Source organism: Sporosarcina sp. BP05, assembly GCF_014282005.1.
GTDB lineage: Bacteria > Bacillota > Bacilli > Bacillales_A > Planococcaceae > Sporosarcina.
On record NZ_JACFTD010000016.1, the window covers coordinates 1 to 57671 of the forward strand.

Consider the following 57671-nt stretch of genomic DNA (forward strand, 5'->3'; position numbering starts at 1 on the left):
GTTCAAAGTATCTCTTGTGCCAGCCCCTATATGAGGTGTCGCAATAATGTTATCAAAAGTTAATAATGGATTGTTTATATTTATTGGTTCTTCTGCCCATACATCGAGACCTGCACCGCCAATTTTATTAGTAGACAATGCCTCGGCAAGTGCATCTTCATCTACAATATTACCGCGTGAAACATTAATTAAAATAGCATTTGATTTCATTTGCGAGAATTCGGATGTACTAATAAGATGTTTCGTTTCAGTAAGTAAAGGGATGTGTATGCTAATAATATCAGAACTCTCAAGTACTTCTTGAAGTGATACAAATGTTGATTCAAGCTCTATTTCTAGTTCAGGACTGAGTTGGAATTTATCATAATAAATAATCTCAGTTCCGAATGCTTTAGACCTCTTCGCTGTTTCCTGTCCAATATTCCCAAATCCAATAAATCCATGTGTTTTCCCAAACATTTCATATGAAGATAGACGATGTTCCCACATCAACCACTTTCCTGATTTAGTAGCTTTATCAAGAATAGTTAACTTTCTATAGAGACTTAAAATCATTCCAATAGTTAGTTCAGCGACACCTCTTGCGTTTCCACCAGGCAAATTGCAAACTGGAATGCTTAGTCGTACAGCAGCCTTTAGGTCAATATTATCCAGGCCAATTCCTGTTTTTTGTACTAACTTTACATTAGTTGCACGTTCTAGCATATCTTCAGTCAGTTCAAATGTGCTTACTAGGAAATAATCCGCTTCGCATAACGCTTTTTCTTTCTGAGAAATGGACAAATCCTGCCAAAAAAGCAATTTAAAATCATTCGAATGACTTACTAGCTCATCTTTGTATTCTTGGGATACACTGTCGAAATAAATGATTAATGAAACCATATTGTATTCTCCTTTCAGAAGTGGTTATCTTACGCTGCCAAGTCTAACAAAAAGAAGTATAGAATTCTAGTGTTTATTGAAATTTCAGTAAATAGTAAGTTTGTAATTAGAAGGGTGGATAAAGGTATTTTAAAAAATATTTAAAATACGATTGACTCTAAAGTTTATTTGTCTTACAATAAGATTTACAAACAGACTTATTAGAATATTCCTTTAAGATGAGAGTGGAAGGGGAGAGGATATTGGTAGGGAAATATAGTGACGTCTTTTCAGGATTATTTTTGTTATTGATAAGCGTTGGCATGTTCACGGCAACATTTAGTTTTAAAGCACTTACAGTTAGTAAGGTTGGTCCCGACTTCATGCCCAAGATTATTGCATGTTTAATAGCGCTTGTCAGCATTGCGATCATTGTAAGCGCCTTCAATAAATTGAAAGAGAAAAAGTCATTAGAAATACAAACGGTGGAAGAGGAAACTTCTGTAACGGTAGAAGAATCGGAAGAGAAAACCTACTTGCCGGTTATCCTTTCTTTGGCATTGATGGTAGGTTATTTAATTCTCATGCCGTATGTTGGCTTCTTGATTATGACAGCCGTCTACTTATTCTTTCAGATGTATGTATTATCCGATAAAAGCAATAAAAGACTGGTGTTGTTCATAGTCGTCTCTATCGTATCTTCAGCAGTTACGTATTTCATATTCCGTTCAATATTTTATGTCATGCTTCCATCTGGAATTCTTGGCTAAGGGGGTAAAAGAATGATAGAAATGTTATTGGCCGGTTTCACCTCTGTAATGACAATTAAGATTATATTATTGATTGTCATGGGGGTTGCTTTAGGTCTTGTATTTGGTTCAATTCCCGGTTTAACAGCAACGATGGCTATTGCAATCTGTCTTCCCATTACATATGGAATGGATCCAATCGCGGGAATGTCACTATTAATGGGCTTATACATTGGGGGCGTTTCAGGTGGTTTAATACCTGCCATTCTTTTAAAATTGCCAGGGACGCCGTCTTCTATTGCGACCACTTTCGATGGATACCCGATGGCTCAAAAAGGTGAGGCTGGTAAAGCATTTTCGTTTGCAATTGTATCATCTTTTTTGGGAGGACTTTTAAGCATCATCGTTCTCATCATGATTGCTCCACCACTGGGTAAAATAGCCCTTCAGTTCGGTCCGTTTGAGTATTTTGCAATCGTTATCTTCTCTCTGACATTGATTGCAAGTCTATCAGGCGACTCATTGCCGAAAGGGGTTATGGCAGGGTTAATCGGAATCGGGTTTGCGATGGTCGGTTCTGCCCCAATCGATGCATTCCCGAGATTTACATTTGGATTTAGTTCACTTGATGCTGGATTTGACTTGTTGCCAGTTCTTATAGGATTGTTTGCAATTTCCGAAATTTTGTTAGTGGCAGAAAAGAAATATAAAAACAAGCTTAAAGTCGATATTAAAAATATAAGTTACAAAGTAACAATTAAAGAATATCTAGATCAAAAATGGAACTTCTTACGATCTAGTGTAATTGGGGTGGGAATTGGGATTCTACCAGGAATCGGTGGTGGGACGGCTAACCTAATTGCTTATGCTGCTGCGAAGAACGCATCTAAGACACCGGAAAAATATGGTGAAGGTATTCCGAATGGTGTTGTGGCATCTGAGTCCTCAAATAATGCTGCAATCGGCGGTGCACTTGTTCCGCTTGTGTCGCTTGGTATTCCAGGTGATACGGTTACTGCCATGTTACTAGGAGGATTAATTTTACACGGCCTTCAACCAGGTCCGTTGTTAATGCAAAATCACGGAGATGTCGTATTTGGGATATTTGCAGCTTTGCTAATTGCAAATATCTTTATGGCTCTCTTCTTGTTCATAGGTATGAAAGGTTTTATTCGGCTACTAAGTATTCCACAAAACATTTTACTGCCAATTATCATTACGCTTTGTGTTGTAGGGGCGTATGGGGTAAACAGCCGTTTGTTTGATGTAGGAGCGCTTTTATTTTTCGGGGTTCTTGGATACTTCATGGTCAAATTTAAATATCCATTGACGCCATTAGTTCTTGGTTTCATATTAGGACCGCTTTTAGAGACCAATTTACGCCGGGGACTCATGTTGTCACAAGGTGATTTTATGCCGTTTCTAACAGAGCCAATCGCCGCATTCTTCCTTCTAGTGACAGTTGCTTCACTAGGGCTAAAATTCTATAGTGGTTGGAAGAAAAAAAGGCGCCTAAAAGTCTATTAACAGATTTAACTTTAGCTGAATAATTGTTTCAATGAGATTCACCAAATAATGGGGGAAAATAGGGGGTATTTAGATGAAGAAAATGATTAAAAAGGTACTATTCGGAGCTCTTCTCGTTGGGGCTGTGGCTGTAATGGGGGCTTGTTCTGAAACTGTAGAGGGAACGGAGAAAGATTCGGGAGGAAAAGACTCAAGTTCTTACCCAACGAAACCAATTGAAATAGTTGTGCCAGCAGGCGCTGGAGGGGATACAGATCTTAACACACGTACGATGGCTAAGTATTTGGAGAAAGAATTGGGAACGACAATGATTATTACCAACGTGAATGCTGCGGGAGGAACAACAGGTACCAAAAAGGTACTTGACTCAAAACCGGATGGCTACACAGTGCTGTCTTACCATAACTCAACACTTATTAGTAAAATTCTAGGATTAGTTGATTATACGTATTCAGACTTTGATGTAGCGGGTATGGGTGTTATGGATAAAGGGAATGCGTTTGTTGTTAATAACAAATCGGAATTTAAAAGTCTTGATGACTTAATCGCATTTGCGAAAGAGAACCCTGAAAAGGTTACTGTGGCAACTGAAGTAGGATCGTTTACACATTTACAATTGCTTGCATTTGAAGCAGCGACAGGTACCAAGTTTAATATCGTAGATGTTGGAGGTGCTTCAGACAAAATTACAGCACTACTTGGTGGGCGAATCGATATTATCCCGACTCAACTAGGACTAGTTAACAGCTACGTTGAATCTGGGGATTTCAGAGCTCTTGGAATTATGTCTGATGAACGGTTAAAGGCAGCTCCGGATGTACCTACATTTAAAGAACAGGGCGTTGACCTTGTGATGGACAAATTCTTTTTCTGGGGCTTCCCGAAAGGAACTCCTGAAGAAATTGTAGATACATTTACGAAAGCATTGGAAAAAGTAGTTGCGAATGAAGAGTACCAAAAGGAAATGGAAGGCTTCATGGTTGAGCCTGTGTATTTGAATCCAGCTGAAGCAAATGAACTTATGGAGAAAGAGGATAAATTCTACACTGAATTGAATCCGCAATAAATATTTGCTCTGCCTGTGAGGTTTGCAGGCAGTTTTTTAAAATTACATCTATTAAACGTACCAATAGAAGGGATGATTTGGGTGGCGATCAAAGCTAATCTTGAAATTCCACTGTTCATTAAAGTAAATCAAGCAGACAATACTGCAATTATTGTTAATGCAGGAGGGTTGAAAGAAGGAATTGAATTTTCATGTGGACTTATTCTCACGGAGTTTATTCCCCAAGGTCACAAAGTGGCTTTGGCGGATATTGATACGGGGGAAGACATAGTTCGTTACGGAGAAGTCATCGGGTATGCACAAAGCCCAATAAAAAAAGGTGCCTGGATTCGAGAGGCATTGGTAGTTATGCCTACTCCTCCTAATCTGGATTCCCTTTCAATGTCCACTAATGTGGCAATCGTTTCTCCACTTGAAAAAGAATACACATTTTTAGGTTATCGCAATTCTGATGGAAGCGCTGGGACTAAAAACATATTGGGAATTTCTACGAGCGTTCAATGTGTAGCTGGTGTTCTTGACTTTGCAGTGAAGAAAATCAAGCAAGAACTATTGCCATCTTTTCCAAATGTGGATGATGTAATTGCACTAACTCACAACTACGGCTGTGGTGTAGCCATTAACGCACCGGATGCTGTGATACCAATCCGAACGATTCAAAACCTAGCGAAACATCCGAACTTCGGTGGGGAAGTCATGATTATCGGACTTGGTTGCGAGAAATTAGTTCCTCAGCGATTAAATGATGGAAAAGACGACGGTAACATTTTGTCGCTACAAGATGAAAATGGATTCGTTAATATGATTCAGTCGATTGTCGCAATGGCAAAGGAACGATTACAGAATTTGAATGAACGGCAAAGAGAAGTTTGTCCAGTTTCAGATTTAGTGATTGGTGTTCAATGTGGTGGCAGTGATGCGTTTTCCGGCGTAACTGCAAATCCAGCAGTGGGCTATGCAGCCGATTTGCTAGTAAGTGCAGGAGCTACCGTTCTCTTTTCGGAAGTGACTGAAGTGAGGGATGCAATTCACCTTTTAACACCTCGTGCTGCGACGGAAGAAGTCGGCCAGGCATTAATACGAGAAATGAAATGGTATGACGATTATTTAAGTAGAGGTGAAGCGGACAGAAGTGCAAATCCTTCACCGGGCAATAAACGCGGTGGATTGTCCAATGTTGTTGAGAAATCACTTGGTTCAATTGTGAAGTCGGGAACATCGCCAATCGTAGATGTATTAGCGCCGGGGGAAAAGGCGCGCAAGAAGGGCCTTGTGTTTGCGGCGACACCTGCAAGTGATTTTGTTTGTGGAACATTGCAACTTGCATCTGGTATTCATCTGCAAGTGTTTACTACTGGGAGAGGAACTCCCTATGGATTATCGATAGCACCGGTTATAAAGGTTTCCACTCGAAATGCGTTGCAAGAGCAATGGCACGATTTAATTGATATTAATGCAGGGAAAATTGCTACGGGTGAAGCGACGATTGAGGATGTTGGCTGGGAAATCTTCAATGACATTCTTGAAGTCGCCAGCGGAACGAAAAAAACATGGGCAGATAAATGGGGAATCCATAATGACTTGGCCTTATTCAATCCTTCGCCGGTAACATAAACGCCATTTTCAGAACATATCAAAATATCATTTGACAGACTAATCCAATTGTCTTACAATAAGACATATAGAAACTAATTAACTATTATTGAAGGGTGGATTTCACATGACAACAAAGAAAAGACAGGCACCGAAAGGTATTTTAGGATTCCCAGTTGCTCCAATGGATGCAGAAGGCAAATTAGATTTACATGGATTAGGAAAGAATATTGAGTTTTTAGTCGAAAATGGTTTGTCTTCCGTTTTTGTAGCATGCGGAGCAGGTGAACTACATGCAATTAGCAATGAAGAATACAGATCAATGGTAGAAGTCGCCGTAGAAAAGACAAAAGGTAAAGTTCCTCTCTATACAGGAGTAGGAGGAAATATTGCGCATGCTTTAGAGCAGGCAAATATTTCCAAGGAACTAGGGGCAGAAGGATACTTGATTTTACCACCGTATTTAATCGATCCATCTCAAGATGGTATCTATAACTACTTGAGTACGATTATTGAAAGTACAGATTTGAACGCAATCGTTTATCAGCGTGACAATTGTATTTTGGAATCACAAACATTACAGAAATTATGTGAATTACCACAGCTTGTTGGCTATAAAGACGGCGTTGGAAATATGGAACTGAATGTCGAGTTTACACATCTAATCGGGGATCGTCTTGAGTGGATCAACGGTATGCCTTTGGCGGAAGTAACAATGGCTGCCTATGTGAACCTTGGATTCACTTCGTACTCATCAGCGATCTCAAACTATATTCCACATATTTCAGCGAAGTATTATGAAGCGCTTCTAAGTGGAAACAAAGAAGTACTGAATGAACTATATGAAAACGTGATATTCCCGATTCATCGTATCCGTAAACAGAAGAAAGGCTACGCGGTTTCTTTAATCAAAGCAGGTATGCAAATTGTTGGCCTCCCAATTACAACAAATGTTAGGGCACCAATCGCCCCTGTTGAAGAAGAGCATTATGAAGAGCTAAAGGTAATTATTGAAAATGCATTGAAGAAATATCCTGCTCATGCAGAGACAGTACAATAGGAGGCAATTATGACTACTACAACTGAAGTGACAACAAAAACGTATTTAAATTATATTAACGGCGAATGGGTTGCCTCTGAAACAGGAAAGACAGGGGTAAGTAAGAATCCTGCGCGGAAAGATGAAGTTGTAGGATCTTATCAACTATCCTCAAGTACTGATTTCGATAAAGCCGCATCTTCTGCACGACAAGCTCAAAAAGCATGGCGCAAACTTACTGGAAACGTACGGGGCGACTATTTGTTGAAAGCTGCTTCTATTATGGAAGAACGCATCGATGATATCGCGACTGCAATGACACAAGAAATGGGTAAGACATTCCCAGAAGCAAAAGGTGAGACTGCACGCGGAGTAGCTATTTTACGTTACTATGCTGGCGAAGGGATGAGACCGGTTGGTGACGTAATTCCATCTACAGATAGCGAAGCACTTATGTTTACAACGAGAGTACCACTTGGCGTTGTTGGAGTAATTACTCCTTGGAACTTCCCAGTAGCAATCCCGCTTTGGAAAATGGCTCCGGCTTTAATTTACGGTAATGCAGTTGTTATTAAACCAGCGAGCGAAACGGCTATTACATGTGCAAAAGTGATTGAGTGTTTGCATGATGCAGGGATTCCCGCAGGTGTAGTCAATATGGTAACAGGTTCCGGTTCCCTTCTTGGACCAGAGATGGCAAGTAATAAAAACATTGATGCAATCACGTTTACAGGGTCGAATACGGTTGGGAAATCACTGGCTCAGACAGCTGTTGCAAGAGGCATTAAATATCAACTTGAAATGGGTGGGAAAAATCCAGTAATCGTAGCCAACGATGCAGATCTTGACTTGGCGGTTGAAGCGACGATAAGTGGTGGATTAAAATCATCAGGACAAAAATGTACGGCAACAAGCCGTGTCATCGTTCAAAAAGATGTCTATGACGAATTTAAAGAGAAACTTCTAAAAAAGGTTGCTGAAATAACTGTCGGTGACGGCATGGATGCAGGTACGTGGATGGGTCCAAGCTCAAGCCAAGGTCAGTTGGACACAGTGCTGTCCTATATTGAAAAAGGGAAAGCAGAAGGTGCTAACCTACTCTTTGGTGGGAATGAAGTAGTCGGAAAAGATGGATTGAACGGGTACTACGTGGAGCCAACAGTATTTGAGGGCGTAACTTCTAAAATGGTGCTTGCACAAGAAGAGATTTTCGGACCAGTTCTTGCACTTATGAAAGTGGATACGATGGAAGAGGCACTGGAAGTGGCAAATGACTCGGAATACGGACTAAGTGCTTCAATTTTCACGACGAAAATTAGTAATATGCTTTCATTCATCAATGAAATGGATGCTGGTTTAGTACGCATTAACGCAGAAAGTGCTGGTGTCGAACTTCAAGCTCCTTTCGGCGGCATGAAGCAATCTAGTTCCCATTCACGTGAACAAGGGCAAGCTGCAAAAGAATTCTATACGTCTATCAAAACAGTATTTATTAAATAAGATAAGTCAGGAGGAGTTATGCGATAAAAAGCTTAACTCCTTATTTTTCAAAAAGAGCAACTGAGCTTTCATTTTTTTCTTTCTATGAAAGGAAGTAAATGAGTGGGGAAATTCACTGGAATCATGCAGTATAAAAAGAATCGTTTTCGATATAAAATTATTTTTATGGTTTTCATTGTGACAGTGATTAGTTACGCGGATCGTTCCATATTGTCGATTGCAGGTAATAGTATCGCCATTGACCTAGGGATTAATGAAATCACGATGGGCTACATTTTTTCTTCTTTTAGTTGGGCATATGTCATCGGACAAATTCCAGGCGGACTGTTGATAGACAAGTTTGGAACAAAACGAGTGTATGGCAGCTTGATAATATTGTGGTCGTTGCTATCGTTATTGCATGGTGTTATTGGATTTATACCCCTTCACTTTGCAGTACTATCATTATTTATCTTGCGATTTTTTATAGGATTGATAGGCGCCCCTTTATTTCCTGCAAATTCTAGGATTGTAGCTGAATGGTTTCCGATGAAGGAACGGGGATTTGCAACTGCTACTTTCACTTCAGCACAATACTTTGCCGCCGTGCTCTTTGCCCCACTAATCGGATGGGTTTCATATTCTTATGGCTGGGAATATGTATTCTTTCTTTTAGGATGCATTGGAATCGTGTGTGCAGTCGATTGGTTAAGGAATTATGATCAACCTGGAAAGCATCAATGGATTAGTGCTGATGAACTTGAATTTATCAAAAGAGGTGGCGCGTCCGTTTTAGGCAATGAAAAAACGGATAGTGGACGTGAAAAACGTGTCGGTTATAAGCGTCCAGTTTTCCAATTGTTACGCAATCGCATGGTTGTCGGAGTGTACGTTGCACAATATTGTTCAACCGTTATTACTTTCTTTTTTCTTACGTGGTTTCCGGTATACCTTATTACGGAAAAGCAAATGACTGTTTTACAAGTCGGATTCATTTCCATATTTCCTGCACTTGCCGCTTTTATCGGGGCTTTAACTGGTGGGGTATTTTCCGATACATTGATTAGAAAGGGTTATTCTCGGACGATCGCAAGAAAAATTCCGATTATCGCTGGGATGCTCATTTCAATGACTATTATTAGTGCCAACTATATGGATTCGATTGTCTTTGTCATTGTTATTATGTCTTTTGCGTTTTTTGGAAGAGGTTTCGGAGGATTAGGCTGGGCGATTATTTCTGAAACATCGCCAAAAGAAGTTGCGGGACTTAACGGTGCATTATTCAATACATTTGGTAATGTAGCGGGTATTACTACACCCATTATAATCGGTTACATTTTACAAATTACTGGTTCATTCAATATGGCGCTATTATTTGTCGGTGTGAATGCATTCATCGCCATATGCTGTTATTTATTTGTCGTTGGTGAAATTAAGGAAATAACAATTCAGTAATTGGAGGGGCTATTTATGTTAACAGAGACTGCGGGAGAACGTACAAATACGGAGGGGAAAAAGTCAAATACTCCGAAGGTCGTAAAAATGACTGTAATTCCAGTAGCAGGTCACGATAGCATGTTGTTGAACTTGAGTGGCGCACATAGCCCATTCTTTACGCGAAATATACTTATTCTCGAAGATAATTACGGGAATAAAGGCGTAGGAGAGGTACCGGGCGGAGAGGCGATTCGCCAGACGTTAGAGGATTCAAAGCCATTCGTAATTGGTGAATCCGTCGGTACATATAACTCGATATTAAATAAAGTTCGAAAACAATTCGCTGTCCGGGATGCGGATGGGCGCGGTGCACAAACATTTGATTTACGAACGACAATTCATGTTGTCACGGCTATTGAAGCGGCATTATTGGATCTACTAGGGAAGTTCCTAGATGTACCTGTCGCGGCATTGCTTGGTGAAGGTCAGCAGCGCAGTAGTGTGGAAATGCTTGGTTATTTGTTCTATCTTGGTGATCGGAACAAAACGGATTTACCTTATCTAAGCGATTTGAACGCCAAAGATGATTGGTTCAGACTGCGGCATGAAGAAGCATTGACGCCTGAATCGATTGTTGCACTTGCGGAGGCGGCCTATGAACGCTACGGCTTTAATGACTTTAAACTAAAAGGCGGAGTGCTTTCTGGAGATGAAGAAATGGCAGCTGTGACAGCGCTTGCAAAACGTTTCCCGGAGGCGAGAATTACACTGGACCCAAATGGTGCCTGGTCATTAGAGGAAGCCATTCGACTTTGTAAAAACCAACATGATGTACTTGCCTATGCTGAAGATCCATGTGGAGCGGAAGCCGGTTATTCTGCACGCGAAGCAATGGCTGAGTTCCGCCGCGCTACTGGACTTCCAACGGCTACCAATATGATTGCAACAGACTGGAGACAAATGGGTCATGCGATTCAGCTTAATGCTGTTGATATTCCGTTGGCCGATCCGCATTTCTGGACGATGCAAGGTTCAGTTCGTGTCGCACAAATGTGTAATGATTGGGGATTGACGTGGGGCTCGCACTCGAATAACCATTTCGACATTTCTCTTGCAATGTTCACGCATGTTGCTGCAGCTGCACCTGGAGAAATCACGGCGATTGACACGCATTGGATTTGGCAAGATGGTCAACGCTTAACAAAAGAACCGCTTCAAATTAAAAGTGGGAAAATCGAAGTTCCATCTGCGCCTGGCTTAGGTGTTGAAATTGATATGGAGCAGATCGAAAAGGCCAATAAACTCTATATCGATCAAAAACTTGGCGCTCGTGATGACTCTATCGGTATGCAGTATTTAATTCCAGAATGGAAATTCGATAATAAACGGCCTTGTTTAGTCAGGTGACTTTGAATCGATAGTATTCTACTATATGGAAAGTATATGGGATAGGCCAGCGGGAAACGTTGGTCTATATTCCGTTTTAGTAAGGAGGAAATTCGATGGAGCATAAAGTGATTGTTTATAAAAAAATAGATCCACAAGTTTTAGATTATCTTCGAACAACGTGTCAGGTCGTTTACTTTGAGGAGCTAAATGAATATACATATCCACAGTTTAAAACACATCTCCAAGATACGCATGCACTTCTAGGATCTGGTTTAAAGGTAGACGATGCGTTACTAGCACAATCTCCGCAATTGAAAGTTGTAAGCAACGTTTCGGTCGGATACGATAATTTGAATTTATCATTGCTGACAAAACGAAATATAGTGGCAACAAACACGCCAGGTGTTTTGAATGAGACAGTAGCGGATGCAATGTTTGGGCTATTACTTTCGGCTGCAAGAAGAGTTCCTGAATTGGATGCCTACGTTAAGCGGGGGGATTGGAATCAGCAGCTTGGGGAGGAGTTATTCGGAACGGATGTTCACGGAAAAGTGATTGGAATTGTGGGAATGGGCGGCATTGGGAAAGCAATTGCTCAACGGGCGAGATTTGGATTTGGTATGGAGATCCTTTATCATAACCGCAACCGTGATGTGGATGCTGAATCGACTTATGACGCGCAGTATTGTAGTTTACCTGAACTTCTAGAGCGCTCTGATTTTGTCTATAATATGGTGCCACTCAGTGATGAGACAAAGAATTTATTTGGTGCAGCTGAATTTAAATCGATGAAGAACAGTGCCATCTTCGTAAACGGTTCACGTGGTGCTGTCGTGGATGAAGAAGCTTTGCATGATGCATTGGTCAACAAAGAAATAGCTGGGGCTGGTTTAGATGTTTATAAGCAAGAGCCAATTGATCCGAGTCATCCATTGTTGAAGTTGTCAAACATCGTTACGACACCCCATATCGGATCAGGGACAAAGGAAACGAGATTGAAAATGGGGATGCTGGCTGCGGAGTCCGTTTTAAAAGTGTTTGCCGGGGAAACACCATCTAACGTATTGAACCCTATAGAAATAGTTAAGTAACGCGATTATTTTGAGGAGGTTGGCTATGCATTTTATTGACGAACAGGAAATTAGAAGTCTTATCTCGATGAAGGATATTATCGATACAATCGAAGAGTATTACATAAACGATGGAGAGAAGAAATCCTTTGTCCCCGAACGATTATTCATCAATGATGATGACAATTCGGCGCTATTAATGCCTTCTTTTTATGAAAATTATTATGGGGCGAAGCTGATTGGTATCGCTCCAGGCAATGCTGCAATCGGGGAAGCTACGTTAAGGGGCATCTTCTTGTTGAATGAAAGGAAGACGATGAAACCACTTGTCGTTATGGATGCCAGAACGATTACCGCTATGCGGACTGGTGCAGTCAGTGGATTGGGTATGAAATACTTGGCATCGGATGAAACGGAGACCATTGGCATTATAGGCACTGGCGATCAAGGGTGGAGTCATTTACAGGCGGCTTGCGCTGTAAGGTCAGTAAAGAGGCTTTTAGTGTATAATCGTAGTAAGGAAAGACTCGATAAATTTATAGAGAAAGCGAAGAAGGAGTTTCCAACTATTCGATTTGATAGTTCAGATCCTGCGAGCATTGTAAAAGAGGCACAAATTATTATTACAACGACGACATCAACAAATCCGGTTATTCCTTACGACGGGCAAGTTGATTTGACTGGAAAGCATTTCGCAGGTTCAGGTGCATTCAAATCATTTATGCAAGAGATTCCCGACTCAATCATCAAAGAAGCAGATCATCTATTCGTCGACACGCATGCAGCATTTTCCGAATGTGGAGAAATGATTAACGCAAAAAAGTTTGGCCACAGTGAAGAGACAATCCCGGAGTTGAAAACATTGGTTCAACAAGGTGAAAATGAAAAGATGAAACAAAAAGTAACTGTTTTCAAATCGGTAGGTGTATCTATTTTTGATATCCTAACAGCTAAGCTGATCTATGAGAGATATCAAAGTCTGGTTGAAGTTTAAAGTGTCCTTGGAAACATAAGTAAAGGAGGGTTGAAATGAAAGAATATAAAATGGACACTGTCCGTAGAAGCACCCTCTCGCAACAGGTGTTAGAACAAATTGTTCAGCTATTAATGAGTGGGCAGCTGAATCCGGGGGATAAATTGCCTCCAGAAATGAATTTGATGGAACAATTTGACGTTAGCAGGCCTGTACTGCGGGAAGCGCTTAGCTCTTTGGAGACCTTGGAAATCATTACGAGAAGGCCGCGCGGAGGTACGTTTATAAATGATAGGGTCGGAAGTAATCCATTCAAGGTAATGCTCGCGCTATCCATTAACAATGTTCCTGCGATCATTGAAGCACGCATGGCGTTAGAGTTGGGGCTTGTCACGATTGCAGCCGAGAAGATATCGGATGAGCAACTCGAAAAGATCAAAGAAACAATTGAGAGCATTCAAGAAAATGCCGATAGTGATTATGGTCGTTTAGATAAGGAATTCCACAGATTGATTGCACAAAGCGCCAACAATCCAGTCGTCGAAGGAATGATAGATTCCCTGCTCATTACGCATGAGAAAACAGATAGCTTAATCACTTATCGAGAGCCTGATATTACAATAGAGCATCACTTAGCCATCTATGAGGCGTTGAAAAAAAGAGACCCGTACGAATCATTCACACAGATGTACAGGCATTTAAGCTATGTTAGAAAGAAAATAATGGCAGACTATAAGGAAAAACAGTAGCAGCGAAAAGTTGGTACATACTTATGAGCTTTTTTGTTTGTCTAACTTGTCCGAGGGAAAAAGATGTGACTATATATGTAGAACAAATGAATGCCTATATAAACTGAGCGAAGGTACACTCAATGGGATTCTATATCGCGATATAAATAGAAAGTTTTATATATTCTATGTTGACAATCCATTCAGAAACATGTATTGTACTATTTAACAACTAAATACGTAACTTTCTTATCCAGAGAGGTGTAGGGACTGGCCCGATGATACCTCAGCAACAGACTTGTAAAAGTACTGTGCTAATTCCAGAAGCTTAAGTGTAATGCTTAGGGCTTGTAGATAAGAAGAGCAAAAAGCGATTATGCCAAAACCTCTTCTTGAAATTTAGAAGAGGTTTTTTTGTTTCGTCTAGGCTCCGGGCGCCAGATGCTAGGGTCATAAGCTAAAGCTACTCTGCGGCAAAGAACGCCGCCACGCATCTTCATCTTATGCCTGTCGCGGGCCTACAGGAAGTAGGTCATGCAGTCGTTGCCACAGGACGTGGCGGATTTAGACTGTGTAGCATTATTCAGGCGCCCTTCGCTTTTGTTCTTTCTGGAGACTAAAGTTACCTTCAAAAGATGAAGGGAGAATTATTATGTCAAACGAATTAATCGATGCAATTGCTTTGTTAAAAAAGAAAGAATGGGTCGATTTAACACATACCTTTGGACCCGAATCACCCCATTTTTCAGCATTTGATGCAGCAGAGTTTACGACATTATTCGATCATGATGATGGTTTTTTTGCACAGAGTTTTAAATTTGCAGGACAGTATGGGACACATATTGATGCACCAATTCACTTCGTACGTGAAACAAGATACCTGGATGAATTGGGTTTAAAAGAATTGGTATTACCGCTTGTGGTCATCGATAAATCGAAAGAATCCGATGCAAATCAAGATTTTACATTAACTGTTGAAGATATTCTGAAGTTTGAAGCCCAGCACGGACAAATTGAGGCAGGTACATTTGTAGCACTACGCACAGATTGGAGCAAACGCTGGCCGGATAACGAGGCTTTTTGCAATAAAGATGCCGATGGGAATAACCGTATACCGGGTTGGGGTCTTGCTGCTTTGCAGTTTTTATTTGACGAAAGAAAAGTGAAAGCAGTTGGTCATGAAACATTCGATACGGATTCAGCCATAGACTTTCAAAAGAACCAAGCTCTGCTAGGCGAATATTACGTTCTTGAACAAGATACCTATCAAATTGAGCTATTAACAAACTTGGATAAAGTGCCTGCAAAAGGCGCAGTCATTTTTAATATCGTCCCTAAGCCGGAAAAAGCATCGGGATTCCCAGTCCGCTCATTCGCGATACTGCCATAAAAAAAGAGTCCGCTCATTTGCGCTCCTGCCGTAAGAAAAGAAAGAAGGTCCGCTCATTTGCGCTCCTGCCGTAAGAAAAGAAAGAAGGTCCGCTCATTTGCGCTCCTGCCGTAAGAAAAGAAAGAAGGTCCGCTCATTCGCGCTCCTGCCGTAAGAAAAAAAAGAAGGTCCGCTCATTTGCGCTCCTGCCGCAAGAAAAAAAGAAGGTCCGCTCATTTGCGCTCATGCCGCAAGAAAAGAAAGAAGGTCCGCCCATTCGCGCACCTGTTGTAAGAAAAGAAAGAAGGTCCGCTCATTTGCGATCCTGTTATAAGAAAAGAAACGGATTGGCGTCAACGCATCATGGCAACAAACTGACAGAAGAGCAGCAATGTGAAAAATTGGAATTCATAGTGGGCGTGGCGAAGGAAGTTTGGGGATAAAAACTGATAAACCGGAACAAGGCTCATATGCTTTGTTCCGGTTTATTTATTATTCCACTGAAAACAGCGCGGCAACGGATAGTTCGTGCATTGGCTCACCTGTTGAAATAAAGGTTTTCACAAGACGGTATTCACCTGGAATCAGTGTCACGCCGAGTGCGTCGACCGAAAAAGTCTGGTTTGTTTTACTGCCAGCTGACAACATATTTCCATAGTCTTTGAAAGACGGGTTTTTTAAGAACACGGCATCTGAGTAGGTAATCATATACCACTGGTCATCTTTATTTACTTCTATATGATAAAACTCGCCTAACTGGTAATCGGATGAGCTGTCGTTTCGCACAAGCGTCTTAATGACGGGAGGCGAACCGATGAATGAATCTTCGTCCAATACAAGAGATAAACCTTCTTCTGATGAAAACATTTCCTGATCGGGCACGGGATCAGGCAGTGTAGAAACTGCTGGTTCTATCCCGCAGGCGGAGAGGGGTAGTATAAGAACAATTGCAATGGACAGTATTTTTTTCATGATGGACATACCTCCACTTCTAGCATATACCTTTGAGGGGGGGGATAAACCTTGATTGAAATCAATAAATAGCTGTGGATAAGGTGATTCCTCTGACGATTAATTAGGTGTTATCCACATGTGGGTAAAATATAATGTGTAAATGAAACTTCATCCAATTGTTTTCGTATAACAGAGAAAGGGGTGGAGTCAATGAGACAGGAAATACAAGAACGACAAATGGAATTGACGATGATACGCACTGAGCGCGACCGGGTGACAAGGCGTCTTGGGGGCGCGGAGGTAAAACTTAAAGAAGCTATTATCCAACGTGATAACTTGCATGAAAAACTTACAAAAGAACAACAGGATGTAGTAAAGCTTGGTAAGTTTTCTTTTATGAATAAGATAAGTGAGTGGACAGGCAAGTGGGATGAAAAAATGGAGAAGGAGATTTCAGAAGCAGCAGATGCGGAGCTCCATTATAATGAAGCAGAAAAAGTAGTGAAGGACTTGGAAGCGGATGCGGTCCGATTACGTGATGAGATTAAAAATCCAGACTTCGACCATATCGAGGAAGAGTGGGCGGACTTTCTGAAGGAGAAAGAGACGTGGATTCGATTCAATGACACAATTGCGAATGGTACGCTACAAAAGATAGCAGATGATAGAGTAAGACTGCGTTCGATGCTGCGTGAAATTGACGAAGCTTGCGATGCGGGTACCAAGGCAAATCGGGCACTCGATGCGGCGTTGGAGAAGCTTGGGGCGGCAGAAGGATTGTCGATATGGGATACGTTCCTTGGCGGTGGCTTGCTGGTATCGGCTCTTAAATACTCCGAAATTAATAGCTCTGATGATCTTGTCCATCGCGCGCAACGTGCCCTTCGCCATTTTGAGACGGAACTGATGGATGTCCAAAATGCCGCGACTGAATCATTCACGGTGAACAAAAATGACATCTTTACATTTACTGACCTGTTTTTCGATAATATTTTTTCAGACTGGATGATTCATTCACGCATTACAGGCGCGAAAAGTAAGCTGAACGGTGTGCTTCAAGATGTGCGCAAGGTTCAAGACCGACTTGCGAGAAAGCGTGATGAATTGCTACATGAACTGGAACGATTGGATGTGCAAGAGAGGGAGATTATTGAAGCGTAATGGAGTGACAGGGTAGTAAGGGGGGGGCATGGAACTGACCCGGTAAATTATAGATTCAAATCAAAAACCTCATTGTGCATCCTTTTGCATAATGAGGTGAAATTTAAATGTATTATACACTTTTTATTCAAACGCTAAAAACTCTATACGGTTGCCAAAAGGGTCATGTGTAAAAAAGCGAGAACGTCCTTCGATTGGAGGCTCTTCACTAATCTCATAATCAGCTTCTTCCAACCGTGATTTCAATTGCCTAAGTGAATTCACCGTAAATCCAGGATGCGCTTTTTTCGCAGGCATGAAGTCTTTCTGGATACCGATATGCACTTCTTGTGAGCCACAAAGGAACCAACAACCACCGCGTCCCGCCAAATTTTCCGGTTTTGGAATTTCCTTCATACCAAGCAATTCCCCGTAAAACTTCCGTGCTTCATCTTCAGACCCGGGCGGTGCCGCAATTTGGATATGATCAATGCCTGTTATAATATCCAACACTCCTTTGAATGTGATATTTCCAGTATAATCCTCATTGAACCATCGCGCTAATACCCTTTTCCATTACTATGGCATAAGAAAACCTTATCGACTTGGTTGAAAGTAATTTGATTTAATGATCGACTAAACTTATCCCAACAAATCCCTTTACAACTTCTTTGCATATAGTGTACCATGTAGCTAATACACTAATACGAAGAGGGGGTACGCTGATGAAGCAGTGGAATGGATTGTTGAAGAAAGAGTGGGTAACGATGAAGTGGCCATTACTTGTTAGTGCGGTACTTGGGATCATCGTAATGTCATTTGTCCCACATCTGTTAGTAAACTTTATTGGTATCAAAGCACATGTCTTTGAAGTGGCGCTTGTAATCTGTTTCATTTGGGCGGGTGCAAGTGTGTTAGCACCGGTTACTGCATTGTTTATAATGTTGGAAAGAGAAATGAAACGTCCAGATGTATGGTTTCATTCGACGGCTTCCATTTTTAAATTGGTAGGAGTGAAAGCACTTTTTGCAACCCTTATTGGCGCTGTGGCATTGTTAATTCCCACAACGGTTCTTGCGATTCAACACGTATTATTCAGCTCGACAATGGCTACCTTTGATGATTTACTTTTCTTTGGAAGTATTTTTATCGTCATAATTTTCGCAGTATCGATATCATTTATGAGTATCGGGTTTTTCTTCTGGGTCATTGACCGACTGATGAAACCATATATAAAGGGATTCTCAATTGTTGCAACAATTATAATATTCCTTGTCGCGTCTCGGCAATATGCTCTATTTGCCCTCTCCGAACTATACGAGAAACTGTTTTTAATTGGTCCTATTGATTTAATGAAAGTCAAAAATCCGAAAATCAATGTGGATTTTATTTACTTCGACCATACCGAAACATTTTTTTACACGGGTGAAATTCTATTTGATGCTTTCTTTACAGCCGCTATATTCATCATTGCAGCCGTCCTTTTTGAGAAGAAAGTGAGGTTGTAAACCATATGAAAGTTTGGAAAGGTTTATTGCAAAAAGAGTGGGCGCAGATGAAGTGGAGACTGGCCATCTTTGTTTTAATCAATAGTCTATTCCTTTCTTGGGGTGTGGATCGCGTGGTTTTTGGGCTGTCGGAAGGGTTCCTTACTTCTATCCAACCGATGATTGGACTTTTTTTTCTCCTTCACGTAATCATGGCGGTATCATTGCTTTTCCGTAGCCTAGGAAAAGACATAAGACGGCCGGATATTTGGCTTCATTCCCCCGCGTCGATGCAACAGCTGATTGGCGCAAAGTTTTTACTAATACTCTTGGCAACAGGCTTTTCGCTTTTGTTGTGCGGGATGGTTGTGGGTATCTCCTATTACGTAGGCGAAGGAGCTATATCCATTGCAGACAATTTGTCTTTATGGCTACGTGTGGGTGTTGTTATATTATTGAACGCCCTTTATGTCATGGCACTCGTTTTTTTCTTCTGGTCCATTTACCAAGTATTCCGTTCTTGGATGGGTTGGTTCTCGATTGTCGTCGTTATTATCTCGGTGAACATATGGCTCTATGGATGGGCACTTGTCTGGTTTACGCAAGTATTCCAGACAGTCAAGGAAATGATGCCTATGTATGGACCGATTCAGCCAATGGAACTCTTAATGCTTAACAATTATATTGTCCCAGGCGGAACGATTTTAACAATCGGTAGTCTTGTCCTTTACGGTATGATGACGGCACTCTATTTTGTTGTCGGGTCAATGTTGTTCGAAAAGAAAGTGAGGTTGTAATGATGGGCATAGATTTTCTTCCAGACAAACCAATTTATCAGCAGCTCATCGACCTGATTGCAGGCGAAATTATTCGGGGAACGTTGAAACCAGGGGAGAAATTGCCATCCGTTCGTGATTATGCAGTTGAAGCCGGTGTGAATGCCAATACGATGCAACGCGTCTATAAGGAGCTGGAGCAGATGGAAATCACTGAAACCAAGAGGGGGCAGGGATCTTTCGTAACGGAAGATGAAATGAAGATTGCTATGCTTCGTAATGAAATGAAGGAACGGCTTGTGACGTCATTCATTCAAAGTGTTGAAGCGCTTGGTTTTACGAAGTCTGAAATGCTGCAGCACCTACAGGAACGGGGTGGAAAAGATGATTGAACTGAAGAATATAACGAAAAAGTATGGCCGCAGGAAAGCGCTTGAAGACCTGACACTTTCTTTGCCACAAGGGAAAATCATAGGGCTTGTCGGAGAAAATGGGAGTGGAAAAACGACGCTGTTGAAACTGATTTCTGGGTTAGTGACACCTGATTCGGGAAGGGCGGCGTTCAGCGGAAGTCGCATTACGCGTAAAGTGGCAACCAATATTGCTTACATGCCAGATGCAGACCTATTCTATCCATATTTTACGGTAGGTCAGCTGATTGAGTTTTATGAATCTCAGTTCATTGATTTTAATCCGGCGAAAGCCAAAGAAATTGCACAGTTTCTAAATTTGTCTCTTGATTCAAAAATAAAAAATTTGTCGAAAGGGAACCGCGGACGCGTTAAAATTGCAGTGACTCTTGGGCGTGAAGCTGATTACTATTTGCTGGATGAACCGTTCTCCGGACTGGATCCGATGGTGCGTGATGATATCGCCAAAGGGCTTATCCGTTTTACTGATCCGGTGCGGCAAACGGTCCTCCTGTCGACGCATGAATTAAAAGAAGTGGAACCATTGCTCGATGAAATCGTAGTACTAAGAGGGGGACGGATAATCGCACATGAAGCGGTTGACGTAATCCGTGATACGTATGGGAAAGACGCTACTTCTTGGATGGTGTCGTTGTTTAGGGAATAAGTAAAAAGTATTCAAATTGAAATGATGTCTAGGCGCCAGGCATAAAACGGCGCCTTGCGCTTTTCTATAGGGAGGGAAGTTGACATGGAAATGAAACCAGTAGTGGAATTGAAGAACTTATCGAAAACGATAGGCAAGAAAAAGATTATTGACAACTTGAATTTATCGTTGTATCCGGGGCAAATCACCGGGTTCCTGGGTCCGAACGGGGCAGGGAAAACGACGACGATTCGGATGATGGTTGGCTTAATGGAGCCGTCGGGCGGGGATATCGTCATCGACGGAAAATTACTCGCTGATGATTTTGAAGTTGGGCTTTCCAAAGTAGGTGTTATCGTTGAAAACCCGGAAATGTATAAGTTCATGTCCGGCTATAAAAACTTACTGCATTTTGCGCGTATGCACGACGGTGTTACAAAAACACGAATCGAAGAAGTCATTAACCAGGTAGGTATGCAAAACCGTATACACGAAAAAGTATCGACGTATTCACTGGGAATGCGGCAACGGCTAGGGCTTGCGCAGGCGATTCTGCATCGTCCGAAATTTTTAATTCTCGATGAACCGACGAACGGACTGGATCCAGCGGGTATCCGCGAATTCCGGACGTATCTCAAGATGATAGCAGAAAAAGAAGGTGTTTCCGTTTTCGTTTCTAGCCATATGTTATCTGAAATTGAGCTTATGTGCGACCGGATTGCGGTCATTCAGAATGGTAAATTGGTTGATATCCGGGAAATGTCTGAAACGCAAGAATCTCACTATTATATTGAAATATTCCCGACCGAAACGGCAGAAAGTCTGCTGAAAGCTGAAGGATTCGCTGTAGAAGCGCATAACGACGGATTTATTATCAAAGCAGAAAAAACGCAGATTCCAGGACTCGTTCAGCAAATTGCGGCGAATGAGATGCAATTGTTTGCGGTTCATCCGCATCGCAAGACGCTTGAAGATCAATTCCTAGAAATGACAGGGGGTGGCCAGATTGCTGAGGCTCATACAAAATGAATGGATGAAACTGTGGAGTAAAAAAGGGACTTGGGTTATGACGGGTCTACTCGTTTTGGCGATTTTAGGGATGTTTGGTCTGACGAAATGGGTCAATACAATGAATAATTCCGAAGAACAAGATTGGAAAATGTCTGTTCAAAATGAATTAACCTATGTGAAAGAAGACTTGAATAATCCTGAACTTGTGAAGAGCGAAAAGGAACGGATAGAGGGCAAAGAAAAAGTTCTTGAATACCGCCTTGCGAACTCAATTGAACCGCTAAGCGAAACTGGCAGGGAAAAAATGATTATGGGTTCGAGCGGTATCGGCTCCATCGCTGTTTTACTAACGGTCATTGTTGCTGCGGGAATTGTCGCGTCTGAATTTACGCAAGGGTCAATTAAAATGTTGTTATCTCGTCCCGTAAAAAGATGGAAAATATTAACGTCGAAATATGTGACGGTTATTTTATTCGGTATTCTTCTTATGCTCGTCGGTTTCATTGTTTCTATACTTGGCGCATTTATCTTCTTCCAATCGGGCAATGGGCAAGAACTCGTTTGGAATGGTAAAGAAGTCGTAGAAGTTTCTATTTGGGGGAAAGGGCTTTATATGCTGCTCCTGTCATTTGCAAATGTATTTGTAACAGCAACGTTTGCATTTATGATTGGGAGTGTCTTCCGTTCCAGTTCACTCGCAATCGGGTTGTCGTTATTCATCTACTTTATGGGGTCGACATTGGTTATGCTCCTGGCGAGATATGAAATTGTGAAATACATTGTCTTTACGCATATGGATTTGACGATTTATGAATCGGACTTTCGGATTGTGGAGGGTATTACAATGCCATTTTCACTCGCCGTTCTTGCGGTTTATATCGTGATCTTCCTATTTATCAGTTATACAACATTCATAAAACGAGATATAACCGCATAACATACAAAAAGCCCTCCGATAATGGAGGGCTTTTGCGTGTACTTATTTATGGCTACTGAATGTACGAACTAGACCTGCGATATTACCAACGATTACGAATGCAAACAGTGTGAACATGATGTATAGGAACCACATTGACTATCACTCCTTTTAGACGATAAATCCTGTTTCCATTATACCACCACCGAGATTGGCAGGCAATGTTGTCTGAATTATGATGGTGTTAATTGTGGCGAATTTGTTGTTGGAGCGAGGATAATCCATGAGTGCATGGTCGAATAAAAGTTTAGAGGTCATACGTCTGACGCACTTCTTTTTGACGCGAATCAATTCTCTGGAAATACCAAATTAGTAATGTAAATGCTGTAATTGTATAGAATATTCGCTATAATCTAGTAGTAGAGGAGGAATGGGACTATGATCAAGCAATCAATTATTGAAAACGTATTGGAAGCCGCACTCTCCACGGGGGGCGATTTCTCAGAAGTATTTATTGAAGATAAGTATGTGAACACAATGGAATTACAAAGTGGAAAGATTGAGAAAAGTATTTCTGGCCGTGACTTCGGGATAGGTATCCGCATATTTTCCGGGCTCCAATGCATTTATACCTATACGACGGATTTCTCGGAAGCGGGTTTAATTAATGCAGCAAAACGGGCAGCACTTGCGATTAAAGGCGGGGCGAACGGCACAATTCATCCTCTTCAAAAAGAAATTATTCAACCCATCCATACAATTACACAAATGCCGCGAACGGTGGAACATGCACGTAAAGTAGCAGTTATGAGAAAGGCTAATGACATTGCCAAAAACTACGATGAGCGCATCAAACAAGTCGCGCTGCGCTATATCGATGAGGAGCAGAATGTACTTATTGCGAACTCTGAAGGGAAATTTGTTGAAGACACACGTGTCTATAGCAGGCTATCTATTCAGGCGACGGCTTCCGATGGCATTGAAATGCAGACTGGTTTCTATGGACCAGGCGCACATGCAGGTTTTGAATTTATCGAAAACCTGGATCTGAATCATTATGCAGGTGAATCTGCGCGCATTGCGGTGACGATGCTCGAAGCGGATGAATGTCCAAGTGGAAAATTCCCAGTCATAATCGACAATGAATTCGGCGGAGTTATTTTCCATGAAGCTTGTGGGCACGGACTTGAAGCAACTTCTGTTGCAAAAAACAACTCCGTCTTCGCAAATCGAATTGGCGAGAAGGTGGCACCGGATATCGTGACGTACATTGATGACGGTACGCTTCCAAACGAATGGGGATCACTCAATGTTGACGATGAAGGTGAAAAGACACGAAAGAATATTCTCATTGAAGATGGTATTTTAAAAGGTTATCTTATCGATAAATTCAATGCACGCCGTATGGATGCAGAAGCGACGGGTTCTTCACGCCGCCAGTCGTATCGATTCAATCCGACATCCCGTATGACGAATACTTATATCGCGCCAGGGGAATCAACACCAGAAGAAATTATCGCATCGACGGAGCATGGCATTTACGCGAAGTATATGGGCGGTGGTTCTGTGAATCCGGCAACAGGCGATTATAACTTTTCTGTTGCGGAAGCGTACCTCGTGAAAAATGGTAAAATCGATCGCGCTGTCCGTGGTGCAACCTTGATTGGCAATGGTGCAAAAACGCTGCAGCTTGTCGACATGGTTGGCGATAACTTGGCACACGGGGCTGGTATGTGCGGGTCAATAAGTGGAAGCTTGCCGGTTAATGTCGGTCAGCCAATGATTCGTGTCAGTGAAATTACCGTCGGCGGGACGAAGGGGGAATAATTAATGACTATCAACGAATTTCAAAAGAAGCTATTAGCTGAAGCAGTGGAAATGGGTTTCGAAGAAGCCGAAGTTTATTATAAGAAGTCCGAATCATTTCGAGTCATGATTTTCAAAGGAGAAATTGATAGTTACGAGACGTCTGAAGAAGGTGGCCTTGGTTTTCGCGGTCTCTACAATGGGAAAATGGGCTATGCATATACGGAAAAAATTGAGGAAGCCTCAATTGCATTTTTGATTGACAGTGCAAAAGCGAATGCGGATGTACTAGATGAAGATGACGGAACAGATATTTTCGAGGGCAGTGAAACATACACAAAGCATGACTTTTATAGCGAAGAGCTTGCGCAAGTGCCTACCCTTAAGAAAATCGAACTGATCAAGTCAATTGAAGAGAAAATTTTTGCATATGACCCGCGTATTGTCACTCTCAACTATTGCATGCTACAAGACTTTTCTGAAGAGCGCGTTATGGCGAATAACAAAGGCCTTTCGTTGAATGAAAAGCAGAACGGTCTTATTATTTATATTTCGGCTGTCGTCAAAGACGGGGAAGAAATGAAAACCGGGAGCTTCAGTAAAATGACGCGCGACTTTAATGAGCTCGACCCAGACGCAATTGCGAAAGAAGTAGCGGAAGAGGCATTGTCAAACCTAGGGGAACAATCAATTCCGACACGGAAATACCCAATCATCATGCGCCATGATGCATCTGCGTCGTTACTTGCAGCGTTTACACCAATCTTTTCGGCTGAAAACACGCAAAAGGGCCAGTCGTTACTAAAAGGAAAAGTGGGAGAAAAGATTGCGGCCGAAACATTCACGCTGCTTGACGATCCGTCTCATCCTGATGCAATTGCCGGTTCGAATTTTGACGGTGAAGGCGTGGCGACCCAAAAACGTGCAATTGTCTCAAACGGAACACTGGAAACGCTGCTTCATAACCGGAAAACGGCAAAAAAGGATGGGGTTAAAACAACCGGGCATGCACGCAAGCCTTCGTATAAAAGCACACTGACAATCGCACCGTTGAATATGTATATCGCTCCGGGTAACAAGAGCAAGGAAGAACTAATTGCATCTATGGAAGAAGGTGTATTTATCACAAGCTTAGCAGGCCTTCATTCTGGAGCCAGCACAGTCTCAGGTGACTTTTCCATCGCAGCAACGGGCTTCCATATTAAAGGTGGGAAAATTGCGTCAGCCGTCAAGCAGATGACAATTGCCGGTAACTTCTTCGATTTTTTAAAAGATATCGAAGAGGTAGGTTCAGACCTAAAGTTCATGCCAGGCGGTTATGGCTCACCTTCGTTAGTAGTAAAAGAGCTTTCTGTAACAGTAGATTGAGTTAGGAAGGCCATCCGGGTAATGGGGTCATCATTTCGTATTGTTAATCTTTCTGTTCACTCATCTATAGAAGTGAACTATTAGTTTTTTTAAAACAAAAAGAGGACAGTCCCATAGCAGGATTGTCCTCTATTAAAGTACATATTAAAGTGTTTTTCCTTCTTTCAGCAAATCACGAATCTCTATGAGTAGGGCTTCTTTAGGATCCACTTCAGGTGCTGCTTCTTCAACTACCTCTTCTTTACGTTTAAATTTCGCCATCAGACGGATCACCATGAAAATGACAAACGCGACGATGAGAAAATCAAAAATAGATTGAAGGAAAACACCGTATGTAACATCTGCATCCCCGATTTTCTGATGTAGCCCTGAAAAGTCAATACCACCAGAAATCACTCCGATAAGCGGTGTGATAATGTTTTCAACGAGCGAAGATACGATTTTCCCGAATGCGGCCCCAATTACAACTGCAATGGCGAGATCGAATACGTTTCCTCTGAGTGCGAAGTCTTTAAAGTCTTTTAGCATGTCTTTCATTCCTAACCAATTAATATTTTCATAGCACGGGCAAGCCCTATTCGACATTACCCTCTATAAAAGAATTATAAACCATTTGTCTCTAAATCTTCTAGAGGAGATGTATATATTTTTCATTGCGGTGTTTTAGTCTTTTTCACCCCTGCTCAACATTAAGAGGAAACCATCGGTACACGGTCAAATCAATTTTACCATTCTCTTTAAAGATAATTCCTTCCATCTCAAGCAACTCACGCTGGTCGCCATTCGTAAATGTAATTTCGCCCTGCGCATTAATAATTCGATGCCAAGGCAACCCGTATTTTTTACTCATTGAATGCAGTAGCCGCACAACTTGCCTCGCACCACGTGGACTTCCGGCAGCTGCAGCAACTTGACCATATGTCATGACATGGCCGGCAGGAATTCCTTGGATGATACGTATGGCACGTTCTGTGAATAAATTCATATATAAAAGCCTCCTTACGTTACTTTCATTGTACCAAATCCGAATGAAACTAATTCCATTCAAGTACGTATAGTTATAATAGAAGAGTTCGAAAATGGAAGGGATTGAGTTGTATGAGTGAATTATTCGCAAAGCGCACAGGCATTGGGTTTGTGTTAAAAGCTGCCGGGCTGGTTGTTATTACGTGGGGCATTATGCAAGGATCTATAGTTATTATTTCGTTCGGTGATTCATTTTCGAATGGAATGGGGATTGCTGGTTTTCTGAATACCATTTTCACCTATTCAATTTGCGGAATCTTAATTATCGGTTTCGGGGAAGTCGTTGATTTATTGCAAAATATTCATGACCAAAATGACCCAAAAGTACAAGCGTTACAGGTAATGGAAGCCAATTCGCACACTGTTGCTAACACGCCGATTCCATTAGCTGCCGAGCAGGAGATAAAAGAATTTTATGCAAATCAAAACATCTGGGCCGACTCGATACTACCTTCGAAAAACCGGACTATTTTCATTGTAAAAGTAAATGGGCGCACTGACTACATTGAACTTGGAGGGCTTACGCCAAAAACCCTTACGGAGGAAGAAGCAACCAAGTACTTTGAATAGACTTGGTAAATGGGGGTAGAAACCTACTTTATAAAAGGGATTGTTACTTGGATAGCGAGTTTTGTATTAGGTTTTCAAGCAGTTAAATCAATAGGAAATGACATCTCAAAATAGATTGGAATGGGAGTTATTTCGCGGGATTTGCCAGGAAATGAATTGAATTAGGCCCTTTTTTCAACTAATTGGCCGTGGATGTTAAAGGGGCCGCTTCACGTTATCTATTTACGCGAAACGGCCTTTCTTATTTCTCACATTTGTTTAGGAAATACCCGTAAACTGAAATAGCAATCGTCACCCAAATCGCACTTGCTGCGAATCCTCCAACAATATCACTCGGATAATGGACGCCAAGGTAAATGCGACTTGTGCCAATCATAATGATCATGAAAGCAGTGAACAGAACAAGAACAACACGGTTCATAGTGGTTTTTACATTACGCCAGGCGATATACGCAATGATTGCGTAAAGAGCGAAGGCCATCATCGAATGACCACTGGGGAAGCTAAAGCCGTTTGCATCCAGGATCCGGTGGATACTCGGTCGCTCTCGTTTGAAATAACTTTTGAGCGCGCTGTTTAATAAAACGGAACCTGCAATCACTGCAATTAATAGAAATGCTTGATGACGGTAGTGTAGCACAAAGAATAAGACGATAAATCCTATCAAGGCAATTGTCGCAACGACATAACCTGAACCAATCCACGTAAATACTCTCATAATAGATGTCAACCACGGTGCTTCCAGTCCTTGGACAAATCCAATAACGGCAGTATCGAAGTGTGCAATTGATTCGTTACCAACAGCGGTAGCGATATATCCAAAAGCGATACCAAAGAAGATGCAGAGAACAAATGCTAAAAGAAGACGAAATGACAATTCGCGCATTGAATGCACCCCTTTCAATTAATTGTATACTACTTCTAAGTGAAAACGACGAAGAATAATCCTAATGGACAAGTTGGAAAGTATTAATAGAAACGTTAGAAAGATGCTACACTAGAAAGAACCTATCATTTACCATAAAGGATCGATTATGACACTTATATTTTTAGTAGTTGGCTCGTACATACTGGGCAATGTGCTGACAGGCTCGATGATTAGTAACTTCTTTTTTAAGAAAGATATACGAATAGAAGGAAGCGGCAATCCTGGTGCGCGTAATGCTGGGCGGGTGTTTGGGAAAAAAGCCTTCATTGCGACATTCATAGGAGACGCATTGAAAGGGGCAACGGCCATTTTCGTTGCCAAGTGGTTTGGATTCGGAGCGACTGTAGAACTTTGTGCGTTATTCGCTGTGACGTTGGGGCATGTGTATCCACTATTTTTGAAGTTCCGCGGCGGGATGGGCGTATCCACTTTCATAGGTGGCATGCTTGCGTTCAATCCACTATTATTTGCTGTTTTTGTGGGCTTATTCATCATGTTCTATCCATTCCTAAAAAGCTTCACGTTAGCCGGGTTAAGTGCAGTTCTATTGATGCCGGTTTTAGTGCTAGTTTTTTCATACGGAGTTCCTGTATTCATCGTGGCGTGTTTGTTATCGGCACTTCTTTTATTTACGCATCGAGTTGATTTGAAAGAGAAACTCATGCCGGAAAAGAGTTGAGAGAATGAGTTTTATGTATAAAATTGCAGAAACGGCTTTGGAATTCGAACAGATTCATGAGTTGAATTACCGGACGTTTGCCGAGGAGATTCCGCAGCACGACCGGAACGAATCAAGGAAACTTGTAGACAAATTTCATGATGAAAATATATATATTATTTGCAAGAAAGACTATCGGGTCGTCGGAATGATTGCGCTACGAAGTAAACGTCCATTTTCGCTAGATGGAAAAATTGGTGCAGTTGAACATCAATTACCGTTTCAAGCCAAAAACCCTGTAGAAATCAGGCTTCTAGCGATAGAAAAGAACTTTCGAAATGGCAGGGCATTTCTCGGACTTGCCCAGGCGTTAGTACAGTATTGCCTAAAGGGAGGGTATGACGCTGCCCTCATCTCAGGGACGGTTCGAGAACAGAAATTATACGGACAACTTGGATTTTTACCGTTTGCACAATTGACGGGGACGGCAGAAGCCGCCTTCCAGCCGATGTATTTGACTATAGAAACGTTTGAAGCGGGCGTTGCAGGAAGAATATCAAAACCACTGGTCAATTTCCTACCAGGTCCTGCGACAATTTCTGTAGACGTAAGAAAGGCCATGATGGCAGAACCATTCTCACATCGGTCGTCTGAGTTCGAAAGTGTTTTGCAAGGTGTGAAAGAAAAACTGACCGCATTGACTGGTGCCAAGTACGTTCAACTCCTTCAAGGGACAGGTACGCTTGCGAACGACGTTGTTGGGGCACAGTTAAGTATGCACAGTGGTAAAGGACTTATACTGGTGAACGGGGAATTTGGCTTTAGACTCACTGATCATGCACAGCGTTTCAGTATGGAATTTGACACAATGGAAATCGAGTGGGGGACCCCTTTTGATGCTGATGAAATTCGAGACGCATTATGCTCGGGTCGCTACAGTTGGTTATGGGTTGTTCATTGTGAAACATCAACGGGTGTGTTGAATGATCTATGTTCATTCAAAAAGCTTTGTTCACAATATGGTATTACACTCGCTGTGGATTGTGTAAGTGCGATTGGGACTACAGCAGTTAATCTCACTGGTGTTGACTATGCGACAGGTGTCAGTGGCAAGGGACTGTTAAGTTATACAGGCCTATCTTTCGTATTTCATAATGAAGAAATCGCCGCAACTAATAGCTTGCCGCGCTATCTTGACTTAGGTACTTATTCGGAGGCAAAAGGGATTCCGTATACCCAATCGTCTAATTTGATAGCAGCGCTCGACGTAGCATTACTGGCATTTGAGCACCCGGAAGAAGTCTACGCAGCAATTTCAAACAGGGCGAGTAAAGTGAGGAAGGCTGTTGAACAAGCGGGATTGCCAATTTTGGCGTCAGGGGAAAGTGCTGCAGATGCCATTGTTACGATTGCTTTACCTACAGGGTTAAGCGCAATTCAGCTCGGGAATAATTTATTTTTGAACGGTTTTAATGTTCATTACGAGAGTGCTTATTTACGCGAAAGGAATTGGCTTCAAATCTCTTGTATGAACGATGTGGTGGAAAAAGAGTTAATGAGAATGCTTGAACTGCTCCCTTTGTTAACTTTAGCGCATGAGCAAGTGTTTACGAATAACACAAATGGGAAAACACGTTAATATAGAAGGGATTGAAGGTAATGAAGGAATTACGAACAGTTAATGAGTGGTACGACGTATTGGAGCAATCGAAAGAGAATCCTTTGTTCGTTTTAAAACATAGTACGACATGTCCAATTAGTGCAGCGGCCTATAATGCTTTTGAGTCATCCGCAGTGGGAATACCAAAATACTTTCTTAAAGTGCAGGAAAGAAGGCCTGTTTCCAATGAAATCGAAAGTAATCTGCGTGTTGAACATCAATCACCCCAACTGTTTCTATTGAAAGATGGACAAGCAGTCTGGCAGGCAACTCATTACTCAATTAGCGGATCGAAAATTGGTAAAGCTGTAGAGGAATTCGGAAGTAAATAAGGTGAAACAGGAACTCCATTCCAGGGGTTTCTGTTTTTTTGTTGGAGATTACCCTATGGCGTGGTATAAAATATGGTAAAATAATAGTTATTCAAATAGTCCGTCAAATAACAAGCGAAAGTAGGTTCTTTACATGCGTTTACAAGATAAAACTGTTGTCATAACAGGTGGGGCAAATGGAATTGGTGCAGTTGCTGCTGCACTTTTTGGCAAACATGGAGCACAAATTGCTATTGTTGATTTTGATAAAAAGGCTGGAGAGGCAAAAGCACAACAACTGCATGAATTGGGAATTGAGGCCGCTTTCTTCCAGGCGGATGTCTCTGACAGTGAAGCTGTTAAAGAGATGGCCATAAAAGTTCTTGAACAGTTCGGCAAGGTAGATATCCTTATTAACAACGCTGGCATTACGAAAGATGCGATGATGCTGAAGCTCGAAGTGGATGATTTTAAGCGAGTAATCGACGTAAATTTGACGGGTGTTTTCAATTGTACGCAAGCGTTCCTTCCGACGATGCTTGCTCTAGGGAAAGGGAAAATCATTAATACGTCTTCAATCGCAGGAACGGGCGGCAATGTCGGTCAAACAAATTATGCCGCGGCAAAAGCGGGCATCATAGGCATGACGAGGACGTGGGCGAAGGAATTTGGTCGCAAAGGTATCAATGTAAATGCTGTCGCACCTGGCTTCATCGAAACAGATATGATTGGTACGATTCCAAAGAAAGTCCTGGACCAGATTAAATTGATGACACCTTATACACGACTAGGCACGCCGGAAGATGTAGCAAATGCCTATCTATTTTTGGCTTCCGACGAATCTGATTTCATTAACGGGACTGTTTTAGAAGTGGATGGTGGCATGTTGAAGTGACGGTGGATGTGCAGCGGGCATGGCATGAAAGTGGATAAAAAAACCCTCGTACGCGTGAGTAGCAACTATACATGAAAGTTACCTACGACATATACAAGGGCGTGTCCGAAATGAGTTATTTATAGAATTTGGATTTGTTTCGGGAATGTGGACAATACTTCCACTTTCCCGTCTTCATTGATATAGACAGTGTCTTCAATCCGAACACCGCCGACATCGGGAATATAAATACCGGGCTCGATTGTGAAGACAAGTCCCACCTCTGCAATCTGTTCATTTTTTTCATGAATAGAAGGCTCCTCATGCACTTCGATACCTAAACCATGACCGACACGGTTATTGAAATAGTCCCCGTAGCCGCTGTTAACGATGACATTTCTTGCTTCAATATCAAAAGTTTTCAAGGGTACCCCCGCTTGTACAGCATTGATGCCAGCTTCGTTAGACTTGAGGACGATGTCGTAAATTTCTTTTTGTTGTTTTGAAGCTTCACCGATAATGAAGGTCCTTGTAATATCGGAACAGTATCCGTCTTTGATGACCCCAAAATCAATCAGCAAATAATCTCCTTTTTGGATTGACCGTTCTCCAGGAGAACCATGTGGTAATGCCGCTTTTTCTCCGGATAACACAATTGTTGAAAAGGAAGCACCATCCGCTCCGAACTTCCTCATCAGAAATTCCAATTCAGCCGTCAAATCGGACTCAGACATCCCGATTTTCACTTTCTTAATGCCTTCCTCCAAAACCTTTTCAATAATTTCGATAGCCGTCCGTAATTTTGCGATTTCATCTTTAGACTTCTTCATTCTTTGTTTGTTGATGAATGGCTGCACATCGACGACTTCTACGCCTGGGAAAAATTCCACCAAGCTATTGTAAAGATGGTAACTCAGCGCCTTGGCCTCGATACCAACTGTTTTCGAAAGTTCACCAATCGATTCACGAACAACCTCAAAAGGTATTTGCTCGTCTGAAATAGGAATGATTGTTGTAATATCAGAAACTTGCATGGCAGCATCTTTGTCTAATGAGGGTACAAACAAATAGTTCTTATCAGCATGTGTATCAATAAACAAAGACATGAATCTTTCATGGGGATTTGAGTTGAAGCCTGTAAAATAAAAAACATTTGCCGGTGCGGTAATCATAACTGCGGCGATATTGTTCTCGGTGAGATACGATTTCAAAAGTGAACGTCGTGCTTCATATACAGTAGTCAAAATGGAATCCTCCTTAGTTTGTGTTATCTAATAATCATGCAAGTATGATGCCGTATTAGCAAATAAAAGTAAAGGGATTTTTTTTATGTCAATGAATAGATTAATGACAATTTCGAAAATGTTGGCACGGGAATTGCGTTAATAATTACTATAAGACAAGGAAAGGAGAAGAGTTAGCCGTTTCGTCTTAATTGTATAATCGCATCTATGTTATAAGCGTACTATACTGCGTTTAATAGATGGAATAACCGAGTAATTATTATTCGGTAGGCGTATTTTGGGATAAAAAGTGTAAATAAAAGTTTGTATTTTTGGTGGTTTTGGCTTCTAATTCAAAATGTTTAGACGGTTTTTCACTAAAAGGGTACTAGCTGTAAAAAAATGAACACACGCAGAATTATATACTATTGAATTCGCAATAATATTCATGGGGATCCTTTCTTCTTAAAGAATTCAACTGAAGAACTACTTCCGGGCATGATTATCACAATTGAACCGGGTATCTATATTCCTGAACTAGGCGGTGTTCGAATCGAAGATGACATCTTGGTAAAAGAAAATGAGATTGAGATTTCGACACTGTCTCATAAAACAATGATTAGCCTGTAGTTGCTTCATTATGATACTCTTTTAAACTGTAAACTGATCGGGAGCTACTTTCTTTTTCATTCTCATAGCAATCACATAGACGATGATGGATACAACAATGGATTGAACTGCAGGCAGTCCGAACGGATACAAGTATTGTGTAATATAGCCCACCAAGATCCCTGCAGCCATAGCAATTGTAGCCATCCAGTTCCATCCAGTATTATCCTTCCACTGATGTTTCCGGATGAAGAAGAAGTCCCCCATTATGACACCCGCGATTGCAGGGTAAAGTAAAGCAGTAAAGTAAAGGAAGTCCATAAAATGCTCCAGAATCCCCATTAGTGCGACAATAATTGCCAAAACTGTGCCAAGGAATGTTAGGAAAGCACGGCCTTTACCTGAGTTGACATTGAAGATATTCGCCAGCGCAAGCCCCATACTATAGTTATTGACGAGTTGAGAAGTCCAAGTTGCAAACCAGAGAATCAGGAAGCCCCAAATTGGGAAACCAAGCCCCATCATAACGTTAACGATGTCAGCATCTCCAACTCCGACAGCCATAATTGCACCAACCATGAAGAGGGGGAGACCGACTAGTACGATTCCACTAGGGATAATAAGATTGTCTTTTAACGTAGGTTTGGCATAACGGGTGTAGTCTGACGCGATAAGCCATTGTGACACGTTAACACCGATAATTAAACTGATAGCGGCAAATACAGTCATAGTAGGTTCAGGCTGCCAGGACGTAATGATATCCCAACCTATGTTTTTAAAGGCCAAATAGAGACCGCCAACAATTAAGATTAAACCAGCAGGGACGGCGATATAGTCCGTCCATTTCATAGAGTTGTAACCAATAATGGATGGCAATGCGAAGAGTAGACCGCATATAACGGTTACGATTGCCCAGCCCATCCAATCGTTTTTGTAATCAATACCGAACATTGCAGAAATGGCGTTACCGGCCACTGCTGTCTGCAGAGCCCACCATCCAAGTGAAACAATGAAGATTGTTAAACCTACAATCAGTTTTGCTTGTATTGCGCCGAAACTAGAACGGGCGATAACGGAAGATGATCGGCCAGTTTTAGCGCCAATATATCCTGAAAGCGTATTCCCAATCCATTGGAAACCAAATAGTGCAATGATTAGTAACCAAAAAATCTTTGATAATCCGAAACTCGCGGTCAATGCCGCGCCAACCATTAAGACTGGAATTGTAAATTCAAGTCCACCGAAAATCATCGCTGGTGTAATCCAGTGTTGACGCTCGGATTCAGGAATTGGTAACAGTGCCTGATCCTGATCCATAAATCCTCCCGTGCTTTCTTTACCTGTATTTCCATGCACTTTCTTTTGATCCATCCTATTCACATCCTCATTTTTAGTTATAAAAAATAGAATAGGAAGATTATATAATCTTCCTATTCTACAGTGCTATTACAAAATTAAACTTTTACCAAAGCAAATACTAATTCACAAGCTTCGTCGCCTTCATTGACACACCAATGCGGTTCACCTGCCGGAATGTAGGAAGCTTCTCCGGCCTTGATTGTATATGGTTTCCCACCACTTACTCCGGATAAGGCTCCCTTGATGATGAAAGAATACTCTTGCTCCTCATGGAAAGTCGTTCCTTCCAACGGAAGACGTTCACCTGCTGGAATGGAAACGAAACCAAAATCCACTTCAGCACCTTCGAATTTATCTTTAAAAAGTGATTGCACAATTTCATCTGTAACTTTTGGTTGTTCAATTTTCATAAATATACCTCCTTAGTTATGATGTTCTTCTAGGTAGCTCTGTATAGTCGAATGTTTGCGAATCAACTTCTACATTGAAATATTCTTTCGCTTCTTCAATAGTAAAGTAGCCATTCTTGACATCTTTGGCAACTTGTTCTGCTGGTCTGCTTAGTGGGTCGCCGTATCCGCCACCTGTGCCGGTCATTAAGCGTACAACGTCGTTTGTTTGCAACTTGTATCGTGGATAAACTCCGTACGGTCCATCCACTTCACCGTTTGCCTTATGGATATAAAATTCATTTGGAGATCCTAGGTGACCCTTTTTCATGCCCCATGGGTAATACTTATTTCTACCGAAAGTCACCGTTACGGCTTGGTTATCTGACAATGCCCGGTACGAGCGGACAACCCCTTTTCCACCGATATATTGACCGGCACCCGCACCATTTCCGTCTTGACGTAAACTGTATTCATCAAGCAAAACGCCATAACGGGTTTCGGCTACTTCTACTGGAACGTTGTAGGTTTCACCATCGGCGATACAGAATTGACCGGAAGCTCCATCTTGGCCATCTGCTCCACCCCAGCCCCCAACTGAAGGCTCTACGATAAGGAAAGGTTCGTCCGTATCTTGGTGATTACCGGACAATGTCACCGCGCAAACAGATAAATGTTGTCCTGCGGCAAGGCGATTTGGCAAGTGGGGCGCAAGCGCTTGCCATACTATGTCCAAACTACCTAAAAGTGTTTCAAAGTAATTAGAAACAGGAACCGGACGTTCTGCAGACATAATTGATTTCCTATCAACGATGACTTGAAGAGGTCGGAATACGCCGTCATTTACGTCTTGATCAGGGTTTGTCATAGCGAGGAAAATGACCCGTACCGCTGATACAAGACCTGTATAAGAACAATTCATAGGTCCTGGAACTTGTGGATGACTTCCACGGAAATCACAAATGAAATCGTCATCTGTAATCGTTACTTTTACTTTTATCTTGAATGGTCCATTACCTAAACCATCTGTATCGATGTAGTCTTCAGCTTCGAATATGCCTTTCGGCAGTTTTTTGATTTCTTGGCGCGAAATAATTTCACCGTGATCCAATAAGTAGCTAATTGCCGCTAAGATTGTTTGTCTACTGTGTTTATCACAAAGCTCATTCAAACGGCGATCACCAGTGCGTAATGCGGCAACTTGTGCCCACATATCTCCCAATGAAAGGTCTGGGAAGCGAACGTTAGAACGTATAATTTCAACGATACCGTCGTTTACACGGCCTTCATCGTAGAGTTTGATACATGGGAATTGAAGTCCTTCTTGGAAAATGTCAACTGCGTCATTTGTGAATGAACCCGGATCTTTACCGCCGACTTCCGTCCAGTGAGCTTTGTTCGCAGAAAATGCAACAAGTTCTCCTCCGTGGAAGATAGGCATAACAAGTCCAACATCGGAAAGGTGAGAACCTCCGCCGTTATACGGATCGTTAATAATGAAGACATCACCCTGTTTAATCTTGTTTCCAGGGTATTTACGAAGGGTTTCTTTTACCATAAAGCTCAGCATTCCGATAAATCCGGTAACGCCGTTCCCTTGTGTTAAAAGATTTCCCTTTGCATCAGTTAGTCCGCTGGCATAATCGAGTACTTCATAAATGATTGGGCTCATTGAAGTGCGGGCAAGTGCGATGAACATTTCGTCGCCAACCGCCAACAATGAGTCTTTAACAATTTCAAGTGTAAACGGATCCACTTTCACAGGAGTTGTCATACTATTTCCCCTCCATTTCAATAATGATATTTCCGTATTCGTCTAGATACAACTGCTGGTTTTCATAGATGACAGTGACTGCAGCTTTTTCTTCTACAACTGCAGGTCCATGAATTACTTCATTTGAAGGAAGTTTTTCGCGGTCGTAAACAGGCGTGTTTACCCAGCCTTTTTGTTCATAGTAAATGTCGCGGTTTTCTTTTTTTGAATCTGCAACAGTTCCAGTCCGTGTGATTTTACCAATCGTTGGCTTAGGCACCTTACCGTAAGCTGTTACGTGAACATTGACGATTTCAGTAGGTGAATCTTCGAGCTTAAATGTGTAATTCTTCTCGTGCAGCGTATGGAAGTTCTGGATGATCGTATGTTTGTCTGTTTCAGACCATTTGCCGTTTGGAACAGGAACTTTTACAGTATGCTCTTGGCCTAGGTAGCGCATATCTGCAAAACGGTGGAACTCAACATTTTCTGCTGCCATTCCTTCATCTTTATAATGATTTAGTGCGCTATTTTCGATTACTTCCCATTTCGCGTCCATTTCTATAAGAGAGAGGTCGTTCAAGCGTTTGATATATGTTTGAATATAATCATGTCTCAAGTCTGTCATTAGCATTCCCCAAGCTGAGAATACAGGTGAAGCAATTGGAACAACAACTTTCCTTACGCCAAGTTCAAGTGCGAGTGCTGGAGCGTGCATGGAACCGCCGCCACCAAAAGCGAGCAACGTGAAGTCTTGTGGATTATGTCCTTTACGAATCGAAATCAGTTTCAGTGCATTAAGCATGTTTGAGTTGGCAATGCGGATTATTCCCAGAGCCGCTTCTTCGGCAGATATTCCAAAAGGATTGCCGATTTTATTTTGAATCGCTTCTTTAATGTTGTTCATATTGACGTCATAATCGAAATTTTTTGGAGACAGACGGCCAGTCAGTAAGTTTGCATCTGTTGTCGTAGGTTCTGTTCCACCTAATCCGTAAGCAACAGGACCAGGGCGAGCTCCGGCAGAATGAGGGCCTACTTTCAATGAACCTGCGTTATCAATCCACGCAATAGAACCTCCACCATTTCCAATTTCCACGATATCGACAACGGGTGCTTTAATCGGATAACCGGCATTGCGATTATCTTTTTCAATGTAATAATCTGTGGATACTTTGACTTCACCGTTTTCGATAAGTGAACATTTCGCAGTCGTTCCGCCGATATCAAATGCAATGATATTCTTTTCGCCGATTAGTTCGCCTAGAACAGCTGCACCGAAGATACCTGCAACAGGCCCAGATTCGACCATATTGATAGGAGCAGCCTTTGCGTTTTCAAATTTCGTTGTACCGCCATTTGATTGCATGATGTAGCTTTGGTCGATTTCGATTGACTCACGCAGCTGGTTGTCTAATTTGTCGATATATTTTGTTGCGATTGGTTGAACATATGCGTTTAAAACAGCTGTATTTGTTCTTTCATACTCGCGCCATTCTTTTGTGATATCACTCGACGCAGTTACATGCACTTCTGGCCAAAGCTCTTTAATGATTTCAACTGTTTTCTGTTCGTGCGACGGATTTACATAGGAATGTAAGTACGAGACAGCAATGGCTTCGACGCCTTCTTTTTTGAAGTGTTCAACACAGGCTTCAACGTCCCTACGTTCTAGTGGAGAGAGAACTTCACCTTTATAGTTCAAGCGCTCGTCCACTTCAATGCGTAAATACCTTTCAACGAAAGGCGTTGGCTTTTTGTAGCGGATATTGAACAGGTCTGGTCGGTTACCCCTAGCAATTTCTAAAATATCCCGGAATCCTTTTGTTGTAATAAGACCCGTTTTTGCACCTTTACGCTCTGTTAAAGCATTGATGATTACTGTCGTACCGTGGATGAACATAGAAAGTTTTTTAGTATCTACTTGTGCTTTCTTAATAACATCCAATACACCTTTTTCGAAGTTGGGTGGTGTCGTATTCGTTTTCTCAATGCCGATGTGACCATTTTCATCTACGTAGACAAGATCTGTAAACGTTCCGCCGATATCTGTAGCAACTCTCATTTAGTCCACTCTCCTTGTTTGTAGTTAAAAGATTAAAGGCGTTGTGACGGTTAGAATAATTGTTTCTGCATTTGTAGGGTTTTCCCATGTGTGCAATAGTTCTGATGGGAAATGAATGGTATCTCCTTCTAGTAGGTGGTGCACTACTCCGTTGAGATGAAAGATAATCTCACCTTGTAAGACATAGTAAAACTCTTCACCAGCATGGCTGTAACTGTGCTCTTCCTTGAGTCTAGGTGGAAGTGTGACCTTTAAAGGCTCAAGTTTTCGATCGTGAAACGTGCCCGCCAATCGCCTGTAAGTTTGTTCTGCACCATTCATTTTAAAGTCTTTTTGCTCGTTAGCTCTTAATAAAAAGTTCTGCTCTATCTTTTCCTCTTCAAAAAAATGAATCATTGATACGTCTAATGCATCAGCTAACTTTTTTAGAGACGTAATTGATAAAGAAGAGGCACCCCTTTCAATTTGTGAAAGGAAACTGAGTGATAATCCAGTCACTTCACTGAGCTCTTTCAATGTGAGCTCTTTTTGTAATCGCAAAGCTTTAATTTTTGTATGAATATCTTCCATGACTTCAAACTCCTTGATAATTGATAGTGTGGGAAATAAAGATTCTGTATACGTCGTAATTTCTTTTAAATAATTATGGTCTGACTATAATTATTCTGAATATAACATAAACAATTTTCGAATGAAAGAACTATTTTCAATTATTCGCGAATTATTGTACAGACTATATAGAAAAATCTCATTACTTGGTAATGAAATTACAGTGGGGATAGAATTCAAGGCTTGCGCAAGAGTATAGATAGGGGAGAATTGGAAATAGAGGTTGTTCCAATGAAGTTAAAGAGAAATCCTTGTGAAATAATTCACAATAAGTGACACTTGTCATATCAAAAATTATGACAGTTATGTCTTCTGTGAAGTCCGAAAGTTCTTTATCATTAGATTCAAGATAGCGAATCAGAAATAGAACATCAGATTGAAGGAGGATTACACAACATGTCTAAAGAAAAAACAAAGCAGCTACACAAAGACGTTGCCCCTTTTGCTAAGTCAGATAAAAAGAAAAGTATTATGCAGCTTATCAATACAGTCCCACCATTTCTAATCCTATGGTTCTTAGCGTACCAAAGTTTGTCGGTGTCGATTTGGCTAACACTTGGAATTTGTGTTATTGCAGCAGGATTTGTCATTCGGACATTCATCATCTTCCATGATTGTACGCATGGTTCATTCTTTAAAAACAAGAAAACAAATGATATTGTCGGTACCATTACTGGCGTTCTTACACTTTTTGCATATGAAAAATGGAAACGTGAACACTCGATTCACCATGCGACAAGCTCGAATCTCGACAAGCGCGGTACGGGTGATATTTGGATCATGACGATTGAAGAGTACGTGGAAGCATCGAAATGGCAACGTTTTGGTTACCGCTTATACCGTAACCCAATCGTTATGTTCGGTTTCGGACCCCTGTTTCTTGTCCTAATCTCAAGCCGTTTCAACCGTAAAGACGCACGTAATAAAGAACGTAACAACACGTATTTGACGAATGCAATACTTGTTGCCCTTTACACAGGTATGATTTTACTTATCGGCTGGCAGGCATTTGTTCTTATACAAGGAACAATTATGTTTGTTGCCGGATCACTAGGTATTTGGTTATTCTACATTCAACATACATTTGAAGATTCGTATTTCGAAGAGGAATCTGAGTGGGATTATGTGAAAGCTGCTATCGATGGCAGTTCATACTACAAGTTACCGCGTGTGTTGCAGTGGGCGACAGGAAACATCGGTTTCCATCATGTCCACCACTTGTCACCACGTGTTCCGAATTATAACTTGGAACTAGCACACGAATCGACACCACCTCTTCATCAAGCAACAACGATTACGATTAAAGAAAGTTTGTCGTCAATCCGTTACCGTTTGTATGATCCAGAGAAAATGCGGTTTATTGCATTTAAAGACGTGAAGCACATGCTGAAAGGCGCACGTCCTTCAATCGACCTGAAACCAAAACGCACCACTTTTGACTCGAAATAATACTGAAAACAGTCATCTCTTCAGAGGATGGCTGTTTTTTTAAATCTGTCATTTGGTATAATGGAAAGTATAGACAGGACGGTGAAACAAGTATATGCAAAGTTGGTATAGTATTTTTCCGAAAAACCCTTGGCTTAGTATTTATGCATGGGCAGTATTTTGTTTTCTTCCATTCTTTTTCATATTCAGATCATCGTCGCCCATCGAAATTTCCATTGGGATTTCATTGTTATTCTTATTCTTTTTGTCCTATCGATTTTCATTCACATCGAAAAGCGGCCTTGTTTATATGTGGATTAGTTTTGAAATTGTGATAAGTGTCGCTATGACGCTGTTATTTGGTTATGTGTATTTATCCATATTCACTGCATTTTTTATAGGTAATATTCGCAATCAAGTCGGATTCTTCATTATATACGGGCTGCATATTGCCATTACAATCATTGCGATTGTCGCAGGCTTTTTCATCGAACTCGATTTATTCCTCCCGCAAGTTCATTTCATCCTCATCTCGGTTATTGGTGTAGTATTATTGCCATTCAATTTATACAACCGGAATAAGCGTGAAAACTTGGTAGGTCAATTAGAACATGCCAACGAACGGATTTCGGAGTTAATAATAGTGGAGGAACGGGAACGGATTTCTCGTGATTTACACGATACACTCGGCCAGAAGTTATCATTGATTGGCTTAAAGAGTGATTTAGCTGGCAAGCTGGTGTCTCGTGATCCTAGAGCAGCTGAAAGAGAATTGCGGGATATCAGGCAGACCGCTAGCACAGCGCTGAAGGAAGTCCGAGAGTTAGTTGCGGGCATGCGGGCAACGAAGCTGGAAGATGAAGTGATACGCATTAAGCAGATGTTGAAGGCAGCTGAAATGGAATACACCATAGAGGGGAATCCGTCGTTCACCAATATACCGGCCATCGTTGAAAGCGTATTGAGTATGTGCTTGAAAGAGGCTGTGACAAATGTTGTGAAGCATAGTTATGGAAAGACTTGCTGCGTGTCGTTTGAACAATTGCCGAATGAATTTGTCATCAATGTGGTAGACGATGGAATCGGCATTACAAGGGGCGGGGAAACGTCGCCCGGGAATGGTTTGACTGGCATGCGCGAGCGGCTTGAGTTTGTTAATGGAAGTCTTCGAGTCGAGGGTGGCGAAGGAACGAAATTATCGATTCGTGTTCCAGCAGTCATACAACATATTATGGAGAGTGATTGATGTGATACGTATTGTCATAGCGGAAGACCAAGGGATGATGCTCGGAGCACTTGGATCATTATTGAATATGGAAGATGACATGGAAGTCGTCGGAAAAGCGAAAAATGGGGAAGAAGCAGTCGCGCTGGTGAAAGAACATCAGCCGGATGTCTGCATCATGGACATCGAAATGCCAGTAATGACGGGGCTTGACGCAGCAGAAGCGTTGCATGATGAGCATTGCAAAATCATTATCCTGACGACATTTGCCAGAACAGGTTACTTCGAACGTGCAAGGAAAGCGGGCGTACGCGGCTATTTATTGAAAGACAGTCCGATTGAAGAGCTTGTCAGTTCAATCCGAACGATAATGGACGGCAGACGAATTTACGCGCCAGAACTCGTTGACATTGCCTACGGGGATGGGGATGAGACGGTAAATCCGCTGACGGAGCGTGAAAGCCAAGTGCTTGGACTGATTGCTGAAGGGAAGACGACAAAAGAAATTGCTGGTGAGTTGTATTTGACGCCTGGTACAGTGCGGAATTACATCTCCACGATTTTGGATAAGCTCGGTGTTGGGAACCGAATTGAAGCGATATCTCGGTTTAAGGAGAAGGGCTGGTTAAAGTGAATTGATTGTATGAGCCGACAGCGATGTCGGTTTTTTGTTGTTTGGGATGGGGGGGGAATATGTCGACCGAGCGTAAAACAGTAGTACAGATTATATTCCTCTCCAAACCAATCATAATTCCCACCCCCACTCCAGCAATAAAACGCGTTACGGGCGCAACTCGAATATGTTACAATTTCACCAAAGACGGAAAGTTCAAATAAGGGGGAACCGAACATGTTTGGCATCGATTACGCAAGAAAACTCGACGGAAAAGATGGACTCGCGAAATACAAAGACGAGTTTTATCTACTTGAAAACACAATTTATATGGATGGTAATTCACTCGGCTTATTGTCCAAAAGAGCGGAGCGCACGCTGCACGAATTACTTAATTCATGGAAAACACTAGGCATCGATGGCTGGACAGAAGGGGAAAATCCTTGGTTTTACCTATCGGAGTCGGTCGGAGAAAAAATGGGGCCGCTTGTCGGGGGAACAAGACGCGAGGTCATTGCAACGGGCTCGACAACGACGAACCTACATCAGCTTGCCGCAACATTCTACAAACCATCAGGGGCTAAAACAAAGATTCTTGCCGATGAACTTAATTTCCCTTCAGACGTTTATGCACTAAAAAGCCAGCTAGCACTGAAAGGTTTTAATCCTGACGAACAACTTGTCCAGGTGAAAAGCAGGGATGGTCGATTTATTACTGAAGACGATATCATCGAAGCAATGACAGAAGACATCGCGCTCATTGTTCTACCAGCCGTTTTATATAGAAGTGGGCAAATCCTTGATATGGAGAAACTTTCGAAAGCTGCAAATGACAAAGGCATTCCAATCGGTTTCGATTTATGTCATTCAATCGGCGCCGTTGAACACGCATTGCATGATTGGGGCGCGGACTTCGCTTTTTGGTGTACGTATAAGCATTTAAATGGGGGGCCAGGATCCGTCGCAGGACTGTTTGTCCATGACAAACATTTCGGTACAGCACCTGGTTTGGCGGGATGGTTCGGTTCAAAAAAAGAAGCACAATTCGATATGGATCATACGATGGATCCTGCACTCGACGTCGCTGCCTATCAAATCGGAACACCTCATGTACTCAGTTTAGCCCCGGTCATCGGTGCACTTGAGTTGTTTGAAGAAGTGGGCATTAAAAAAATTCGCGAAAAGTCACTTCAGCTGACGGACTATATGCTGGCGTTAATTCAACAGGAGCTATCTGCTCACGGCTTCACAATTGGCAACCCAGCCGACGAATCACGTGGGGGCCACATCTTGCTTGAGCACGTTGAGGCGGCACGTATTTGCAGAGCGTTGAAAGAAGACGGCGTCATCCCGGACTTCCGTGCGCCAAACGGTGTCCGACTTGCTCCAGTTGCGTTATACAATTCTTTCGAAGACGTCTGGCATACTGTGCAGAAGCTAAAACTTATCATGGATGAAAAACGTTATGGGAAATTCGAGAATAAACGAGGTGTCGTCGCATGACGGGGAAATGGATTGATATTTCACAACCGCTGCAAAATAATATCGCAGAATGGCCAGGCGACACACCATTTTCATATGAAGTTGCATACTCCAAAGCCGAAACGGGCTCAGTCAATATAGGGAAGTTAACAACAAGTACGCATATGGGAACACATATTGACGCACCATTTCACTTCGATGACAACGGACTAAAAGTACTCGATTTACCGATTGATTTATACATCGGGCGGGCGCGTGTAATCGATGTTTCAGGTAAAGAAAGTGTCGGTCATTCTGACTTAAAGGACATCGATTTCGGCGGGGCAGAACGAATTTTATTGAAAACAGGTAGCCGTCCTGATCCAAATGTATTTCCGGAAACCTTTACGTATTTGCGCGCGGATATCGGTCCTTTCTTGAAAGAAAGAGGGGTTCGGCTCATCGGCATTGATGCGCCATCTGTTGACCCAGAAACAAGCAAAACAGTCAGTGCCCATCATTCCCTCAATGAAAACGGCGTCCTGATTTTAGAAAACATCGTCCTTAACGAAGTGGAACCGGGCGATTATGAACTAATTGCATTGCCGCTTCCGTTAAAAGACGGCGATGGCAGTCCAGTTCGTGCCGTATTGCGATCAATTGAAGGAGGGCATCCCAGCCATGACTGAAAAAGGAATTCACACGGATTTTAAAGATAATATGACATACGGCGAGTATTTAAATCTCGATAAATTGCTGTCGAGCCAGCAGCGCTTGTCCGGCCATCATGATGAGATGCTGTTCATCATCATTCATCAAGTGAGTGAGTTGTGGATGAAGCTCATTTTGCATGAGCTCAATACAGCCATCGACTTAATCGAAAAAGATGAACTGCCGGAAGCATTTAAAATGCTGGCGCGCGTGTCAAAGACGCAGACGCAGATTATCCAGGCATGGGACGTGTTGTCGACATTGACACCTGCTGAATACATGGAATTCCGGGACAGTTTGGGCCGGGCTTCAGGCTTCCAATCCTATCAAAACAGGCTTATTGAGTTCGCACTTGGGTATAAGCAACCGCATATTTTGAAGATTTACGAGAAAGATCCTGAGCTTGCGAGTGATTTAGAGGCGGCATTCCGCGCACCGGGGATTTACGACGTGGCAATACGTGCGCTTTCGCGGGCCGGCTTCACGATAAACCCAGAACTGCTGGAACGCGATTTCTCTGTTACATACAAAGGAGATGCGTCGGTGGCGGATGCGTGGCTAGAAGTCTACCGCAACGTCGATGATCACTGGAATTTATATCAGCTTGCGGAGAAGCTTGTAGATATAGAAGACAGTCATCAGCAGTGGCGTTTCCGTCATATGAAAACCGTTGAACGGATTATCGGCTTTAAAATGGGGACGGGCGGTTCGTCTGGTGTGAACTATTTGAAGTCTGTGCTTGATCATCAGTTCTTTCCTGAGTTATGGGATGTACGGACGAAATTATAAGGATTCCATAGAAACTCCGCCAACAAACCTAGTTGGCGGAGTTTTAGTGTTTTATCCAAACGAACGTTAAATCTATTTTTCTTGTTCACTAATTGGAGGCAAGTATGCCGGCAATAAACCTGTCGAACTGATTGCCCGTCGACAGTAGGAACCCCTCCGCGAACCGCTGTGGTTCATTGCCACAACCTTGGAATATCCAGTATGCGAACAATGTGCTTGAAATTATGTTTCCCTACCGAAATTACCAATCATCGATAGGTGGACTCATTGTGAATTCCATTATAAGCACCACCATTACTGAGTTGTTATAGTAGCATATTCCGCAAGGACGGGGGTTGTGTGTGCGATTGAAACGACTCATCTAGGACAAAGGTAAGTCTTTAAACTGGCCGACCGAATGGTTTAGTGAAAGATATCCTTTTTAGTTGATATTTATTAGTTAAAGGAGAGTAGTGTTAGATTTTAACAAAACTCACGAATCAATCTTGAGGCTTTTGATTGGCTGATGTTGAGATCTTTTGCGACTGCTCTTGAGGAACTGTTTTGTTGGTAAGACTTTCTCACCAACGTCTTTGTGACTTCGTTTAAGGCATCGTCTAATGAATGTGGATGAATAAGCTCAGCGGTATTCTCCATACTTGTCCTAATGACCTCTGGTAGATCATCCACTTCAATAAGGGAATCGCTAGTGATAACCAATCGTTCGATTAGGTTTTCAAGTTGCCGAACATTTCCAGGCCATGAGTAGTAGTAAAGCATATTTAGACATTCTTCTGAGATTAGCTTATTCATATTATATTTATTATTGAAGCCATTTAAAAAGTTATAAGTAAGTGGAACAATGTCCTCCTTACGGTCTGATAGAGGGGGCATGTGGATATCAATAACGTTCAGTCGATAATATAAATCTTCCCTGAAGGTTTTATTTTCAACCATTTTAAGTAAGTCTTGATTGGTAGCGGTAATAATGCGGATATCGACTGTCTTGCTATCATTACTCCCAATTGGGATAAATTGTTTATCTTGAATTACTTGTAGTACTTTGGCTTGTAAAGGTAACGCCAACTCCCCGATTTCATCCAAAAAAATGGTCCCATTGTGGGCTGCTTCAAGCAAACCCGTTTTACCGCCTTTAATCGCTCCGGTAAATGCTCCGTTGGTATAACCGAACAGTTCCGATTCCAATAAATCAGCAGGAATTGCGGCACAATTGACAGTCAAAAAAGGACCATCTTTTCTTTTGCTTATGCTGTGCAAGTGGTGGGCGACTACCCCTTTACCCGTTCCTGATTCGCCATGAATTAGAATTGTAGAGTCGGTTGGGGCAATTTTTTTGCAAAACTTTAATATACTTTTGACTTTTTCGCTGTTTGTAATGATTGTATTCGCGGAACTGTCGCTAGTAATTTCCTTCTGCTCCCTTTTCATAATCAGCCTATTAAAGCTTTTAAGTTCGGTTGCTGTCGTAACGATATACTCTATTTCCCCGGCCTCATTTAAAATAGGGATGGCCCTCGTCAACAATTCAGCTCCAATATAGGTCTGTTGTCTAAGTGAAACAGGTTCTTTGCTTTTAAAAACTTCAGGAACGATGGAGGGACCCCAATAACCTTTGTTAAACAGCTCATCGTTTAGCTTGCCTATGACATCGGCCTTTTTAAGACCATAATGTTTTTCGCAAACTTTGTTAACATAGACAATCCGCGTTTCACTGTCCATAACATAAATTTCGTCAGAAGAATAATCTAAAATTTTTAACATAGATTCCAAAGTTAAATCAACACTTTTAAGTATAAAGTTTTCCAAAATCTATCATCCCTCCACCTCTTGCAGTATTGAGTCAAATTTGAACCATTTGATTATTTAATTGAGTCATCTTCAACTCAATTATAACAGTACTTTTATTAAGTTGCGATACCAATACCTGAATATGGGGTTTTTTCAAACTTGGCACGCAAATTGCATATATAGAAAGTAACGTGAATCTAATAGGTCTATCCTGATTGACACGTCATCTCTTGTAACAATAAAAATAGAGATTGAGAATTCAAGAATAATCTCAAAGAGGTTTCAAATCTGCAGGAATTCTTTCATAAAGAAGTCCTACTAACGGATACGGAGGGAAGAATATGACTAGATCGTCTGAGGTATTTGATATTACAATTATTGGTGGTGGCCCCGTAGGATTATTTACCGCTTTTTATGCGGGCATGCGCCAGGCAACGGTAAAAGTGATTGAAAGCTTGCCGCAATTAGGAGGTCAATTATCTGCACTTTATCCTGAAAAGAATATATACGATATTGCTGGATTTCCGAAAATAGGGGCACAAGAACTCGTCGATAATTTAATAGAACAAATGAATCAATTTGAACCAGCAATCTGTTTAGGCGAGTCAGTAGAAGTTGTCGAAAAAGAAGAAGATGGTGTATTCAAACTAACGACGAATGAAGGTATTCATTATACAAAAACAATTATCATTACCGCTGGAAACGGTGCATTTCAGCCGAAAAAAATGAATATACCCGGAGAAGAACAATTCCAAAATAAAAACTTACATTACTTTGTAAAAAATGTAAGCGAATTCAAAGGTAAGAAAGTAGTGTTGTTCGGTGGCGGTGACTCAGCTGTTGATTGGGCATTAATGCTAGAGCCTATTGCGGAAAAAGTTAGTCTTGTACATAGAAGAGACAAATTCCGTGCTCACGAGCATAGCGTCGAGTTGCTAAAACAATCAAATGTTGAAGTTCTTACGCCATTTGCTCCGACAGAACTTGTAGGAATAGAAAGAATCGAAAAGGTAATTATTCAAGAAACAAAATCTGGTGAATTAAAAGAGCTTGAAGTAGATGATGTACTCGTGAATTACGGGTTTGTTTCTCATCTTGGTCCTATTAAAGACTGGGAGCTTGAAATTAATAAAAACTCCATCGTTGTGAATTCTAGAATGGAAACAAATATAGAAGGTATTTATGCGGTCGGTGACATTTGTACGTATGTAGGTAAAGTGAAACTGATTGCTACCGGTTTTGGGGAAGCACCTATTGCTGTAAGTAATGCAAAAGTGTTTGTAGATCCCACAGCGAAGCTACAACCACTTCACAGTACGAGTGTAATGGGGGATAAAGAGGACGCAATGAAAAAAGAAGCAACTGTTGTAGGTTAAAAGGAAAAGGGGGAGAGGATATGGCCAATTTTACAATGGTGGATCAAAGCACATGTATCGCCTGCGGTGTTTGCGGCGAACTAGCACCTGATCTATTTAAGTATAGGGATGATGGCATTTCTTATTCAATTCTTGATGAAAACACAGGAGTTACAGAAGTGTCTGAGGACTTGCTTGAAGATCTGGAGGATGCCCATGATAGCTGTCCTACAAGTTCGATTAAGATGGCAGATACGCCTTTCGATTGCCAAAAGGATGAAGCCAGCTGAGGTAAAGAAATTAAGGTTTAAGGGGAACAAAAATTATATTATAGAGGAGAATGGAAAATGGCTTATAATACAGTAGAGAACAAATCAAACAGAACATTCGAGAGAACGATGACATATGACAAATATACAGATCCAAAAGTATTGGAAAAGGAAATGGAGTTAGTTTTCTCTAAATCATGGCAGCTTGTTGGACATGTAAGTCAAGTAGAAAAAGCAGGTGCTTTCTTTACGGCTGATGTAGCTAATGAGCCACTCATTATAATTAGAGGTACAGATGAAGTTCTCCGGGCTTTTTACAATGTGTGTCCACACCGTGCAACAAAGCTTGAAAAAAGTGAAAATGGCAAAAAGAAAATTTTGCAATGTATGTATCATGGATGGACGTTTAAAACAGACGGTAAGTTAAATAAAGCGCCTAACTTCCAAGGAGATGACGCGGCTTGCGTTCAGGATGCTTGTCTACGATCTGTACGAATGGAAGTGTTGGAATCTTTGATTTTCGTCAATTTGGATGATAATGCTACACCTTTAATCGATTCTTATGGGGACTTCTTTGACAGATTAAGCAAGTTCCCGTTCATCAGCGAATTAAAACGCACGCATAGAAAAACACGTATCGTCAAAGCGAATTGGAAAGCATATATCGATAATTATTTAGAGTGTGATCACTGTCATATTGCACATCCAAGTTTCGTAGATGCACTTAATATGGACGACTATCAAATCACTACCTGCGAAAACTATTCTGTTCAAGGAACGGTTGTCAAAACGGGCAAACAGTACGGAGAAGTAGACTTAAATCAAGCTGAAATGCAAGGTGGTTCTTTCTTCTGGCTTTGGCCGAACCTAATGTTGACGATTTATCCGGGACCGGGGAATTTGGCGTCAATCGAGATGATTCCAATTGATCACGAAACCACGATGGCAGTGTACACCTATTATTTCCGTGAGGATAATCTTGAAGCCTTGAGTCAAGATGAGAGGGATTTAATGACATTTGCGGAACAAGTGCGTGCAGAAGACATTGATCTCGTGGAACTTGAACAAATTGGCTTCCGCTCCCGAGCATTTAACAAAGGGCATTATGCTTCATCTGAAAAAGCAATCGTCCAATTTCATGAAATGGTACTGGAGGCACTCGATGAATAATCTAGAGATTAAAACGAATGAAATGAAAAAGTACTTACTTATTAATGGGGAAATGGTAGAAGCAAAGGACTATGCACCACTCTACTCCCCATACTCAGGCGAAAAAATTGCTGAGATTGCGATGGCAGATAAAGAATTAACTGTTCAAGCAATCGATGCCGCTTATAAAGCTCGTCCACTAATCGGCAACATGCCAGCCTACAAGCGTGCGGAAATACTAGAGAACGTTGCAGTATTATTAAAAGAAAGGGCAGATGAAGCGGCAGAAATCATCTCCCTTGAATCGGCAAAACCACTTATGTTTGCAAAAGCAGAAGTTGCAAGAACGGTTGAAACGTATAAATTTGCAGCGGAAGAAGCGAAAAGAATACATGGTGAAATGATTCCTTTTGATGCAGCGGTAGGTGGAGTTGGTAGAATCGGTTATACATTGAGGGAACCGATTGGTGTCATTGGTGCTATCACGCCATTTAACTTTCCATTAAACCTTGTAGCGCACAAAGTGGGGCCTGCAATTGCAGCCGGAAATACGATTGTATTAAAACCAGCATCACAAACACCACTTACTGCACTTTATATTGCAGAACTTTTTGCAGAAGCAGGCCTTCCAGCGGGCGTGTTGAATGTAGTGACTGGCCCAGGCGGTGTCGTTGGAGAGGCAATCGTAGAAGATGACCGAGTAAGTATGATTACATTTACAGGAAGCCCTAGTGTTGGAATTGGCATTAATAATAAGGCAGGGTTGAAAAAGACAACGTTAGAATTAGGTTCAAACTCAGCATTAATTATTGATAAAGACGTAGAAATTGATGGAATTATTGACCGTTGTACGATGGGGGCATTCTCCAATCAGGGCCAAGTCTGTATTTCGTTGCAACGCGTATTTGTCCATGAAGACAAATATGAAGAATTCATTGCGAAATTTGCAGCAGCAACGAAACTGCTGAAATTGGGTAACCCGCTTGATCCAGAAACATATGTATCCTCTTTAATTACTAAGGGAGAATTAGCGCGTGCTGTTAGCTGGATTGAAGAAACAAAACAAAGCGATGCAGAAATCGTAACAGGCGGTAAGGTGCGGGATAATGTTCTGGAACCGACAATCATTACGAATGCAGATGCGTCATTGAAAGTTTCATGCCAAGAAGTATTTGGACCGATTGTTGTCGTGAATCAGGTGAAGTCAATAGAAGCAGCTGTAGAACTAGTGAATGATTCCCGTTTCGGGCTTCAAGCAGGTATTTACACGAATAATGTAAAAAATGCTTTTTACGCATCGAAAAACCTACACGTCGGCGGCGTTATTATTAATGACGTGCCAACATTTAGGGTTGACCAAATGCCATATGGTGGTGTGAAAGACAGTGGTACCGGCCGTGAAGGCATTAAATATGCAGTAGAAGAAATGACGGAATTAAAACTAGTCGTTTGGAATCAAGGATAAAGGAGATTATGATGAAAAACTATAAAATTGCTGTTATTGCTGGCGACGGTATTGGTCCTGAAGTAATCGATGAAGGGATCAAAGTATTAAATAAGATTGCTACTCTCGACGGGAGCTTCCAATTTGATTTTACGCATTTTCCATGGGGCTGCGAGTATTACACGAAGCATGGAAAAATGATGGTTGATGATGGTATGGAGCAACTGAAAGCGTTTGACGCAATCTATTTGGGGGCTGTTGGTTTTCCAGGAGTTCCCGATCATATCTCCTTATGGGATTTGCTGCTAATCATCCGCAAGGAATTCGACCAATACGTCAATATTCGTCCGATCAAGCTATTAAAAGGTGCTCATTGCCCGTTAGCTGATGTAAAACGTGAGGACATTGACATGTTATTCATCCGTGAGAATACGGAAGGCGAATATTCGGGTGCAGGAGATTGGCTATTCAAAGGGAAAGACAATGAAGTTGTGTTGCAAAATGGCGTGTTTTCCCGAAAAGGAACGGAAAGAATTATTCGTTATGCATTTGAAACAGCTAGAAAAGAAGGACGTAGCTTAACAAGTATTAGTAAAGCGAATGCCTTAAACTATTCGATGGTTTTCTGGGATCAAGTATTTGAAGAAGTGAGTGCGGATTATCCAGATGTAGAAACAGCATCTTATCTTGTTGATGCTGCGGCAATGCTTATGATTACAGACCCTAAACGATTTGAAGTTGTTGTTACTTCCAATTTGTTTGGCGATATCCTAACGGATGTAGGGGCAGCTCTTGCGGGAGGAATCGGGCTCGCTGCAGGAGCGAATATTAACCCTGAAAGAGAGTTTCCGTCGATGTTCGAACCTGTACATGGTTCAGCGCCTGATATTGCTGGTCAAGGAATTGGAAATCCACTAGCTTCGATTTGGTCGGCAAGCCAAATGCTCGATTACTTTGGTTATGAGCAATATGGTAAACTAGTTATCGACGCTATCGAACAACTTTTAGTAGAAGACGGCACACTTACACCTGATATGAAAGGTACGGCTTCCACATCTGAAGTGGGAGATCGACTAGTTGATATTATGACTAGCTCAATAACTGCAAACATATGAGTAAGGTCTATCGGTGTTATTCAGCTAACACCGATAGACTTTTTACAAAATTCCCACCCATTTTCCACTAACAATTATTGTACTATTCGGGGATTTGTTAGGAGATAGAATTTGATTAGGGGGAAATATATGAAAACCAATACGATTGATAAACAAATATTGGCTATAGCATTATCTTTGGTAGCGCTATTGGTTGTTCCAATCTTGATTAACCCTAAACAGGGGACCGCTTTTTTGAAGACAATATTGGATTTCATTACTGGACGTTTCGGCCCCTTATACTTGTGGGCTTGTCTTGGGATTTTTGGATTTTTGCTTTGGTTGGCCTTTAGCAAGTACGGAAAAATAAAGTTAGGCGAAGGTAATCCTGAGTTTTCTACGTTCAGTTGGCTAGCTCTTATCTTTACAGCAGGTATCGGTTCTGGAATTATGTATTGGGGAATAATTGAATGGGCGTTCTATTATACAAGTCCACCTTACAATATGGATTCTAAAAGTGTTGAGGCAGCAAGTTTTGCATCAACATACGGCATGTTCCATTGGGGATTTTCGGCTTGGGCAATTTATTGTGTTCCATCGATTCCAATCGCATATGCAGTCTACATAAAAAAACAAAAGTCATTTAGGCTAAGTACGGCATGTCGGGGAATTATTGGTGACCGCGCGGATGGACTACTCGGAAAAGTGATTGACGTTTGCTTTATGTTTGGATTAATTGGTGGAATCGGAACTTCTCTGGCCCTTGGAACGCCACTGTTGGCAGAGGGAATTCATCATATATTCGATGTGGAGAAAACGCTTACATTGGATTTGAGCATTGTAATTGCGCTTATGGTTTTCTTTTCAATCTGTTTATATTTTGGTCTGAAAAAAGGTTTGAAGTTGCTAAGCGATTGGAATCTTTATTTATATGTAGCCATCGCGGTGTTCATTTTCATTTTTGGTCCAACAGCTTTTATCATTGCTAGCTTTACAGATAGTGTCGGAGTGCTCTTCTCGAATTTCTTTAGAATGAGCTTATATACAGATCCTGTTGGCAAGTCAGGATTTAGTGAATCCTGGACTCTGTTTTATTGGGGGTGGTGGTTCTCTTACGCTCCTTTTACAGGCATGTTCGCCGCCCGTATTTCAAAGGGAAGAACCATCAAAATGCTCATTCTTGGTCAATTAATCGGTGGGACGTTAGGGTGTTGGCTCGCTTTTGCGATATTCGGAAACACAAGTATGTTCTTTGAGATTAGCGGCCTTGTACCTGTAATTGAAATTCTACAGAATGAAGGCGCACCTGCAGCGATTATAGCATCATTAAACGCCCTTCCACTTGGTGGAATTGTTGTAGTTCTATACTTGCTTATCGCGGCAATTTTTCTTGCCACTACAGTCAATTCGGCAGCCTATACATTGGCAGATGTAGCGTCCGTTAACTTGAAAGAGGGGGAAGAACCAGTACGTTGGTACCGTGTATTTTGGGGAATTGTATTGACAAGTATTTCAATCATATTAATGTATGGCGATGGATTGGAAGCCCTGCAAACGTTATCGATTATTACTGCTTTACCTTTAGTATTCATTATTCTGTTGATGATTGCTTCTTTCATGAAATGGGTGAGAGTGGATTACGCCTCAGTAATGTTGGAACAACAAAATTCCGTTTCTGAAACTGTTAGTAAAGAAAAGGTTCCTGAAATTAAAAAAGGAAAGCAGAGAATTGGAGTTAAAAGAAAGACGTTAGCGAAAATAGACTAAATAAAAAAAGGCTGTCCCAATGTAAATGGGACAGCCTTTTAAGATGGAAATGGGTTATTGTAAATAATTCATTCATTACCTACACCAAGATTTCTTTTCGCTTACTTGAGGGAGGAATTCTCAATTCCTCTCTATACTTGCTAATAGTGCGTCTGGAAATTGTAATTCCTTTTTCAGAATTAAAATACTCCGCTATTTTTTGATCCGAATGCGGTTTGAATTTGTTTTCATCAGCAATATAACTTTGCAGAAGGGCTTTCACGTTTGCTTGAGAAATGCTGTTTCCGTCGACTGTCTCCAACTTTGAAGTGAAAAGCGTCCGGAGATCAAAGGAACCAAAAGGTGTCTGGATCACTTTGTTCGTGGTCGCCCGGCTTACAGTCGATTCGTGCATATCAATCTCTTCTGCTACCTCTTTGAGCGTTAGTGGCTTTAATGAAGAGCACTCATTTAGAAAAAACTTTTTTTGTCTTTCTAAAAGGACTTTCATGATTTTAATAATCGTATTTCGGCGCTGTTCAATGCTACTTAAAAGCCATTGGTAACTTTTATACTGTTCATTAATGTATGGTGATGTCTTATCTTTTGAGTGAAGAAGTTGCGAGTATTGGCTATTCAACTGAATGGTTGGCAAAGTTCCGTCGTTCAGATAGAAGATAAGTTCCCTATCCTTCCATTCTACAATGATATCTGGAACCCAATACTCAATTGACGAATCAGAGATGAAAGAACACGGCCACGGATTGAGCGTTTGGATGAAATCGTAAAGTTCTTTCACCTCAGCCATTGTAATTTTCATTTGAGAAGCAATTACTTTCCACTTTCGATCGGCAATCAATTCTAGATGCTCCCTAACTAAAGATTCCGCTAATTCGTTCGCTGGGTATATGAAGTTAATTTGTAAGAGCAGGCATTCCTTCAAGCTCCTAGCTCCGATTCCCGCGGGCCCTATATGTTGTAGAAGATGAATACCTCTTTCAATATCATCTTCGTTAAACTGCGAGTGGTAATTCGAAACATTGTCATGTAGACGTAAATAGCCATTATCATCAAGATTATTAATGAGGTATTTTAACAATAGTTGAGTAGGTTCATCTGAATACATAAACTTTGCGTGTTCGAGCAATTCGTCCCTCATATCAATTTTATTAATTTGAACCTCTAACATCTCTTGGGAGTTCCCGGCAGTATGAGATCGATAATTTGTCTTATCTTCATACGAATTGTCAGCTTCTTTTTCTTTTAACTCAATTAATGGATTTTCCAACTCTTGCTGTCTAATGTATTGCTCGAGTTCAAAAGTAGAGAACTGGAGTAATTCTATAGCTTGTCTAAGTTCGAGAGTCATTAAAGTAGTTAGTTGTTGTTTTTGTTGGAGAACATGTTTCATAGTAATTCCTCCTTCATAAAAGCTAATGAAAGTTGCGATTGTTATCAATGATATAGTATTGATTCTAACATAATTGCTAGTATATTATAATGATAAATCTGAATTTTTTGATGGGCATAGTTGGAATGTAGGGCGCATTAGGAATTACTTATTCGTCTCGTATTGATGGTTGAAGTTAATGATAAGATTAACATATAGAAATGGGGGACTAAACATGCGTTGGATACTAATTATTGTCTTTGCAATTGTGGTAGAGTTTTTCGTGCGTTTTCTAACGAGAAATATGGAAGATAAGAAGAAGAGGGAAAGAGTGCTCGCACTCATTTGGTTTGGGTTCGGGGCAGTATTACTAGTAGTCTGGTTAATCAATCGGTTTCTATAGATAACTGGTATGCCAAAACTTAAGAAACTCTTCATGATTATACTAGGCGATTCTTCACTATTAGCCTTCATGATGAAGGTAATGGGCTTTTATTAGTGAAGAGGTGTGGAAAATATGAAGAAATTGATTTTTATAGTGCTGGTAATAGTGTTAAGCATTACAGTTGTGACGAAAAATATAGAAAATACCTTTGAGAATGTAGAGTTAACTGTTACTGCAAAAGCAATCATTCTTATAGATGCTGATACAGGTAAAGTAATATATGAAGAAAATAGTGCAGAATCGCTACCAATTGCAAGTATGTCCAAGCTAATGACGCAGTATCTCGTGCTAAATGCCGTTAAAAGCGGCAATTTATCATGGGGAAATACTTATAAGCCAAGTGAAGCGATACAACAAATTGCAGGACAATCAGCTGCCGTCAAGCTAGGAATGACAGCAGGTAACGCCTATTTGGTGCAAGAACTGTTCACCGCAATGACGGTCAACTCCGCAAATGACGCGTCGATGGCACTGGCTGAAATGGTTAGCGGAACAGAAGAAGCATTTGTTAAATTGATGAATAAACAGGCGGAAAGTTTCGGTCTGAAAGAAACGACTTTCTTCAACGCAAGCGGACTTGATGGCGATTACATTGGCAAAGGGTACGAGCAAACGAATCATGCCTCTGCCCGAGATGTTGCAGTCATTGCACAAAAACTGATTGCCAATCATCCGGAAGTACTCGACTTTACAAGAATGACGAGCTTCAAAACGGGTAGTGGAACGACGTTGTGGAGTACCAACCTGATGTTGGCAGGCATGCCCCTAGCCTTGCCTGGAATTGACGGATTGAAAACCGGCTTTACAGATCAGGCAGGTTCTTGCTTTGCTAGTACGGGCGTCTTTAATGGGCGACGTATTATTTCAGTTGTCATGGATGTTGAAGCAGATGGCGGTGATGCCACAACTCCGCGATTTGAGTTGACGAGAGAGCTG

Annotated in this window: 55 protein-coding genes and 1 riboswitch (1 of these 56 running past the window's edge); of the genes, 41 read left to right on the plus strand and 14 right to left on the minus strand. The window is 41.5% G+C overall.

From position 1 onward, the window contains the following. A partial coding sequence (locus tag H2672_RS15010) for a 2-hydroxyacid dehydrogenase (protein WP_222439418.1) occupies positions 1–882 on the minus strand: 882 nt, incomplete at its 3' end. Between the two features lie 242 nt (positions 883–1124). Here H2672_RS15010 and H2672_RS15015 point away from each other — a divergent pair. From H2672_RS15015 to H2672_RS15070, 12 genes are all read left to right on the plus strand, one after another. After that, positions 1125–1631 (plus strand): tripartite tricarboxylate transporter TctB family protein, encoded by a 507-nt coding sequence (locus H2672_RS15015; RefSeq protein WP_186672725.1) that lies wholly within the window; start codon positions 1125–1127, stop codon positions 1629–1631. Between the two features lie 12 nt (positions 1632–1643). Next, positions 1644–3137, plus strand: coding sequence for a tripartite tricarboxylate transporter permease (locus H2672_RS15020; protein WP_186672727.1), 1494 nt, complete (start codon positions 1644–1646; stop codon positions 3135–3137). A 73-nt stretch (positions 3138–3210) separates the two neighbouring features. After that, positions 3211–4203 carry a tripartite tricarboxylate transporter substrate binding protein gene (locus H2672_RS15025; RefSeq protein ID WP_186672729.1) on the plus strand — a complete coding sequence of 331 codons (993 nt, stop codon included), beginning with the start codon at positions 3211–3213 and terminating at the stop codon, positions 4201–4203. Between the two features lie 81 nt (positions 4204–4284). Continuing rightward, positions 4285–5817: a galactarate dehydratase gene (gene garD / locus H2672_RS15030; protein WP_370569669.1), complete on the plus strand. Its 1533-nt coding sequence runs from the start codon at positions 4285–4287 to the stop codon at positions 5815–5817. 106 nt (positions 5818–5923) lie between these two features. Then, a complete protein-coding gene (gene kdgD / locus H2672_RS15035) occupies positions 5924–6856 on the plus strand; it encodes a 5-dehydro-4-deoxyglucarate dehydratase (RefSeq protein ID WP_186672732.1) in 933 nt (310 codons plus the stop codon). Positions 6857–6865: 9 nt separating this feature from the next. After that, positions 6866–8335 (plus strand): alpha-ketoglutaric semialdehyde dehydrogenase GucD, encoded by a 1470-nt coding sequence (gene gucD / locus H2672_RS15040; protein WP_186672733.1) that lies wholly within the window; start codon positions 6866–6868, stop codon positions 8333–8335. A 123-nt stretch (positions 8336–8458) separates the two neighbouring features. After that, entirely contained in the window at positions 8459–9769 is a 1311-nt protein-coding gene (locus tag H2672_RS15045; RefSeq protein ID WP_186672811.1) for an MFS transporter, read from the plus strand. 15 nt (positions 9770–9784) lie between these two features. Further along, positions 9785–11158, plus strand: a complete 1374-nt coding sequence (gene gudD / locus H2672_RS15050; protein ID WP_186672734.1) for a glucarate dehydratase — start codon at positions 9785–9787, stop codon at positions 11156–11158. A gap of 95 nt (positions 11159–11253) precedes the next feature. Next, positions 11254–12231, plus strand: a complete 978-nt coding sequence (locus tag H2672_RS15055; protein WP_186672735.1) for a 2-hydroxyacid dehydrogenase — start codon at positions 11254–11256, stop codon at positions 12229–12231. 25 nt (positions 12232–12256) lie between these two features. Continuing rightward, positions 12257–13204 (plus strand): ornithine cyclodeaminase family protein, encoded by a 948-nt coding sequence (locus H2672_RS15060; protein WP_186672737.1) that lies wholly within the window; start codon positions 12257–12259, stop codon positions 13202–13204. A 35-nt stretch (positions 13205–13239) separates the two neighbouring features. Further along, positions 13240–13932 carry a FadR/GntR family transcriptional regulator gene (locus H2672_RS15065; protein ID WP_186672738.1) on the plus strand — a complete coding sequence of 231 codons (693 nt, stop codon included), beginning with the start codon at positions 13240–13242 and terminating at the stop codon, positions 13930–13932. 225 nt (positions 13933–14157) lie between these two features. Further along, a riboswitch (SAM riboswitch) is annotated at positions 14158–14272 on the plus strand. A 291-nt stretch (positions 14273–14563) separates the two neighbouring features. Further along, positions 14564–15301, plus strand: coding sequence for a cyclase family protein (locus H2672_RS15070; RefSeq protein ID WP_186672739.1), 738 nt, complete (start codon positions 14564–14566; stop codon positions 15299–15301). Between the two features lie 471 nt (positions 15302–15772). On the opposite strand, the gene H2672_RS15075 is transcribed toward H2672_RS15070, so the two are convergent. Next, positions 15773–16252 (minus strand): immunoglobulin-like domain-containing protein, encoded by a 480-nt coding sequence (locus H2672_RS15075; RefSeq protein WP_186672740.1) that lies wholly within the window; start codon positions 16250–16252, stop codon positions 15773–15775. Between the two features lie 192 nt (positions 16253–16444). Here H2672_RS15075 and H2672_RS15080 point away from each other — a divergent pair, with 192 nt between their 5' ends. Next, on the plus strand, positions 16445–17395 hold the full coding sequence (locus H2672_RS15080) for a hypothetical protein (RefSeq protein ID WP_186672741.1): 951 nt from the start codon (positions 16445–16447) through the stop codon (positions 17393–17395). Positions 17396–17518: 123 nt separating this feature from the next. Here H2672_RS15080 and H2672_RS15085 read toward each other — a convergent pair whose 3' ends face one another. Further along, positions 17519–17884: a VOC family protein gene (locus tag H2672_RS15085; RefSeq protein WP_222439419.1), complete on the minus strand. Its 366-nt coding sequence runs from the start codon at positions 17882–17884 to the stop codon at positions 17519–17521. 215 nt (positions 17885–18099) lie between these two features. On the opposite strand from H2672_RS15085, the gene H2672_RS15090 reads away from it, so the two are divergent. The 8 genes from H2672_RS15090 to H2672_RS15125 all read left to right on the plus strand — a co-directional run bounded on the left by H2672_RS15090 (position 18100) and on the right by H2672_RS15125 (position 25794). Next, on the plus strand, positions 18100–18882 hold the full coding sequence (locus H2672_RS15090; protein WP_186672742.1) for a hypothetical protein: 783 nt from the start codon (positions 18100–18102) through the stop codon (positions 18880–18882). Between the two features lie 5 nt (positions 18883–18887). After that, positions 18888–19658: a hypothetical protein gene (locus H2672_RS15095; protein WP_186672744.1), complete on the plus strand. Its 771-nt coding sequence runs from the start codon at positions 18888–18890 to the stop codon at positions 19656–19658. 2 nt (positions 19659–19660) lie between these two features. Next, the gene (locus tag H2672_RS15100) at positions 19661–20029 is read left to right on the plus strand and encodes a GntR family transcriptional regulator (RefSeq protein WP_186672746.1); all 369 of its coding nucleotides are present in this window, start codon (positions 19661–19663) and stop codon (positions 20027–20029) included. After that, positions 20022–20714 carry an ABC transporter ATP-binding protein gene (locus H2672_RS15105; protein ID WP_186672747.1) on the plus strand — a complete coding sequence of 231 codons (693 nt, stop codon included), beginning with the start codon at positions 20022–20024 and terminating at the stop codon, positions 20712–20714. The genes H2672_RS15100 and H2672_RS15105 overlap by 8 nt, the downstream gene beginning before the upstream one ends. 84 nt (positions 20715–20798) lie before the next feature. Further along, positions 20799–21722, plus strand: a complete 924-nt coding sequence (locus H2672_RS15110) for an ABC transporter ATP-binding protein (protein WP_186672748.1) — start codon at positions 20799–20801, stop codon at positions 21720–21722. Next, positions 21691–22641, plus strand: a complete 951-nt coding sequence (locus H2672_RS15115; protein WP_370569671.1) for an ABC transporter permease — start codon at positions 21691–21693, stop codon at positions 22639–22641. Before H2672_RS15110 ends, H2672_RS15115 begins: the two co-directional genes overlap by 32 nt. A gap of 417 nt (positions 22642–23058) precedes the next feature. Further along, complete coding sequence (locus tag H2672_RS15120; protein ID WP_186672750.1) at positions 23059–24447, plus strand: TldD/PmbA family protein; 1389 nt, start codon at positions 23059–23061, stop codon at positions 24445–24447. A 3-nt stretch (positions 24448–24450) separates the two neighbouring features. Next, positions 24451–25794, plus strand: a complete 1344-nt coding sequence (locus tag H2672_RS15125; protein ID WP_186672751.1) for a TldD/PmbA family protein — start codon at positions 24451–24453, stop codon at positions 25792–25794. A gap of 144 nt (positions 25795–25938) precedes the next feature. On the opposite strand, the gene mscL is transcribed toward H2672_RS15125, so the two are convergent. Together mscL and H2672_RS15135 are read right to left on the minus strand one after the other, a co-directional pair. Then, positions 25939–26322: a large conductance mechanosensitive channel protein MscL gene (mscL, locus tag H2672_RS15130; protein WP_186672752.1), complete on the minus strand. Its 384-nt coding sequence runs from the start codon at positions 26320–26322 to the stop codon at positions 25939–25941. Positions 26323–26467: 145 nt separating this feature from the next. Continuing rightward, positions 26468–26779, minus strand: coding sequence for an MGMT family protein (locus H2672_RS15135; protein WP_186672753.1), 312 nt, complete (start codon positions 26777–26779; stop codon positions 26468–26470). A 113-nt stretch (positions 26780–26892) separates the two neighbouring features. On the opposite strand from H2672_RS15135, the gene H2672_RS15140 reads away from it, so the two are divergent. Then, a complete protein-coding gene (locus tag H2672_RS15140) occupies positions 26893–27390 on the plus strand; it encodes a hypothetical protein (protein ID WP_186672755.1) in 498 nt (165 codons plus the stop codon). A 241-nt stretch (positions 27391–27631) separates the two neighbouring features. Here H2672_RS15140 and H2672_RS15145 read toward each other — a convergent pair whose 3' ends face one another. Next, positions 27632–28276 carry a phosphatase PAP2 family protein gene (locus H2672_RS15145; protein WP_186672757.1) on the minus strand — a complete coding sequence of 215 codons (645 nt, stop codon included), beginning with the start codon at positions 28274–28276 and terminating at the stop codon, positions 27632–27634. Positions 28277–28424: 148 nt separating this feature from the next. Here H2672_RS15145 and H2672_RS15150 point away from each other — a divergent pair, with 148 nt between their 5' ends. The 4 genes from H2672_RS15150 to fabG all read left to right on the plus strand — a co-directional run bounded on the left by H2672_RS15150 (position 28425) and on the right by fabG (position 31842). Then, complete coding sequence (locus H2672_RS15150) at positions 28425–28997, plus strand: glycerol-3-phosphate acyltransferase (RefSeq protein WP_186672759.1); 573 nt, start codon at positions 28425–28427, stop codon at positions 28995–28997. A 4-nt stretch (positions 28998–29001) separates the two neighbouring features. Then, positions 29002–30615 (plus strand): aminotransferase class V-fold PLP-dependent enzyme, encoded by a 1614-nt coding sequence (locus H2672_RS15155; protein ID WP_186672760.1) that lies wholly within the window; start codon positions 29002–29004, stop codon positions 30613–30615. Positions 30616–30635: 20 nt separating this feature from the next. Then, positions 30636–30968 carry a bacillithiol system redox-active protein YtxJ gene (ytxJ, locus tag H2672_RS15160; protein WP_186672761.1) on the plus strand — a complete coding sequence of 111 codons (333 nt, stop codon included), beginning with the start codon at positions 30636–30638 and terminating at the stop codon, positions 30966–30968. 133 nt (positions 30969–31101) lie between these two features. Next, entirely contained in the window at positions 31102–31842 is a 741-nt protein-coding gene (gene fabG / locus H2672_RS15165; protein ID WP_186672762.1) for a 3-oxoacyl-ACP reductase FabG, read from the plus strand. 119 nt (positions 31843–31961) lie between these two features. Here fabG and H2672_RS15170 read toward each other — a convergent pair whose 3' ends face one another. Continuing rightward, positions 31962–33065, minus strand: coding sequence for a M24 family metallopeptidase (locus H2672_RS15170; RefSeq protein WP_186672763.1), 1104 nt, complete (start codon positions 33063–33065; stop codon positions 31962–31964). A 423-nt stretch (positions 33066–33488) separates the two neighbouring features. Between H2672_RS15170 and H2672_RS15175 the strand changes: the two genes are divergently transcribed. Beyond that, positions 33489–33674, plus strand: a complete 186-nt coding sequence (locus tag H2672_RS15175; RefSeq protein WP_370569672.1) for a M24 family metallopeptidase — start codon at positions 33489–33491, stop codon at positions 33672–33674. A 21-nt stretch (positions 33675–33695) separates the two neighbouring features. On the opposite strand, the gene H2672_RS15180 is transcribed toward H2672_RS15175, so the two are convergent. From H2672_RS15180 to H2672_RS15200, 5 genes are all read right to left on the minus strand, one after another. After that, positions 33696–34970: a purine-cytosine permease family protein gene (locus H2672_RS15180; RefSeq protein WP_186672817.1), complete on the minus strand. Its 1275-nt coding sequence runs from the start codon at positions 34968–34970 to the stop codon at positions 33696–33698. A 137-nt stretch (positions 34971–35107) separates the two neighbouring features. Further along, a complete protein-coding gene (locus H2672_RS15185) occupies positions 35108–35422 on the minus strand; it encodes a cupin domain-containing protein (RefSeq protein WP_186672764.1) in 315 nt (104 codons plus the stop codon). Between the two features lie 16 nt (positions 35423–35438). After that, a complete protein-coding gene (locus tag H2672_RS15190; protein WP_186672765.1) occupies positions 35439–37175 on the minus strand; it encodes a hydantoinase B/oxoprolinase family protein in 1737 nt (578 codons plus the stop codon). 1 nt (position 37176) lies between these two features. Continuing rightward, complete coding sequence (locus H2672_RS15195) at positions 37177–39219, minus strand: hydantoinase/oxoprolinase family protein (RefSeq protein WP_186672767.1); 2043 nt, start codon at positions 39217–39219, stop codon at positions 37177–37179. Between the two features lie 24 nt (positions 39220–39243). Beyond that, the gene (locus H2672_RS15200; RefSeq protein ID WP_186672769.1) at positions 39244–39789 is read right to left on the minus strand and encodes a helix-turn-helix domain-containing protein; all 546 of its coding nucleotides are present in this window, start codon (positions 39787–39789) and stop codon (positions 39244–39246) included. A 435-nt stretch (positions 39790–40224) separates the two neighbouring features. Here H2672_RS15200 and desA point away from each other — a divergent pair, with 435 nt between their 5' ends. From desA to kynA, 6 genes are all read left to right on the plus strand, one after another. Beyond that, positions 40225–41277: a Delta(5) desaturase DesA gene (gene desA / locus H2672_RS15205; RefSeq protein ID WP_186672771.1), complete on the plus strand. Its 1053-nt coding sequence runs from the start codon at positions 40225–40227 to the stop codon at positions 41275–41277. Positions 41278–41371: 94 nt separating this feature from the next. Then, on the plus strand, positions 41372–42502 hold the full coding sequence (locus tag H2672_RS15210) for a sensor histidine kinase (RefSeq protein WP_186672773.1): 1131 nt from the start codon (positions 41372–41374) through the stop codon (positions 42500–42502). A 1-nt stretch (position 42503) separates the two neighbouring features. Further along, positions 42504–43115, plus strand: coding sequence for a response regulator (locus tag H2672_RS15215; protein WP_186672775.1), 612 nt, complete (start codon positions 42504–42506; stop codon positions 43113–43115). A 216-nt stretch (positions 43116–43331) separates the two neighbouring features. Further along, a complete protein-coding gene (gene kynU, locus H2672_RS15220) occupies positions 43332–44597 on the plus strand; it encodes a kynureninase (protein ID WP_186672777.1) in 1266 nt (421 codons plus the stop codon). Beyond that, positions 44594–45244, plus strand: a complete 651-nt coding sequence (gene kynB, locus H2672_RS15225; protein ID WP_186672779.1) for an arylformamidase — start codon at positions 44594–44596, stop codon at positions 45242–45244. Before kynU ends, kynB begins: the two co-directional genes overlap by 4 nt. Then, positions 45237–46055 (plus strand): tryptophan 2,3-dioxygenase, encoded by an 819-nt coding sequence (gene kynA / locus H2672_RS15230; protein WP_186672820.1) that lies wholly within the window; start codon positions 45237–45239, stop codon positions 46053–46055. The genes kynB and kynA overlap by 8 nt, the downstream gene beginning before the upstream one ends. 462 nt (positions 46056–46517) lie before the next feature. Here the strand turns inward: kynA and H2672_RS15235 are convergent, their stop codons facing one another. Then, positions 46518–47816 (minus strand): sigma-54 interaction domain-containing protein, encoded by a 1299-nt coding sequence (locus tag H2672_RS15235; RefSeq protein WP_186672822.1) that lies wholly within the window; start codon positions 47814–47816, stop codon positions 46518–46520. Positions 47817–48184: 368 nt separating this feature from the next. Between H2672_RS15235 and H2672_RS15240 the strand changes: the two genes are divergently transcribed. From H2672_RS15240 to H2672_RS15265, 6 genes are all read left to right on the plus strand, one after another. Beyond that, positions 48185–49219, plus strand: a complete 1035-nt coding sequence (locus H2672_RS15240) for an NAD(P)/FAD-dependent oxidoreductase (protein ID WP_186672781.1) — start codon at positions 48185–48187, stop codon at positions 49217–49219. 20 nt (positions 49220–49239) lie between these two features. Continuing rightward, the gene (locus H2672_RS15245) at positions 49240–49488 is read left to right on the plus strand and encodes a ferredoxin (RefSeq protein ID WP_186672782.1); all 249 of its coding nucleotides are present in this window, start codon (positions 49240–49242) and stop codon (positions 49486–49488) included. 57 nt (positions 49489–49545) lie between these two features. Further along, positions 49546–50637 carry an aromatic ring-hydroxylating oxygenase subunit alpha gene (locus tag H2672_RS15250; protein WP_186672783.1) on the plus strand — a complete coding sequence of 364 codons (1092 nt, stop codon included), beginning with the start codon at positions 49546–49548 and terminating at the stop codon, positions 50635–50637. Beyond that, positions 50630–52081 carry an aldehyde dehydrogenase family protein gene (locus H2672_RS15255; protein WP_186672784.1) on the plus strand — a complete coding sequence of 484 codons (1452 nt, stop codon included), beginning with the start codon at positions 50630–50632 and terminating at the stop codon, positions 52079–52081. The genes H2672_RS15250 and H2672_RS15255 overlap by 8 nt, the downstream gene beginning before the upstream one ends. 11 nt (positions 52082–52092) lie before the next feature. Continuing rightward, a complete protein-coding gene (locus H2672_RS15260) occupies positions 52093–53175 on the plus strand; it encodes a tartrate dehydrogenase (protein ID WP_304626095.1) in 1083 nt (360 codons plus the stop codon). Positions 53176–53304: 129 nt separating this feature from the next. After that, positions 53305–54921, plus strand: a complete 1617-nt coding sequence (locus H2672_RS15265; protein ID WP_186672786.1) for a BCCT family transporter — start codon at positions 53305–53307, stop codon at positions 54919–54921. 79 nt (positions 54922–55000) lie between these two features. On the opposite strand, the gene rpoN is transcribed toward H2672_RS15265, so the two are convergent. Then, positions 55001–56311, minus strand: coding sequence for an RNA polymerase factor sigma-54 (gene rpoN / locus H2672_RS15270; RefSeq protein ID WP_186672788.1), 1311 nt, complete (start codon positions 56309–56311; stop codon positions 55001–55003). A gap of 214 nt (positions 56312–56525) precedes the next feature. Here rpoN and H2672_RS15275 point away from each other — a divergent pair, with 214 nt between their 5' ends. Next, on the plus strand, positions 56526–56693 hold the full coding sequence (locus tag H2672_RS15275; protein ID WP_186672790.1) for a hypothetical protein: 168 nt from the start codon (positions 56526–56528) through the stop codon (positions 56691–56693). A gap of 114 nt (positions 56694–56807) precedes the next feature. Beyond that, a protein-coding gene (locus tag H2672_RS15280) for a D-alanyl-D-alanine carboxypeptidase family protein (protein ID WP_186672792.1) crosses the window boundary here: on the plus strand, positions 56808–57671 show its 5' portion. 27 nt of this gene lie beyond the right edge of the window; only the first 864 of its 891 coding nucleotides appear in the window; it begins with the start codon at positions 56808–56810; its stop codon lies off the right edge, out of view.

Excerpts from the sequence above, each read along its gene's own strand:
- ytxJ (WP_186672761.1), top strand. The coding sequence starts at position 30,636 with ATGAAGGAATTACGAACAGTTAATGAGTGGTACGACGTATTGGAGCAA.
- H2672_RS15105 (WP_186672747.1), top strand. The coding sequence starts at position 20,022 with ATGATTGAACTGAAGAATATAACGAAAAAGTATGGCCGCAGGAAAGCG.
- kynA (WP_186672820.1), top strand. The coding sequence starts at position 45,237 with ATGACTGAAAAAGGAATTCACACGGATTTTAAAGATAATATGACATAC.
- H2672_RS15195 (WP_186672767.1), bottom strand. The coding sequence starts at position 39,219 with ATGAGAGTTGCTACAGATATCGGCGGAACGTTTACAGATCTTGTCTAC.
- H2672_RS15275 (WP_186672790.1), top strand. The coding sequence starts at position 56,526 with ATGCGTTGGATACTAATTATTGTCTTTGCAATTGTGGTAGAGTTTTTC.
- kynB (WP_186672779.1), top strand. The coding sequence starts at position 44,594 with ATGACGGGGAAATGGATTGATATTTCACAACCGCTGCAAAATAATATC.
- mscL (WP_186672752.1), bottom strand. The coding sequence starts at position 26,322 with ATGCTAAAAGACTTTAAAGACTTCGCACTCAGAGGAAACGTATTCGAT.
- H2672_RS15065 (WP_186672738.1), top strand. The coding sequence starts at position 13,240 with ATGAAAGAATATAAAATGGACACTGTCCGTAGAAGCACCCTCTCGCAA.
- H2672_RS15200 (WP_186672769.1), bottom strand. The coding sequence starts at position 39,789 with ATGGAAGATATTCATACAAAAATTAAAGCTTTGCGATTACAAAAAGAG.
- H2672_RS15265 (WP_186672786.1), top strand. The coding sequence starts at position 53,305 with ATGAAAACCAATACGATTGATAAACAAATATTGGCTATAGCATTATCT.
- H2672_RS15055 (WP_186672735.1), top strand. The coding sequence starts at position 11,254 with ATGGAGCATAAAGTGATTGTTTATAAAAAAATAGATCCACAAGTTTTA.
- kdgD (WP_186672732.1), top strand. The coding sequence starts at position 5,924 with ATGACAACAAAGAAAAGACAGGCACCGAAAGGTATTTTAGGATTCCCA.
- H2672_RS15020 (WP_186672727.1), top strand. The coding sequence starts at position 1,644 with ATGATAGAAATGTTATTGGCCGGTTTCACCTCTGTAATGACAATTAAG.
- H2672_RS15250 (WP_186672783.1), top strand. The coding sequence starts at position 49,546 with ATGGCTTATAATACAGTAGAGAACAAATCAAACAGAACATTCGAGAGA.
- H2672_RS15190 (WP_186672765.1), bottom strand. The coding sequence starts at position 37,175 with ATGACAACTCCTGTGAAAGTGGATCCGTTTACACTTGAAATTGTTAAA.
- H2672_RS15135 (WP_186672753.1), bottom strand. The coding sequence starts at position 26,779 with ATGAATTTATTCACAGAACGTGCCATACGTATCATCCAAGGAATTCCT.
- kynU (WP_186672777.1), top strand. The coding sequence starts at position 43,332 with ATGTTTGGCATCGATTACGCAAGAAAACTCGACGGAAAAGATGGACTC.
- rpoN (WP_186672788.1), bottom strand. The coding sequence starts at position 56,311 with ATGAAACATGTTCTCCAACAAAAACAACAACTAACTACTTTAATGACT.
- H2672_RS15210 (WP_186672773.1), top strand. The coding sequence starts at position 41,372 with ATGCAAAGTTGGTATAGTATTTTTCCGAAAAACCCTTGGCTTAGTATT.
- H2672_RS15080 (WP_186672741.1), top strand. The coding sequence starts at position 16,445 with ATGAGACAGGAAATACAAGAACGACAAATGGAATTGACGATGATACGC.
- H2672_RS15025 (WP_186672729.1), top strand. The coding sequence starts at position 3,211 with ATGAAGAAAATGATTAAAAAGGTACTATTCGGAGCTCTTCTCGTTGGG.
- H2672_RS15125 (WP_186672751.1), top strand. The coding sequence starts at position 24,451 with ATGACTATCAACGAATTTCAAAAGAAGCTATTAGCTGAAGCAGTGGAA.
- H2672_RS15070 (WP_186672739.1), top strand. The coding sequence starts at position 14,564 with ATGTCAAACGAATTAATCGATGCAATTGCTTTGTTAAAAAAGAAAGAA.
- desA (WP_186672771.1), top strand. The coding sequence starts at position 40,225 with ATGTCTAAAGAAAAAACAAAGCAGCTACACAAAGACGTTGCCCCTTTT.
- gudD (WP_186672734.1), top strand. The coding sequence starts at position 9,785 with ATGTTAACAGAGACTGCGGGAGAACGTACAAATACGGAGGGGAAAAAG.
- H2672_RS15140 (WP_186672755.1), top strand. The coding sequence starts at position 26,893 with ATGAGTGAATTATTCGCAAAGCGCACAGGCATTGGGTTTGTGTTAAAA.
- H2672_RS15045 (WP_186672811.1), top strand. The coding sequence starts at position 8,459 with ATGCAGTATAAAAAGAATCGTTTTCGATATAAAATTATTTTTATGGTT.
- H2672_RS15060 (WP_186672737.1), top strand. The coding sequence starts at position 12,257 with ATGCATTTTATTGACGAACAGGAAATTAGAAGTCTTATCTCGATGAAG.
- H2672_RS15260 (WP_304626095.1), top strand. The coding sequence starts at position 52,093 with ATGAAAAACTATAAAATTGCTGTTATTGCTGGCGACGGTATTGGTCCT.
- H2672_RS15095 (WP_186672744.1), top strand. The coding sequence starts at position 18,888 with ATGAAAGTTTGGAAAGGTTTATTGCAAAAAGAGTGGGCGCAGATGAAG.
- H2672_RS15110 (WP_186672748.1), top strand. The coding sequence starts at position 20,799 with ATGGAAATGAAACCAGTAGTGGAATTGAAGAACTTATCGAAAACGATA.
- H2672_RS15145 (WP_186672757.1), bottom strand. The coding sequence starts at position 28,276 with ATGCGCGAATTGTCATTTCGTCTTCTTTTAGCATTTGTTCTCTGCATC.
- H2672_RS15240 (WP_186672781.1), top strand. The coding sequence starts at position 48,185 with ATGACTAGATCGTCTGAGGTATTTGATATTACAATTATTGGTGGTGGC.
- H2672_RS15180 (WP_186672817.1), bottom strand. The coding sequence starts at position 34,970 with ATGGATCAGGATCAGGCACTGTTACCAATTCCTGAATCCGAGCGTCAA.
- fabG (WP_186672762.1), top strand. The coding sequence starts at position 31,102 with ATGCGTTTACAAGATAAAACTGTTGTCATAACAGGTGGGGCAAATGGA.
- H2672_RS15235 (WP_186672822.1), bottom strand. The coding sequence starts at position 47,816 with ATGTTAAAAATTTTAGATTATTCTTCTGACGAAATTTATGTTATGGAC.
- H2672_RS15150 (WP_186672759.1), top strand. The coding sequence starts at position 28,425 with ATGACACTTATATTTTTAGTAGTTGGCTCGTACATACTGGGCAATGTG.
- H2672_RS15120 (WP_186672750.1), top strand. The coding sequence starts at position 23,059 with ATGATCAAGCAATCAATTATTGAAAACGTATTGGAAGCCGCACTCTCC.
- H2672_RS15075 (WP_186672740.1), bottom strand. The coding sequence starts at position 16,252 with ATGAAAAAAATACTGTCCATTGCAATTGTTCTTATACTACCCCTCTCC.
- H2672_RS15100 (WP_186672746.1), top strand. The coding sequence starts at position 19,661 with ATGGGCATAGATTTTCTTCCAGACAAACCAATTTATCAGCAGCTCATC.
- gucD (WP_186672733.1), top strand. The coding sequence starts at position 6,866 with ATGACTACTACAACTGAAGTGACAACAAAAACGTATTTAAATTATATT.
- H2672_RS15185 (WP_186672764.1), bottom strand. The coding sequence starts at position 35,422 with ATGAAAATTGAACAACCAAAAGTTACAGATGAAATTGTGCAATCACTT.
- H2672_RS15155 (WP_186672760.1), top strand. The coding sequence starts at position 29,002 with ATGAGTTTTATGTATAAAATTGCAGAAACGGCTTTGGAATTCGAACAG.
- H2672_RS15090 (WP_186672742.1), top strand. The coding sequence starts at position 18,100 with ATGAAGCAGTGGAATGGATTGTTGAAGAAAGAGTGGGTAACGATGAAG.
- H2672_RS15245 (WP_186672782.1), top strand. The coding sequence starts at position 49,240 with ATGGCCAATTTTACAATGGTGGATCAAAGCACATGTATCGCCTGCGGT.
- H2672_RS15255 (WP_186672784.1), top strand. The coding sequence starts at position 50,630 with ATGAATAATCTAGAGATTAAAACGAATGAAATGAAAAAGTACTTACTT.